The organism is Brevibacillus massiliensis (assembly GCF_000311785.1).
Taxonomy (GTDB): domain Bacteria; phylum Bacillota; class Bacilli; order Brevibacillales; family Brevibacillaceae; genus Brevibacillus_C; species Brevibacillus_C massiliensis.
Window position 1 is genome coordinate 57,251 of the sequence record NZ_HE978542.1, and the last position, 57,113, is coordinate 114,363.

Annotated in this window: 59 protein-coding genes and 2 pseudogenes (2 of these 61 running past the window's edge); 13 read left to right on the forward strand and 48 right to left on the reverse strand. The window is 53.5% G+C overall.

Annotation, left to right across the window (positions count from 1 at the left end; all coding sequences use genetic code 11):
- The 5 genes and pseudogenes from HGBM_RS15800 to HGBM_RS15820 form a co-directional block, all read right to left on the reverse strand.
- Positions 1-1,096: the 5' end (the start) of an NEW3 domain-containing protein gene (locus tag HGBM_RS15800; protein ID WP_019122062.1), read on the reverse strand. It extends 1,445 nt beyond the left edge of the window; only the first 1,096 of its 2,541 coding nucleotides appear in the window; its start codon is at positions 1,094-1,096; its stop codon lies beyond the left edge, outside the window.
- 109 nt (positions 1,097-1,205) lie between these two features.
- Positions 1,206-2,936 (reverse strand): ABC transporter permease, encoded by a 1,731-nt coding sequence (locus HGBM_RS15805; protein WP_019122063.1) that lies wholly within the window; start codon positions 2,934-2,936, stop codon positions 1,206-1,208.
- A 15-nt stretch (positions 2,937-2,951) separates the two neighbouring features.
- On the reverse strand, positions 2,952-4,034 hold the full coding sequence (locus tag HGBM_RS15810) for an ABC transporter ATP-binding protein (protein ID WP_019122064.1): 1,083 nt from the start codon (positions 4,032-4,034) through the stop codon (positions 2,952-2,954).
- Positions 4,035-4,089: 55 nt separating this feature from the next.
- Positions 4,090-4,439: pseudogene (locus HGBM_RS15815) on the reverse strand (extracellular solute-binding protein); the annotation flags it as partial.
- A 112-nt stretch (positions 4,440-4,551) separates the two neighbouring features.
- Positions 4,552-5,718: an ROK family transcriptional regulator gene (locus HGBM_RS15820; RefSeq protein ID WP_019122066.1), complete on the reverse strand. Its 1,167-nt coding sequence runs from the start codon at positions 5,716-5,718 to the stop codon at positions 4,552-4,554.
- A 161-nt stretch (positions 5,719-5,879) separates the two neighbouring features.
- Between HGBM_RS15820 and HGBM_RS15825 the strand changes: the two genes are divergently transcribed.
- Complete coding sequence (locus tag HGBM_RS15825; RefSeq protein ID WP_019122067.1) at positions 5,880-6,128, forward strand: hypothetical protein; 249 nt, start codon at positions 5,880-5,882, stop codon at positions 6,126-6,128.
- A 229-nt stretch (positions 6,129-6,357) separates the two neighbouring features.
- On the forward strand, positions 6,358-7,470 hold the full coding sequence (locus HGBM_RS15830) for an aminopeptidase (RefSeq protein ID WP_019122068.1): 1,113 nt from the start codon (positions 6,358-6,360) through the stop codon (positions 7,468-7,470).
- A 57-nt stretch (positions 7,471-7,527) separates the two neighbouring features.
- Here the strand turns inward: HGBM_RS15830 and HGBM_RS27660 are convergent, their stop codons facing one another.
- Both HGBM_RS27660 and HGBM_RS15840 read right to left on the reverse strand, forming a co-directional pair.
- The gene (locus HGBM_RS27660) at positions 7,528-8,433 is read right to left on the reverse strand and encodes an MFS transporter (RefSeq protein ID WP_019122069.1); all 906 of its coding nucleotides are present in this window, start codon (positions 8,431-8,433) and stop codon (positions 7,528-7,530) included.
- A gap of 171 nt (positions 8,434-8,604) precedes the next feature.
- A complete protein-coding gene (locus tag HGBM_RS15840; RefSeq protein ID WP_019122070.1) occupies positions 8,605-9,519 on the reverse strand; it encodes an ArsR/SmtB family transcription factor in 915 nt (304 codons plus the stop codon).
- Between the two features lie 172 nt (positions 9,520-9,691).
- Between HGBM_RS15840 and HGBM_RS27665 the strand changes: the two genes are divergently transcribed.
- Positions 9,692-10,189: a trypsin-like peptidase domain-containing protein gene (locus HGBM_RS27665; RefSeq protein ID WP_019122071.1), complete on the forward strand. Its 498-nt coding sequence runs from the start codon at positions 9,692-9,694 to the stop codon at positions 10,187-10,189.
- Positions 10,190-10,215: 26 nt separating this feature from the next.
- Here the strand turns inward: HGBM_RS27665 and HGBM_RS15850 are convergent, their stop codons facing one another.
- Complete coding sequence (locus HGBM_RS15850) at positions 10,216-10,368, reverse strand: hypothetical protein (protein WP_154653329.1); 153 nt, start codon at positions 10,366-10,368, stop codon at positions 10,216-10,218.
- Between the two features lie 142 nt (positions 10,369-10,510).
- On the opposite strand from HGBM_RS15850, the gene HGBM_RS15855 reads away from it, so the two are divergent.
- The 4 genes from HGBM_RS15855 (at position 10,511) to HGBM_RS32120 (ending at position 14,850) form a co-directional block, all read left to right on the forward strand.
- Positions 10,511-11,617, forward strand: coding sequence for a YheC/YheD family endospore coat-associated protein (locus tag HGBM_RS15855; RefSeq protein WP_019122073.1), 1,107 nt, complete (start codon positions 10,511-10,513; stop codon positions 11,615-11,617).
- Positions 11,618-11,812: 195 nt separating this feature from the next.
- Positions 11,813-12,784: a C40 family peptidase gene (locus HGBM_RS29695; RefSeq protein ID WP_019122074.1), complete on the forward strand. Its 972-nt coding sequence runs from the start codon at positions 11,813-11,815 to the stop codon at positions 12,782-12,784.
- Positions 12,785-12,946: 162 nt separating this feature from the next.
- A complete protein-coding gene (locus HGBM_RS27675) occupies positions 12,947-14,554 on the forward strand; it encodes a recombinase family protein (RefSeq protein ID WP_019122075.1) in 1,608 nt (535 codons plus the stop codon).
- 62 nt (positions 14,555-14,616) lie between these two features.
- The gene (locus HGBM_RS32120; protein WP_019122076.1) at positions 14,617-14,850 is read left to right on the forward strand and encodes a S1C family serine protease; all 234 of its coding nucleotides are present in this window, start codon (positions 14,617-14,619) and stop codon (positions 14,848-14,850) included.
- A 58-nt stretch (positions 14,851-14,908) separates the two neighbouring features.
- Here the strand turns inward: HGBM_RS32120 and eutC are convergent, their stop codons facing one another.
- From eutC to HGBM_RS15900, 6 genes are all read right to left on the reverse strand, one after another.
- Positions 14,909-15,754 carry an ethanolamine ammonia-lyase subunit EutC gene (gene eutC / locus HGBM_RS15875; RefSeq protein ID WP_019122077.1) on the reverse strand — a complete coding sequence of 282 codons (846 nt, stop codon included), beginning with the start codon at positions 15,752-15,754 and terminating at the stop codon, positions 14,909-14,911.
- 13 nt (positions 15,755-15,767) lie between these two features.
- A complete protein-coding gene (locus HGBM_RS15880) occupies positions 15,768-17,129 on the reverse strand; it encodes an ethanolamine ammonia-lyase subunit EutB (protein ID WP_019122078.1) in 1,362 nt (453 codons plus the stop codon).
- Complete coding sequence (locus HGBM_RS15885) at positions 17,126-18,592, reverse strand: ethanolamine ammonia-lyase reactivating factor EutA (protein WP_019122079.1); 1,467 nt, start codon at positions 18,590-18,592, stop codon at positions 17,126-17,128. Before HGBM_RS15885 ends, HGBM_RS15880 begins: the two co-directional genes overlap by 4 nt.
- Positions 18,593-18,620: 28 nt before the next feature.
- Complete coding sequence (locus tag HGBM_RS15890; protein WP_019122080.1) at positions 18,621-19,076, reverse strand: EutP/PduV family microcompartment system protein; 456 nt, start codon at positions 19,074-19,076, stop codon at positions 18,621-18,623.
- A gap of 2 nt (positions 19,077-19,078) precedes the next feature.
- On the reverse strand, positions 19,079-19,420 hold the full coding sequence (gene eutS / locus HGBM_RS15895) for an ethanolamine utilization microcompartment protein EutS (RefSeq protein WP_019122081.1): 342 nt from the start codon (positions 19,418-19,420) through the stop codon (positions 19,079-19,081).
- 85 nt (positions 19,421-19,505) lie between these two features.
- Positions 19,506-19,865 (reverse strand): DUF3139 domain-containing protein, encoded by a 360-nt coding sequence (locus HGBM_RS15900; protein ID WP_019122082.1) that lies wholly within the window; start codon positions 19,863-19,865, stop codon positions 19,506-19,508.
- A 288-nt stretch (positions 19,866-20,153) separates the two neighbouring features.
- Here HGBM_RS15900 and HGBM_RS29700 point away from each other — a divergent pair, with 288 nt between their 5' ends.
- The gene (locus HGBM_RS29700) at positions 20,154-20,540 is read left to right on the forward strand and encodes a YiiX/YebB-like N1pC/P60 family cysteine hydrolase (RefSeq protein ID WP_315969964.1); all 387 of its coding nucleotides are present in this window, start codon (positions 20,154-20,156) and stop codon (positions 20,538-20,540) included.
- 96 nt (positions 20,541-20,636) lie between these two features.
- The gene (locus HGBM_RS15905) at positions 20,637-20,894 is read left to right on the forward strand and encodes a hypothetical protein (protein ID WP_019122083.1); all 258 of its coding nucleotides are present in this window, start codon (positions 20,637-20,639) and stop codon (positions 20,892-20,894) included.
- A gap of 287 nt (positions 20,895-21,181) precedes the next feature.
- On the opposite strand, the gene HGBM_RS15910 is transcribed toward HGBM_RS15905, so the two are convergent.
- The 6 genes from HGBM_RS15910 to HGBM_RS15935 are packed head-to-tail and all read right to left on the reverse strand — an operon-like array spanning position 21,182 to position 26,366.
- Positions 21,182-21,739 carry an MgtC/SapB family protein gene (locus tag HGBM_RS15910; protein WP_019122084.1) on the reverse strand — a complete coding sequence of 186 codons (558 nt, stop codon included), beginning with the start codon at positions 21,737-21,739 and terminating at the stop codon, positions 21,182-21,184.
- Between the two features lie 27 nt (positions 21,740-21,766).
- On the reverse strand, positions 21,767-22,492 hold the full coding sequence (locus HGBM_RS15915; RefSeq protein ID WP_019122085.1) for a glycerophosphodiester phosphodiesterase: 726 nt from the start codon (positions 22,490-22,492) through the stop codon (positions 21,767-21,769).
- Positions 22,493-22,502: 10 nt separating this feature from the next.
- Positions 22,503-23,543 carry an ABC transporter ATP-binding protein gene (locus tag HGBM_RS15920; RefSeq protein WP_019122086.1) on the reverse strand — a complete coding sequence of 347 codons (1,041 nt, stop codon included), beginning with the start codon at positions 23,541-23,543 and terminating at the stop codon, positions 22,503-22,505.
- 2 nt (positions 23,544-23,545) lie between these two features.
- Complete coding sequence (locus HGBM_RS15925) at positions 23,546-24,373, reverse strand: ABC transporter permease (RefSeq protein WP_019122087.1); 828 nt, start codon at positions 24,371-24,373, stop codon at positions 23,546-23,548.
- Positions 24,370-25,221, reverse strand: coding sequence for an ABC transporter permease (locus tag HGBM_RS15930; RefSeq protein ID WP_019122088.1), 852 nt, complete (start codon positions 25,219-25,221; stop codon positions 24,370-24,372). Before HGBM_RS15930 ends, HGBM_RS15925 begins: the two co-directional genes overlap by 4 nt.
- Before the next feature lie 2 nt (positions 25,222-25,223).
- Positions 25,224-26,366: an extracellular solute-binding protein gene (locus HGBM_RS15935; RefSeq protein WP_019122089.1), complete on the reverse strand. Its 1,143-nt coding sequence runs from the start codon at positions 26,364-26,366 to the stop codon at positions 25,224-25,226.
- 194 nt (positions 26,367-26,560) lie between these two features.
- Here HGBM_RS15935 and HGBM_RS15940 point away from each other — a divergent pair, with 194 nt between their 5' ends.
- Positions 26,561-26,989: a hypothetical protein gene (locus tag HGBM_RS15940; RefSeq protein WP_147512901.1), complete on the forward strand. Its 429-nt coding sequence runs from the start codon at positions 26,561-26,563 to the stop codon at positions 26,987-26,989.
- A 109-nt stretch (positions 26,990-27,098) separates the two neighbouring features.
- Here HGBM_RS15940 and HGBM_RS31120 read toward each other — a convergent pair whose 3' ends face one another.
- Positions 27,099-27,248: a hypothetical protein gene (locus HGBM_RS31120; RefSeq protein ID WP_019122091.1), complete on the reverse strand. Its 150-nt coding sequence runs from the start codon at positions 27,246-27,248 to the stop codon at positions 27,099-27,101.
- Positions 27,249-27,466: 218 nt separating this feature from the next.
- On the opposite strand from HGBM_RS31120, the pseudogene HGBM_RS32290 reads away from it, so the two are divergent.
- Positions 27,467-27,631: pseudogene (locus tag HGBM_RS32290) on the forward strand (bacteriocin); the annotation flags it as partial.
- 30 nt (positions 27,632-27,661) lie between these two features.
- Here the strand turns inward: HGBM_RS32290 and HGBM_RS27680 are convergent.
- From HGBM_RS27680 to HGBM_RS16060, 21 genes are all read right to left on the reverse strand, one after another.
- The gene (locus HGBM_RS27680; protein WP_019122093.1) at positions 27,662-28,099 is read right to left on the reverse strand and encodes a hypothetical protein; all 438 of its coding nucleotides are present in this window, start codon (positions 28,097-28,099) and stop codon (positions 27,662-27,664) included.
- Positions 28,100-28,634: 535 nt separating this feature from the next.
- A complete protein-coding gene (locus HGBM_RS15965) occupies positions 28,635-29,804 on the reverse strand; it encodes a pyridoxal phosphate-dependent aminotransferase (RefSeq protein WP_019122095.1) in 1,170 nt (389 codons plus the stop codon).
- A gap of 160 nt (positions 29,805-29,964) precedes the next feature.
- The gene (locus HGBM_RS15970; protein ID WP_019122096.1) at positions 29,965-31,209 is read right to left on the reverse strand and encodes an efflux RND transporter periplasmic adaptor subunit; all 1,245 of its coding nucleotides are present in this window, start codon (positions 31,207-31,209) and stop codon (positions 29,965-29,967) included.
- A gap of 12 nt (positions 31,210-31,221) precedes the next feature.
- A complete protein-coding gene (locus HGBM_RS15975) occupies positions 31,222-34,362 on the reverse strand; it encodes an efflux RND transporter permease subunit (protein WP_019122097.1) in 3,141 nt (1,046 codons plus the stop codon).
- 2 nt (positions 34,363-34,364) lie between these two features.
- The gene (locus HGBM_RS27685; protein WP_019122098.1) at positions 34,365-34,820 is read right to left on the reverse strand and encodes a MarR family winged helix-turn-helix transcriptional regulator; all 456 of its coding nucleotides are present in this window, start codon (positions 34,818-34,820) and stop codon (positions 34,365-34,367) included.
- Positions 34,821-35,036: 216 nt separating this feature from the next.
- A complete protein-coding gene (locus HGBM_RS15985) occupies positions 35,037-36,380 on the reverse strand; it encodes a cytochrome P450 (protein WP_019122099.1) in 1,344 nt (447 codons plus the stop codon).
- A 152-nt stretch (positions 36,381-36,532) separates the two neighbouring features.
- Entirely contained in the window at positions 36,533-37,021 is a 489-nt protein-coding gene (gene moaC / locus HGBM_RS15990; RefSeq protein ID WP_019122100.1) for a cyclic pyranopterin monophosphate synthase MoaC, read from the reverse strand.
- Between the two features lie 75 nt (positions 37,022-37,096).
- A complete protein-coding gene (locus HGBM_RS15995; protein ID WP_019122101.1) occupies positions 37,097-37,975 on the reverse strand; it encodes a PhnE/PtxC family ABC transporter permease in 879 nt (292 codons plus the stop codon).
- Positions 37,976-38,761, reverse strand: a complete 786-nt coding sequence (locus HGBM_RS16000; protein WP_019122102.1) for a PhnE/PtxC family ABC transporter permease — start codon at positions 38,759-38,761, stop codon at positions 37,976-37,978. It lies immediately after the preceding gene.
- Positions 38,751-39,539: a phosphonate ABC transporter ATP-binding protein gene (gene phnC, locus HGBM_RS16005; RefSeq protein ID WP_019122103.1), complete on the reverse strand. Its 789-nt coding sequence runs from the start codon at positions 39,537-39,539 to the stop codon at positions 38,751-38,753. The genes HGBM_RS16000 and phnC overlap by 11 nt, the downstream gene beginning before the upstream one ends.
- Positions 39,540-39,552: 13 nt before the next feature.
- Positions 39,553-40,620, reverse strand: coding sequence for a PhnD/SsuA/transferrin family substrate-binding protein (locus HGBM_RS16010; RefSeq protein ID WP_019122104.1), 1,068 nt, complete (start codon positions 40,618-40,620; stop codon positions 39,553-39,555).
- 129 nt (positions 40,621-40,749) lie between these two features.
- Positions 40,750-41,451, reverse strand: coding sequence for a phosphonate C-P lyase system protein PhnL (locus tag HGBM_RS16015; protein ID WP_019122105.1), 702 nt, complete (start codon positions 41,449-41,451; stop codon positions 40,750-40,752).
- Positions 41,452-41,465: 14 nt separating this feature from the next.
- Positions 41,466-42,644 carry a phosphonate metabolism protein PhnM gene (gene phnM, locus HGBM_RS16020; RefSeq protein WP_019122106.1) on the reverse strand — a complete coding sequence of 393 codons (1,179 nt, stop codon included), beginning with the start codon at positions 42,642-42,644 and terminating at the stop codon, positions 41,466-41,468.
- 26 nt (positions 42,645-42,670) lie between these two features.
- On the reverse strand, positions 42,671-43,516 hold the full coding sequence (locus HGBM_RS16025) for an ATP-binding cassette domain-containing protein (RefSeq protein ID WP_019122107.1): 846 nt from the start codon (positions 43,514-43,516) through the stop codon (positions 42,671-42,673).
- 15 nt (positions 43,517-43,531) lie between these two features.
- Positions 43,532-44,392, reverse strand: a complete 861-nt coding sequence (locus tag HGBM_RS16030; protein WP_019122108.1) for an alpha-D-ribose 1-methylphosphonate 5-phosphate C-P-lyase PhnJ — start codon at positions 44,390-44,392, stop codon at positions 43,532-43,534.
- The gene (locus tag HGBM_RS16035; protein WP_019122109.1) at positions 44,376-45,530 is read right to left on the reverse strand and encodes a carbon-phosphorus lyase complex subunit PhnI; all 1,155 of its coding nucleotides are present in this window, start codon (positions 45,528-45,530) and stop codon (positions 44,376-44,378) included. Before HGBM_RS16035 ends, HGBM_RS16030 begins: the two co-directional genes overlap by 17 nt.
- The gene (gene phnH / locus HGBM_RS16040; protein WP_019122110.1) at positions 45,531-46,130 is read right to left on the reverse strand and encodes a phosphonate C-P lyase system protein PhnH; all 600 of its coding nucleotides are present in this window, start codon (positions 46,128-46,130) and stop codon (positions 45,531-45,533) included.
- An 11-nt stretch (positions 46,131-46,141) separates the two neighbouring features.
- On the reverse strand, positions 46,142-46,567 hold the full coding sequence (gene phnG, locus HGBM_RS16045; RefSeq protein ID WP_019122111.1) for a phosphonate C-P lyase system protein PhnG: 426 nt from the start codon (positions 46,565-46,567) through the stop codon (positions 46,142-46,144).
- An 80-nt stretch (positions 46,568-46,647) separates the two neighbouring features.
- Positions 46,648-47,349 (reverse strand): GntR family transcriptional regulator, encoded by a 702-nt coding sequence (locus tag HGBM_RS16050; RefSeq protein ID WP_019122112.1) that lies wholly within the window; start codon positions 47,347-47,349, stop codon positions 46,648-46,650.
- 65 nt (positions 47,350-47,414) lie between these two features.
- Positions 47,415-48,047 (reverse strand): DapH/DapD/GlmU-related protein, encoded by a 633-nt coding sequence (locus HGBM_RS16055; protein WP_019122113.1) that lies wholly within the window; start codon positions 48,045-48,047, stop codon positions 47,415-47,417.
- Between the two features lie 26 nt (positions 48,048-48,073).
- A complete protein-coding gene (locus tag HGBM_RS16060; RefSeq protein WP_019122114.1) occupies positions 48,074-48,934 on the reverse strand; it encodes a PHP domain-containing protein in 861 nt (286 codons plus the stop codon).
- 269 nt (positions 48,935-49,203) lie between these two features.
- Between HGBM_RS16060 and HGBM_RS16065 the strand changes: the two genes are divergently transcribed.
- Positions 49,204-49,908, forward strand: coding sequence for a molybdenum cofactor biosynthesis protein (locus tag HGBM_RS16065; protein ID WP_019122115.1), 705 nt, complete (start codon positions 49,204-49,206; stop codon positions 49,906-49,908).
- A gap of 208 nt (positions 49,909-50,116) precedes the next feature.
- Positions 50,117-52,846 (forward strand): aconitate hydratase AcnA, encoded by a 2,730-nt coding sequence (gene acnA, locus HGBM_RS16070; protein WP_019122116.1) that lies wholly within the window; start codon positions 50,117-50,119, stop codon positions 52,844-52,846.
- Positions 52,847-53,116: 270 nt separating this feature from the next.
- Here the strand turns inward: acnA and HGBM_RS16075 are convergent, their stop codons facing one another.
- The 6 genes in view from HGBM_RS16075 to HGBM_RS16100 are tightly spaced (at most 58 nt apart) and all read right to left on the reverse strand, a layout consistent with a single transcriptional unit that may run on beyond the window.
- The gene (locus tag HGBM_RS16075) at positions 53,117-54,079 is read right to left on the reverse strand and encodes a threonine ammonia-lyase (protein ID WP_019122117.1); all 963 of its coding nucleotides are present in this window, start codon (positions 54,077-54,079) and stop codon (positions 53,117-53,119) included.
- Between the two features lie 58 nt (positions 54,080-54,137).
- On the reverse strand, positions 54,138-54,797 hold the full coding sequence (locus tag HGBM_RS16080; protein ID WP_019122118.1) for a bifunctional 4-hydroxy-2-oxoglutarate aldolase/2-dehydro-3-deoxy-phosphogluconate aldolase: 660 nt from the start codon (positions 54,795-54,797) through the stop codon (positions 54,138-54,140).
- A 17-nt stretch (positions 54,798-54,814) separates the two neighbouring features.
- On the reverse strand, positions 54,815-55,756 hold the full coding sequence (locus HGBM_RS16085; protein ID WP_019122119.1) for a sugar kinase: 942 nt from the start codon (positions 55,754-55,756) through the stop codon (positions 54,815-54,817).
- Positions 55,734-56,240, reverse strand: coding sequence for a RidA family protein (locus HGBM_RS16090; RefSeq protein WP_019122120.1), 507 nt, complete (start codon positions 56,238-56,240; stop codon positions 55,734-55,736). The genes HGBM_RS16085 and HGBM_RS16090 overlap by 23 nt, the downstream gene beginning before the upstream one ends.
- 41 nt (positions 56,241-56,281) lie before the next feature.
- Complete coding sequence (locus tag HGBM_RS16095; protein ID WP_019122121.1) at positions 56,282-57,076, reverse strand: creatininase family protein; 795 nt, start codon at positions 57,074-57,076, stop codon at positions 56,282-56,284.
- A 31-nt stretch (positions 57,077-57,107) separates the two neighbouring features.
- Positions 57,108-57,113, reverse strand: the 3' end of a protein-coding gene (locus HGBM_RS16100) for a RidA family protein (protein ID WP_019122122.1). The gene runs 459 nt beyond the window's last position; the window shows 6 of its 465 coding nt (coding positions 460-465); its start codon lies beyond the right edge, outside the window; its stop codon occupies positions 57,108-57,110.

The window sequence follows — 57,113 nt, forward strand, 5'->3', positions numbered from 1 at the left end:
CGTCAAGCTGGGACTTGTTCACGTCATTGATCGCGGCCGTGACGTCCGCTTTCATGGCGTGTACCTGGCGCGCCACCTCGGCAAATTTCGGGTAGGCCGCCATCACCTCGTCGGCGTCCTCCTGCAGCTTGCGCAGATCTTTGGCGACATTGTGGTCCTGGCCCTTGGCTTTGGTCTCGACCTCCTGCGCCAGGTCGTGAAACGTGTAGGCGATGCCGTCAAACAGGCTGGCCTCTTTCTCCTTTGCTTTCACCACCGATTCCGCCAGTTTGTAATAGGCGTTTTTCGGTCCGTCATCGTACTGGCGCCCCATTCCCTGGCTCTTGTGCATGAAGCGGGACTCTTCGCCGAGCTGCACATACGAGGCGCCGTACACCTCATCGTAATTGCCGACCGGGACTGCGACAGTATAATCCTTTTCGCTGGCCGGCAGGTACAGCTTTTTCACCTGCCAGGGGTGCAGCCCTGCTTTCAGCTGTTCGGGGAACACATGGGGATCGGCCGCATCTTTATAGGCGCGGACGGTAATGATGCTGATCGCCCGATGGTGCCCGTGCGTCGACGGCTCGTTCAGGAAGGCAGGGATCAACACATCGGGCCGCTGCTCGCGAATGCTCTTGATCAGCCGTTCGTAGACGACCTCTTCTCCCCACTTTTCCAGTGTTTCGTCCGGGCTCTTGGAAAAGCCGAAATCGTAGATCGGGTCGTTCAGCTCCTGGCTCAGCAGCCCCAAGTGGACGTTGGTGATTTTGGAGGCCTCCTGCAATTCACGGGTGCGGATAATCCCCAGCGCGTTGCCAAGCTCGCTGCCAATCTCGTTTTGTCCGCCTTCCCCGCGATTGGCGATGATACTCGCTGTGTCTACTCCCCGCCCCAGCGAAAGGTAGGCAAGGGTGGCGCTGTGCTCGTCATCCGGATGTGCACCGGTGTTCATCGCGCTGGCAATGGTTGTAAGCGGCTTGATCGCCTTCCACAGATCAACGACTCCACGGTCTGCCAAAGCCGGCGGTGCAGCGGCGGGAAACAACAGGCCGCCTGCTATCGCCAGACTGCTGACAAGTGAAAGAGATGTTGAAATCCAGCTTCCTCGCTTCAAATCAGTCCCTCCATTCACAAAGTGTTTTCCTGCTTCCAGCTGTAAGCACGGCCAGAGCAAGTCTTTGGCCCTCTATCATCACGCGGACGCTGCCGCGAAATGAACCGCACTACACCGCTGTCCCCGCCTGATCCCCTGTAAATTTGCGGGTGATGAACAGCACGATGATGATCAGCATCACCTGCAGCACGCCATAGGCGCAAGCCGTGCCGAATTCGAACGCGTACATGCGCTGGAAAATTTCCACGGAAATCGGTGTCGTCCTGGGCGTAAACAGCAGGATGGAAGCGACGAATTCGCCGATCCCCTGCACCAGCGCCAGCAGCGTTCCGGCGAGAATCCCGCCCAGCGCCATCGGAAAGACGACACGCCGGAAGCTGTACCACCAGGTTGCCCCCAAATTGCGGGCCGCTTCCTCGACCGAGCTGTCCATCTGCATCAGCGCAGCCGAGGTGGAGCGGAATACCAGCGGCAGGTGGCGCACAAAGTAGGCGAGCGGCAGGATCCAGAACGAGCCGACGAGGATCTGGTTCAAACTGAAAATCGTCTCCTGGTTGAACGCCGCGATCAGGTTGATCCCCACCACGGTGCCGGGCAGCGCCCACGGCAGCATGATCAGGACGTCCAGCAAAGTCTTTCCTTTAAACTTCAGCCGGACCATCGCATAAGCGGCCGCCACCCCGAAAATGATGTTGCCAAGGGTAGCGATCAGGCTCATCTCAAAGCTGTTGGCGATCGGCCGCCACGTCTTGCCGTCCGTGAACAATTCCACGTAGTGGCTGACCGTGTACTTGGGCGGAAGGATTTGCACCGTCCACGTCCCGTCCTCGGAAAAAGAGATCAGCACCAAGACGAGAATCGGCAGCAGCAGGATCACGACCCCGATGAAGGAGAGAACCATCGAGACGTACTTGCCCAAAACGCTCTTTACCTCGGTCCGGTGGACGCCGACCCCTTTGCTCAGATTCTGATAGTTGCGGACGCCTTGGTACCAGCGCATCAGAATCAGGAATAAAATGGAAACGATCGACAAGATCGTCGACTGCGTTGCCGCCATGTCCAGGCTGCCGTTTGTGCGCGACAGGTAGATTTGCATCGTCATCGTCCGGTCGATGCCGAAAATGAGCGGCGCCGTATAAGATGCCATCGAGATCATGAAGACCAGGAGGGACGAGGCGACGATCGCCGGGGTCAGCATCGGCAGGATGACGCGGCGCCAGATGTACAGCCTGCCTGCGCCGAGGCTGGCTGCGGCCTCTTCGAGAGACGGGTCCAATCCTTTTATTGCCGCAGAAGCTGTCATGTAAAAATAGGTGTACATGGTAAAAGTGTGAACGACGACGACTCCCCAAATCCCTTTCAGCGAAAACGGAACCTGCTCCAGGTGAAGCAAGGCTTTTAACGCCCGCGGGATAATCCCGCTCTCTCCGTAGAGAAACGTAAACGACAGCACGCCGATCAGCGGCGGCAGGGCCATCGGCACCATCGCCAGCACCGAGAGGATTTTTCGGCCGGGAAATTCGTACCGCTCCAGCAAGAAAGCCATGCCGACGCCGACGATGCCGCAGCAGATGACGCTGAGGACAGATATGTAGAAGCTGGTCCAGAGCGCTTCCAGGTTGGCGGTGTGTTCCAGGCTGAAGAACCTGGCGTAATTGGCTAACGAAAGCTGACCGTCGATCTTGACGCTTTCCAAGAAGGTCTGGTACATCGGATAGATGACGTATGCCAGCAAGACCAAAAACAGCGGCGCCACCAGGATATAGACGAAGTAACGGGAGGACGAAAGCGAAAACCGGCGGCTGACAGGGGCGGCGGTCGGTCTAAGTTCTGCTTTCATCGGTCCACCTCTCCCTTACCCCACAAAGTAGACGCCCTCTTTCGGGATGTAAAAGTGAATTTCCTCGCCGCGCTGTCTGACCCGCCGCCCTTCGTTGACAAACATCGCCTTTAACTGGCGGGACCCTACCTCTGTGACGTAGTTGACGCTGACGCCGGTAAACTCCGACAAGGCCACTTTTCCCGCGAGCACATTGTGATCCGGCTGTCCCTCGCTCCCGATCAGGCGAACCGATTCCGGACGGATCGAAGCGGTTACCGCCGCTCCCGCTGTCAATCCGCATCCGGGCGAGCAGTTTTTGCGCAAACCGCGGAGCACGACATCCCCGGCAAAGCGAACCGCCACTTCCTCCCTGTCTACACTCTCGACGATTCCGTCCCACAGGTTGGTCTCGCCGATGAACGAAGCGACAAAGCGGTTTACCGGCCGGTTGTAGATCTCCTCCGGACTGCCGATCTGCTGTACGACGCCCTCCTGCATGACCATGATCCGATCTGACATGGCCATCGCCTCCGCCTGATCGTGGGTGACGTAGATCGTCGTGATGCCCAGTTCCAGTTGGAGCCGCTTGATTTCCAGTCTCGTCTCTTCACGCAGTTTGGCGTCCAGGTTGGACAGCGGTTCGTCCAGCAGCAGAATCCGGGGCTCGATGACCAGCGCCCTGGCCAGTGCCACCCGCTGCTGCTGTCCACCGGAAAGCTGATCGATCCGCCGGCTGCCAAGCCCTTGCAAATGGACTTGTTCTTGCGCCCGCTCCACCTTTTCAATGATCTCCGCTTTCGGCTTTTTCCGCACCTGCAGGCCGAAAGCGATATTCTCAAATACGGTCAAATGGGGAAACAGCGCGTAATTTTGAAAGACCATGCTCGTGTTCCGCTTGTTGGGAGGCAGGGTGGTCACATCCTGACTCCCAAAGCGGATGAGTCCGGCACTCGGGTAGTAAAAACCTGCGATCATGCGCAGCGTTGTCGTCTTGCCGCAGCCGCTCGGTCCGAGAAAGGTAAAAAATTCTCCCGGCCTGATCTGGATGTGGACATCTTCAACCCCGGTAACGCTGCCAAATCTTTTGCTCACGTGGTCTAAAGTTACATCAATCAAGGGGCTACCTCCTAACGTGCGGGGCGGAGATCAACTCCGCCCAATTACTACATGATTACTTGGCTCCTTTGCCTTTTATGTTCTCGTCCCAATACTCCATCCACTCTTTTTCTTTCTTGGCCATCACCGCCCAGTCGAGGTCCAGCGGCTTCAATTCTACGCCCTGGAGCCAAGCGGGCAGTTTGTCTTTGCTGATATCGGTCCGCGTTGGAATCTGGAAGAGCTTCTCCGAAAATTCCACAACCTGGTTTTCCTCAAATAAAAACTCGTAAAATTTCTTCGCGGCATCCAGGTTTTTGGCCCCTTTGACGATCCCGACGCCATCGACCAGTATCGGCGCGCCGCTCGCCGGATATATGTAGTCAACGGTTGGTTTTTCTGTTCTTTTTGAATCATGAACTTCTCTGCAGGTGCACCGCCGCATGCCGTCAGCAGCAGAAACAACGAACTAACGAGCAAACCGCTCAGCCATTTTGCAGATTTCCTCATTTTGAATTGCCCCCTTTTTTTCCGAAGATTATGTCACTTGCTTTGGAAACGGTTCCAAAACGCTGAATACGGCGCCGACCAATCCCGCCTGCTCCCCCAATGTGGCGAAGGTGATTTGCGGTACAACGGGCACCCACTGACGGAGCAGCTCCTCCATCCGGTTCTTCCCGGCTTTGCCGATGTGGATCATCTCGCCGCTCAAGACGAGCAGCTCCGGATCGAGCACACTCACCAGGTTGGCCATGCCCAGCGCCCAATGCTGGTACACATCCTCCAGCAGTTGACGTGCAGCCGCGTTTGTCCCTGCAGCTTGCACCAACTGCTTGACGACGCTGACCGCCGGATCAGTCTCCGGCAAGATCGCCATCGCTTTGTCCATGACCCCGGGGACAGCGTAATTTTGCTCAAAGGCGCCATATCCCCCGGGAGAACACTTGCGGACGGGGCCGATCATCATGTACCCGATTTCACCTGCCGCCTCGGTGCTGCCCCGGTAAAACTGGCCGTCGATGACAATTCCCGCACCGATCCCGGTCCCCACGTACATGTAGACCAGATTGGACACACCTTTGCCGACACCCCGGTAGTACTCGCCCAGCGTCATCATATTGACGTCGTTGTCGATGGTGACCGGGACCCCCAGGCGGGCCTCCATTTCCTGCTGCACGGGCAGTCCCATCCATCCGGTACTGGGAGCGTAGCTGACGGTGCCGTTCCGCTTTCGCGTGATCCCCGGCAGCCCCAGGCCCATTCCCAATAACCTGTCTTTTTCAAACCCGGTCTCGGCGAGCAGCGCAGCAAGGCCCGCTTCCAGGCTTTGCGTCGCCGTCTCCCCGTCTGTCGGCTGCACCAGCCGGGTGTGGTAACGGGCCAGCAGATCGCCGTGCAGGTCAGCGATCGCCATATGCAGCATGCTTCCTTCAAATACGGCGCCAACCACCAATTGAGCCTGTGAATTGTACTCCAGCAAAATCGGTCTGCGCCCGCCTTTCGACTCGCCAACCCCCACTTCGTGGATCAGCCCTTCCTGAATCAGTTCATCTACCAGCGCAGAGACACAAGGGCGGCTCAACTCGGTATGCTTCGCCAAATCCGCCCGTGACATCTGGCCTCGCTTTTTCAGTTGGTACAGGATACCCTGCCTGTTGATTTGCTTAACGAACTTGGCATTACCGGTTCGACCGCGGCCTAGCAAAAATTTTTCACCACCTTTATTAGTTAAAATGACTAACAAAGTTCTTGCTCCGAATTATAAGAAAGGAATAATTATCCAGTCAATATTTTCTTAATATTTTGTCTCTTGCTGTCAGGTTCCGCTATAATAAACGGTAAGAACCGCATTGTGGAGGTCATGAAATGGTCAACAACCCGTTTGCAAGGTTGTTCCGAAAAAAATGGGAACTCGTCTACTCGACTCAGAATCTGCAGACGTACGCGGAGATTGCCGGCAGGCTAAGGAATCACGGCATCCGGGTAAAAACAGAGTCATTTAGCGGAGGCGGCGGCCAGGGGGGCGGATACGGCATTGCCACGACGTACCACATCTACGTGCCCGCCCAGGATGTCCATCAGGCGCACACCGTGGTGCATCACGCCGGATCGTGAGGATTTTTGGAACTTTTTAACGGGCTTCTGCGTATACTGATAGTACCGGATCCTGTTATTTACAGCGCGTTTCGTCATTGGAACTACTCCATCGATGGGTAGTTCTTTTTTTCTCTGGACGAAGGCCTTGATAAAAATATTTTTATCTACAGCTTCCTCCTGCTATTCGTTTTTTCCCGGCTTTTGTGTACAATATGAACGTAATAACCATGAAATGGAGGGACAGTCGATGAAAGATCCACGCCTTGATCAGCTGGCAGGCAATCTGGTCAACTACTCGACCCGTGTGCAGCCGGGTGAAAACGTTCTGATTTATGCCATCGGCCAGGTGCCAGAACTGGTCCGAGCGGTGATCCGCAAGGTGTACGAAGCGGGCGGCCATCCGTACGTACAGCTGATCGACCAGACGATCAACCGCGAGCTGATGTTGGGCTTGAAAGAGGAACAATTGGCGGTCATGCGGGAAGCAGACGTCAGCTTCATGAAAAAAATGGACTGTTACATAGGGATTCGCAGCGGCGACAACATCAATGAACTCTCCGATGTGCCTGACGAAAAAATGAGCATGTACAACCGGCTGTTCCAGCGCCCCGTGCTCGACGTGCGGGTGCCGGAAACCAAGTGGGTCATCCTCCGCTATCCCAACGCTTCCATGGCCCAGTTGGCCAACATGAGCACGGATGCGTTCGAGGACTTTTACTTCAAGGTCTGCAACCTCGACTACAGCAAGATGTCGAAAGCGATGGACAACCTGGTGGCTCTCATGGAAAAGACGGACAAGGTGCGCATTACCGGTCCGGGCACCGACCTTGCCTTCTCGATCAAGGGGATTCCGGCGATCAAGTGCGCCGGCAGCAACAACATCCCGGACGGCGAAGTATTTACCGCACCGGTGAAGGATTCGGTCAACGGCGTGATCTCCTACAATACGCCTTCGCCTTACAACGGCTTTACGTACGACAACGTCAAGCTGACCTTCCGGGATGGAAAAATTATCGAAGCGACTGCCAACGACACCGAGAAGATCAACAAAGTGTTTGACACCGACGAAGGCGCCCGTTACGTCGGCGAGTTTGCCATCGGGGTCAACCCGTTTATCCAGAATCCGATGAAGGACATCCTCTTCGACGAAAAGATCGACGGCAGCTTCCACTTCACCCCGGGGCAGTGCTACGACGAAGCGCCGAACGGCAACAAATCGTCCATTCACTGGGATCTGGTCTGCATCCAGCGTCCGGAGTGGGGCGGCGGCGAAATCTACTTCGACGACCGGCTGATCCGCAAGGACGGACGTTTTGTCGTGCCGGAGCTGGAATCGCTCAACCCGGAAAACCTCAAATAAACCGTCAGACGAAGTGAAGGGCAGGTCGGCATCCGATCTGCCCGCTTTCATTCCGCTTCACACCGCTGCCGGCTTTCTCTGCTGCCGCCGCAAATACATCTGCTGCCCCTGCCAGTAGAACAGGATCGCTGCCAGGGCGACTGCACCCATGGCCAAAAACATCGCACTCCCCCCATAGGCGGCAAGGATCAACCCGCCAAGCCAGGGCCCGAGGAAATTGCCCAGCTCGGCGAACGTCTGCGCTCCGTAGTACGTTCCCCGCATCCCCTCGGGAGCGATCTCGTCCAGCATGATGTATTCCGCCGGCACGACCAGGATCTCCCCCAGCGTAAATACCACCATGGAGACGATCAGCCAAGCGGCGCTCTGCGACAGGGCAAAGCCCATCTCCCCTGCGGCAAACAAGACACTTCCCCAACATATGCTGAGCAGATAACTTCGCCCCTCCGCCCATTTCGACAGCGGATACTGCAGCAGGATGACGGCGAGCGAGTTGACGCTCATCAGCACGGCAAACAGCTTGATCCCGTCGTGGAAGTTGGCTTTGACATACTGGGAGAGCGTGACGGACATCTGGCCGTGCACGGTCATCGTCAGCACCCCGCCCAGGATAAAGAGCAGCAGAACGCGATCGCCGCGCACCGTTTTCCAGGCCCAAGGCAGCGTCAGCCGCTCCAGCGGCTCCGCCTCTGCGCCCGTCGGCTCGTCTATCCCGGCAGCCAACCGGTAGACGACACATGTGAACAGCAGATACGCCACTCCCGTCATGACAAACGGCAGAGGGCTGCCTGACAGGCCGAGAAACCCTCCGACGAGCGGGCCGACGGCAAACCCGACATTCCCCGACCAGTAGCGCAGCGAAAAGAGGCGAAACCGCTTTTCCGGCGGGGTCAGATCGCTCATCAGCGCCTTGGAGACGGGAGCGAAGCAGGCTGCGGCGACAACCGGCCAGCGGTCCGGCACCGATGATCAGGCCGATCACGGCGGGGGTCAGCCCGGCCCGGTCGCTCAAGTAAATCGCCAAAAAAGGCATCGTCATCGCCTTTGCCAGCGTAACGAAAGCATTTCCGATCAACAGAGTCAAGACGAGCGGATGGTACCCGGCACACCGCTGGCGCATTTTCCTCATCTCCATCAGCCGCGCGGCCCGCTGTGAAAAAAGCCGAGCAGCCGCTCAGGCAGTTCCGCCAACGCCGTTTCCCGCAGGCTGTAATGCTGCAGCGTATCGCCATGGAAGTGTGAGCGGATCAATCCGGCAAAGCGAAGCGCCAGGAGATGGTGATGGACGGTGCTTTTGGCCAGGCCGGTCAACTGCAGCACGTCGCTGAAGCTACGCGGTTTGTCGGCGAGCAGCCGGAGAATGCGCAGACGGCTTTCGTCCGCCAGGCAGCGCGTCACCAGCAGCAGCTCGCGAGGCGGCTCCCCTGCCGAAGACGGAGGAGTCACGGGATACAGACATGTGCTGACACCGCGGAAAGAGTCGAGGACATTGGCCGGTGAACAGTGGAACTGTGGGACGAGGAACACCTTTTTTAATCCGTCGACTGGCTCCAGCCGCAGGCCGTTGGAAATCAGCTCGACCGCCTCGATTGGGTCCAGCCCTCGGATGAGTTTTCGCTTCTCCTCCCCATCTGCGGCAAGGTTGGCAAGCACGCCCGGGTCCAGGCGGGAAAAGTACTGTTCGTTCCACTCGGAAAGCAGGTGAACCGTTCGGTCGCGAATGTCGCCCAGGTCGCCGGGCAGAGATTCCACCCACGGCGCCAGCCGCTCGTACAGCTCTCCCGGAGGCAGCTGTTCCAACCACCGCAAAAACTGCTGCGGCGTCCGCTCGCCCGGGCACTGCCAGAGCAGCAAGCTCATCCGATGCAGCACTTCCAGGCCCTGGTCGTCCAATTCGGCTGCCAACCTGCCGCTCAATTGCGCTCTCGTCTCCCGAACCCATTCACTCCCCAGGTAAAGGGTTTTATGCAGGCCCCGCCGAACGTACGCATACAAGCTGACCACCAATTCATACGCCGGGGCAAAATCGATCTCCACCGTATACGGCATTTTGTTCGACCTCTATCGAAATATATTTATGAATCGATAGTAATAGAACTATTCCGAAAAATCAACACTTCTTCCGCATGTACTTCCCGCAGGCGCTGGTACATATTTGGGCGTTCCTTCGCTGGCCTTGTGCCATACATTGATATATACCTAGTTGCGAGGGGATGAATACGTGAAGCGAAAGAAATTATCGACCCTTGTCAATCATGTGTACCCGGCAAACAGCAGCCTGCATCCGTTGAATTTTTTTGTCCCGCTGGTAGAACAGGTAAAGAATGGTGTCGTGTCAATCGTTACAGCCGGAAAAACCAGTTCGTCCGACCTGAAGCGCCTCATCCACGAATTCTTGGGGGATGAATTGGAGGATGTGACGCAGCGCAATTTCGGTTCCGGATTTATCTTCCATCCCAAAGGGTATATCCTGACCAGTGAACACGTCGTAGCGAACAGTGAAACGATATTGGTAAAGCTGTGCGATGGCCGTGTCTTTCAAGCAAAGCCTGTCTACACGAATCAAACAAGGGATTATGCAGTCTTGAAAATAAACGCCGGCCCTCGGATTCAACCCCTTCCCTTGGGCAGCTCCGCCGAGACGAGAGTAGGAGAATGGGTGCTGAGCATCGGTGCTCCTATGGGTCTGGAAAACTCCGTCACAGCGGAGTGCACATGATCAGAGCAAAGCGGCCGGAACTGTTGCTATCTTTTTGCCGATTCGCTTTTCGGGAGCAATCGGGCGGCCAGCCTGTAAAACTCCTCCACTTCTTCCCGGGTTGGCTGTTTCGTCGGCGAAACGATGCGGATTTCACCGTATTTTCCCGCAAGCACCTTGAGGACGCGCCTTTGTTCCACGAGCTTCCCCTCCCGCCGTTTTCCCCCCACTTTATGATCTCCGCACTCGTCCTATGCGGGCGGTGCCGCACCAAATTCCCGGATCATTTATACATTAACAAGTAGGAGTTGTTCGAGAAAGAACAGAGAGGATGTTGGATACATGGGGAAGCCTCATATCGGGATCCTGACTTACCGCAACGGTCATCGGTTTCAAGAGCCCGGATATTTTCGCCGGCTTATTTCCGAAGGACAAAAACTTGGCGCAACCGTCTTTTTGTTCTCCCACGAAGACGCCTTTGAGCAGAAACGGATGATTCGCGGCTTTTACCCCTCGGCAAAAGGCGGCTGGGAAAACAAGCTGTTTCCGTGGCCGGATGTGGTCATTGACCGCTGCCGCAAAGGGTCGCCGGGCTATCGCCAATTTCGTAAAAAAAAGCTGTTCCTCTACGCCAACAACACGTACACCAACAAATGGAATGCGACGCGGCTCTTTATGCAAGACGATGCCGTGCAGCGCTGGATGCCGCACACCGTGGCCTATTCGCCGGAGCATCTCAAGGAAATGCTGAAGAAATACCGCCTGCTCTACATCAAGCCGGGCAATGGGACAGGCGGCCGCAGTATTCTGAAGCTGACCCGCACTGTCGAGGGATACACCGTGCTTGGCCGGGATAACAGGCTGGTCAAGAAAACAGCCCGTTTTCAAACCCTTCCGCCGCTGATTCGATGGTTGAATCGGTGGGTGAAAACCGAGCGGATCAGGGAAGGCAACTTTATGATTCAACAAGGTCTCGACCTTTCACTCGTTCCAGGCCGCGCTACCGACACCCGCCTGCTCATCCAAAAAAACGAGTTGGGCGAATGGGACATCACTGGACTTGGAATCCGCATCGGCGGAAAAAACAGCTCCACTTCCAACCTGCACGGCGGCGGCAAAGCCGTCCCCTTCGAGAGCTTTATGGTCCAGCGCTTCGGTCCGGAAAAAACCAAGTCCATCCTCTTGGAATGCCGCGAGCTGGCCCGACAAGTCGTCCAGACGATCGAACGCCACTTTGGCCCGATGATGGAATTCGGCTTGGATATCGGCATTGACGTAAACGGTCGCATCTGGCTGATCGAGGTCAATCCCAAGCCCGGCCGGGAAATTTTTAAGCGGATAGGCCGAATGGACCTGTACCGCCGTTCGATTCAACGTCCTCTCCTGTACGCCCTGTACCTTTTGCAAGCGTCCAAACGCCCCCCGCTGAACCGGGAAAACGCCGGATGACAAAGACGTTCGAGCACTTTGCTCTTTCTTCGGAAAGAGCTTTTTTACTGGGCCTTTTGTCCTGATTTCTCGTTGGGACTATGTGTTCAAATTCCTGGATGGAAAATTTTTAGCCCTTAATCCTCTGGAAATGCTGCTTTAAGATGGGAATAAGCCCAGAAGCAAGGGTAAACAACCACATCTAGGAGGGACAACATGACAAAACGAGATTGGGTAACACGATCAACGATGGCGATCATGCTGAGCGCATCCCTATTGATGTTCGCTGACGGCGGACAAGCTGTCTTTGCAGCAACCGCCCAAAAAGCCGATTTGTCTGACACCGTAGAGACGGCGTACGACCTGGTCGGCAAACCGTTCAAGAAGAATGCCGAAGGGCCTTCCGCTTTCGACACCGCCGGTTACATCCAGTACGTTTTCTCCCAACAAGGAGTGAAGCTGCCGGATAACATTCGCGATATGTACAACAAGGGAACGAAGATCAATACGGCTGACCTGCAGCCAGGAGATGTCGTCTTTATCAAGACAAGCCCAAGTTCCAGCCTCTTGAACTACGCCGGCATCTACGTCGGCAACGATACGTTCCTGTACGCCTCTGCGGGCAAACAAAAAGTGATTGAGCAAAGTCTCTCAAAAGTGAAGGATAAACTGGCCGGTGTGCGCCGATACATAGACATGGAGACAGAACAGCCCCCGGCAGAAAAACCGGCCGATCCGCCGAAAGACTCCGGAACGGCAAAACCGGACAAGAACAGCGAAGCCTCGACCTTGGGGCAAAAGATTATCCTAACGGGTGAAAAGTACTTGGGCACACCGTATAAATTCGGGGCCAAGACAGGCAATACCAGCTCTTTTGACTGCTCTTCGTTCACCCAGTATGTCATGCAGCAAAACGGCATCAAGATCAGCCGCGGAGCCCGGGCCCAATTTAAAGACGGAAAAGAGGTTGACCGCAAAGACCTGCGCGTCGGCGACCTGATCTTCTTCTCCACAGAGCACAACATTAAAAAATACCCGGCCGGCTCGATCAACCGTATCGGCCACGTAGGGATTTACGCCGGCAACGGAAAAGTCCTGCACACCTATGGAAAAGGCGGCGTGAGATACGACACGATCGAAAAAGGCTGGTGGAACGACCACTACGTAACGGCTGCCCGCTACTTCTGATCCATATTGGCTGCCAAAACTGAAAAAACGCCTCTTTGCGAATACTCTCAGAAAAAGGAGATACCTTTTACCATAAAGGGATCTCCTTTTTTTTCGTCCGGTGGCATGGAGTGGCACGGCGCCAGCGACGGATTCGAAACACATGGGGGAGGTGGCATACGCGTGTACAACCGGCAGTTCAGTCCCCGGGCCTTGATCAAGCATCCAGTCGTCTACCTGCGGAGGTCGCGGGAAGATGCGGAGCGGGAAGTCCGTACCGGAGAGGACACGCTCGCCATGCAGCGGGAAGTCATGGAACGGCTCTTGCGAGAGTACGGCCTGCCGTACGACCTGAAGGTGGAGATCGGCAGCGGCGACAAGATCGCAGCCCGGCCGATTTTTCAGCAGGTGCTGCACGATTTGCGCAGCGGCCTCTACGACAGTATCGCCGTCAAGGACATTTCCCGCCTGACGCGCGGGGATTTTACGGATTACGGAACAGTCTACGACCTGATTTGCAGCAGGCGGATCTACATCATCACGCCTTACCGCCTCTACGACCCGGGAAACGCAAACGACCTCAGGCAAATCCGCTTTGAGCTGTTTTTGTCGCGGGAGGAGTTTGAAGTCATCCGCGAGCGGATGCAGGGAGCCAAGTACGCCTATGCGATGGCAGGGAAATTTATGGGCTCTACGCCCGCCCTCGGATACCTGTTCAATCCCAAAACACAGCACCTGGAGATCGCACCCCGGGAGGCTGAACTGGTCAGGCGGATCTTTGCGCTGTACATCAACGGCCTGGGAGGAAAAGAGATGGGCTATCGCGCCATCGCTACCTTTCTCACCCGTTCCGGTGTGCCCTCGCCGCGGGGCCACGCCCGCTGGACTCCGACCACGGTGAGAAAAATCCTGCAGAACCCCGTCTACGTGGGAGAGATTCGCTACAGGACCGGCTCCGTGCACAAGGGCGGGCGTTCTGACAGGGAGGAAGACGAACAGATCGTCGTCACCTCCGCCCACGAGCCGATCGTCAGCACAGAAGTCTTCGAGCAGGCACAGACCAAAGCCCGGCAGATGCGCAAACCCGCCACCCCGTTCGATCGCGAGACGAGCGAACTGTCCGGTCTGATCCGCTGCGGCAAATGTCAACGCGCCATGGTCAAACAGACTGCCAAGAGCAGTTACCAAAAAAAGGACGGTTCCGTCAGCCGCTACTATAAAGAGATGCTCTGGTGCACGACGGTCGGCTGCACCTATGTTTCCTACCGCGCCGTTGAAGATGCCATCCTTTTCTTTCTCCGGCAGCTGCCGGCGCTTTCCCCCTCCGAGCTGCGAAAGCACTGGTCCGCTCCGAACCCGACGTGGGGCCAGACAACCGCTGAAGATGAGTTGGCCCATCTCCTCCGGCAGCGCTCGGAGTGGGAGAAACGGCTCACCTTTGTCTACCGCAATTACGAGTCAGGCACGTATTCGGAACCTGAATTCATCTCCCGCAGGGAAGAAGTCTGCAGCCAGATCCGGCAGATCGATCTGCTGATCTCCCGGCTGCGGCAGTCCGCTGACCCGGCAGCAATGGAAACCTGCGGAAGATCGGAGCGGCCAGCCCGACCTGTCTTCCTGCACGAGCTGTATCGGTCGCAGCAGGCTGCGGCGGCCAAAAACCGACTGCTGCGCGGATTGATCGAGTCAGCCACCCTGCGTGTTTCCGCAAAGGGCAGAGGGAGGAGACCGCCTGCCTTTCAGCTTGAGATCGCCTTTCGCCTGGCGGTATTATTCGGCGAATCCCTGTAGCGGCCGCTGTTTGCACGGCAAGGCTCTTCTGTCTTTGGTGGGTACGTGTTGACTTTGCCACAGTGGGAATTATCAGTGCAAAAAACCGCCGGCTGCAGGTTTCCCGCCGCGCCTACGAGGAAATCCTGCAGACAGATGCGGCGATCAATCCCGGCAACAGCGGCGGACCGTTAATCAACCTGTACGGTGAAGTCATCGGAGTAAACGCGTTTATTATTCAATCAAGCCAATCGCTCGGCTTTGCGATTGGAATAGATTCCTTAAAGCCTCATTTGCACAAATTTTTTCGCGAGTGAGCAGAAGCATTGAAACGCTTCCCCTCGATCACGCGGGAAGCGTTTCGACACGTCCAGTCTAGATCGCCAGCTGTACGCCGCTCGCCTTTTGCTCGAGCATTTTTTTCAACACCGTGCCGATGTGGGCTCCTGCTTCAATCGGAGGTGTCCCCCCTTTATGGATATTGGAGATGACTGTTCGCTGCGACTCTACCGTACCCTTGCGGGGGCGGTAGCACATGTAGGCGCTCATCGACTGTGCCGAGACCAGTCCCGGCCGCTCCCCGATCAGGAGCACAAATACGTCCGGCTGGAGGATTTCGCCGATGTGGTCCATACACGCCACCCGGCCGCCGCGGACAAAAAACGGCGTTCCCCACTGCAGCCCGTAGGCTCTTAGCGAATCCAGCAAAGCGGGAAACACATCGCGCAAATTGGCATCGATCGCGTTAGCGCTCAATCCGTCAGATACGACGATCTGCACTTGCGGCCTTTGCTTGCACTTCTGTTTGATCACCGATACGCCTTCGTCCGTGATGATTCGGCCCATGTCCGGCCGCTTCAAGTAGTTTTCCGTATTTTGAAAACAGGTTTCCACGGCAAACAACTGAAATTCGTCCAGGATGCTTTGACTCACCTCGCCGTAGACCGCATCTACTGCGGCGGCGTGATCTCTGCGAAAGCGGAGCACCTCTTTGGTCAGCGGGCGCGTGCCGGCCCGCCACACTCCGATGCGGGCGGGCGTACTGGCCAAAAGCTCGCGAAGCCCCTCTCTCCATTTTGGCTGGGGAACGGCTATCCTCTCTTCCTCTTGTTCACTGTCCTCTCCTTCCGCAACGTCCTCTGTTTTTTCTCTTCCGAGCTTTCGTTCCAACTCCGCCATTACCTTATCCACCAACGTGTCAAGTACAAGCTCTTCTTTCATCGGGCCGCCCCCCTCACATGAAAATCGTCGGATCGCCGGCGATCGGCGTCAACTTCCCGCGCTCCATCAGCCCCATCTTCTCCAGCCACTGTTCGAATGCCGGCGCCGGGCGCAGCCCCTGCAGCTCCCTTAGCGTGGCGATGTCGTGGTAGCTGGTAGATTGGTAGTTTAACATGCAGTCATCCGCCATCGGCACGCCGATCAGGTAATGCACCCCGGCGGCTGCCAGCAGCACGGCGAGGTTGTCCATATCGTTTTGATCCGCCTTGATGTGGTTGGTGTAGCAGACGTCAACGCCCATCGGCAGCCCCTGCAGCTTGCCCATGAAGTGATCCTCCAGGCCGGCGCGGATGACCTGTTTGCTGTCGTAGAGATACTCGGGTCCGATGAATCCGACCACGGTATTGACGATGAACGGGCGGTACCTTTTTGCCAAGCCGTAGCAGCGCGACTCCAGCGTCACCTGGTCGATTCCGAAGTGGGCATCCGAAGACAGCTCCGATCCCTGCCCGGTTTCGAAATACCAGCAGTTGGGACCGGTCGATGTGCCCTCCCTGCGGATCAGCTCGTCTGCCTCATCCAGCAGTTCGACGCTGATGCCAAATGCCGTATTGCCCTGCTGCGTTCCCGCCAGGCTCTGGAAAATCATATCGGCAGGCGCTCCCTGGCGGATCGCCCGCATCTGGGTGGTGACGTGGGCCAACACGCAGTTTTGCGTGGGAATCTGCCATTTGTCCATCACTTCTTTGGTCGCCTGCAGGATATTTTTGACGCTGTCGGTGGTGTCGATCACCGGATTGACCCCGATCACCGCATCGCCGATCCCGTAGCTGAGCGCCTCGTACAGCGAAGCGATGATCCCGGGAATGCTGTCGGTCGGATGATTGGGCTGCGCCCTGCCGGCCAGCACGCCCTTCTGCCCGATCGTGATGTTGCAGTGGGTGATCACCTCCGCTTTGGCCGCAGCTTGAATCAGATCGAGATTGGACATCAACTTGGCGACGGCGGCGACCATTTCGCTGGACAAGCCGCGGCTGATCCGTTTCAACTCAGCTGCGCCCACGTCGGAGCGGAGGATGTACTCCCGCAGCTCGGCGACCGTCCAATTTTTGATCTGACTGTAGATCTTTTCGTTTATCCCGGCTTCGATCACCCGGGAGACTTCATCCTCTTCCGGAGGCAGCAGCGGATTGTTCCTGATGTCCGCGAGTGTCAGGTCGGCGAGGACCTGCTTGGCCGCCACCCTCTCCCGCATGTCGGCGGCGGCGATGCCGGCGAGCTGATCCCCTGACTTCTCTTCGTTCGCCTTGGCCATGACCTCCTTGAGGTCGCGAAATTGGTACGTCACCCCCAGCACGTGTGTCTTTAATCTCATTGGATCCCCTCCACTCCGGCCTCGTGAAACGCGAGCGTTTTGATCACCACGGGAATCAGCGTCCCGGCGATCGGCTCGCCCAGGTCGATGTAGTCTCCGTATTCCACCCGCACCTGGTCGATGCAGATCACGCGCGGCCGATGCTGGCAGCGGATCGTGAGCGACTGCCCCAGTGCTTTGGCCATATCGTTTTCGCAGATGACGGCCATGATACTGCTGTCCGGAAATGCTTCCGCAAACTGTGCGGCCAGCTCGTCTGCCAGCAGCTGCAGTTCGGCGTACGAACAGTACCCCATGCCGGTAATCGCGAGCGCAAACGGCGGCGAGACCGTCGCGTCGAACAGCCGGCGGCCCAGCTCCATCATTTGTCCGATCTCTGCTTTTACCGCTGCTGCGGTTAGCTGACGGCCGCCCACCTCCAGCTTGAGCACAGGCACGTTTCGCAGCGGCAGCAGCGATGCGTCGATATGAACGGTAGAGCCGCTGATCTCCGTACTCTGCATGCCGGCTCCGATGACCGTGGCCCGAACCGTCTGCACTGCCGGGACTACGCGAAACGGGCAGTGCCGGCTCTCCTGTGCAAGCGCGTGGGCCAAGAGCGGCCCGAAATCCCCGTACGTCGCTGTTTCATCCAGGTTCGTCGGCGCCGGTTCGCCGATGAGCTGCCCGATCCCGCCGGAGATCATGACCTCGTCGATCGCCGGAACTTCCGCAAGCGGCCGCCCCAACAGCAGCAGCCCGGCGGCTCCCTGCTCCTTGCCGGCCAAATACGACAGCATACAGCGGCTAAGCTGGCGGGCGATCTCCTGCAGCAACGAGAAGCTGACCTGCTGCCCCGGCACGATTCGAAAACCGCGTTCCCGAAGCCAAGGCTGGATCGCTGGTGCAACGTAGTGAATCACGCCTGCCTGATCGAGCCGAACGAGCCGTCCGCCGATGTGGAAGGTGACCGTCCCGATCGCTTTGCCGCGCTGAAACAAGGCTGTGTTGGCGGTCCCTCCGCCGACGTCGATGTTGGCGATCACGCCTTGGATGTTCCGGGAGCGCGCCTCGGCCCCCGAACCCTTGCCGGCCAGTACTCCTTCCAAGTCGGCCCCTGCCGTGGCGACGACAAAGTCGCCCGAGCGCTCGGCCAAAAAGTGCACGATCTCCTGCGCGTTTTTTTTGGTCGCCGTCTCGCCGGTGATGATCACCGCTCCCGATTTGACCTCGGAGAGTGTGAGCCCGGCCCGCTTGTACTCTTCGCTTAGAATGCGGGAGACCCGATCCACGTCTATCTCGTCGCCCGTTTTTAAAGGGGTGCTGTAAATCGCGCTGGCATAGATCAATTCCCGCTCGACGATCTGGTATCTGGGCAGGGAAAAGTGGCTGGACATGCGGGCCAGCCGCAGCCTGCTGACGATAAATTTGGTCGTGCTCGTCCCCAAATCGATGCCGACACTGGTAATCCACTGTTCCTCCACGTCTTGCGCCTCCCCAAAAGCACGTTCTCTAATCGGCGTCGCCTGTCAGGCCCAGGTCCTGCAGCAGCCTGGCCCGCAGTTCGTCAATTCCTTCGCCTGCAAGCGCCGAAGTGACAAAGATATCCCCTTCCGGCAGCGATTCCCGCAGCAGCAATTTCGCCCGCTCCACATTCGCCTTGGGATGATCCGCCTTGGTGATGACACCGATCGGGCGAAGCGGGAACCCTTGGGCAAAACCAGGAGGAAAAGAATTCCGCTCCCGTGCGGCGTCCTGGACCATCACCAACACGCCTGATTCCAGTGCAGTCGCCATCAACGAGCGGTAGTACATCGGGTTCTCGCTGTACTCCCCAGGCGTGTCGATCACCCAGTCCCGGTATTCCAGTGCTTGCGTCTTGCGCGCCGGCTGCCGGTCGGCAAACAGTGCCTGCACCAGAGACGTTTTTCCGGCGCCGACCGCGCCGATGATCATCGCCCGGCCCATGGCTAAGACCTCGTCAGCAGCGCCGTTGCGAAGCGCAGCTTTTTGCTGAGAAATCCGTTTACCGCGGCGATGGCCATCTCGACTGCCGACACCTCGCCGACGATCACCAGCGATCCGGTAAACCGGTCGAGAAAGCCCAGCTCGACGTCAGCCGCTTTGGTCGCGATGTCGGCAGCGATAATCGACGTCTCCGTCGGCGTCAACGTAAGAATGCCGATCGCACCTGCCTCTTTTAATCCCAACTTGGTATAGAGAATCGGATCCGGGTTGGCGATGACGTGGGCCAGCGTCACCTGTTTTCCGGGCACGTACTCTTGGATCACCCTCTGCCTTTCTTCGTCCATCAAAAAACCTCCTCTTGTTTGTCTACTTCGCTATACGGTGGTTGTCAACCAAAAAAGGTGACTTGGTGCAGAACTACATTCATATTCACTCCCAATGCTTAGGATGATCAATATCTCCATTATATTCGGCACTTCCAATTCCACTTTGCTCTATTCTCCCATCTCTATTAACATACAAGTAGTAAACTCCCCTTTCATCATTAAAAATGAGCCTTCCATAATACCTTCCAGTCTTGCGAATGTAGAAAACCTCTGTACGATAAATATCACTTTCTTTTATGGAATGAACTTTCACCACATGTTCTCTCATATCTTTGTCCATTTGTGCTAATTTCGAATTGTATCCACCTACAATCCACTCCCAGTTGCTAATGAGCAGATAAAGGAAACCGATAAGGATTATTGTCATTGTTATTGCAATTATTTTTTTCATAATATTTGCCATTTCTTCCTCCTAATAGTTGATATATCTTCCCTGTTTCATTTATAATAACATTGTATGAAAATTCTGGAAAGAGGGGATGGTATTATGAGGAAGGTTCTCATTATGTTGCTAGTCCTGTGTCTTACTTTATTGTCTAGTGTTGCTTTTGCTGCCGAGGAAAGAGAAATAACTCCTGCAGGTGAAAGCCCGGATGTATACTAACCGGGATCAAACTCCGTTGTTCCTAAACCGGGAGATATATTAATATCCAGCAAGTCTAAAGGAACATATTATGTTGGACATGCTGCTATAGTCGTCAGCCCAGATAGACTTGTGCAAATTGTTGGTTATGGTGACCATCCACACAGAAAGTCAATAGAAGATTTTTTTAACGATAACAATCGCAGTACAGTAACGGTATACAGGTATAGCAACTCCACTAAAGCAGAACAAGCTGCCGATTGGGCAGAATGGTATCGAAGGAATTATAGTGATGCTGAGTATGGTTTTAATGATTTATACGATTATGAGAGTGGATTAATGTATTGCTCCAAGCTTGTCTGGGATGCTTATTACTATGGAGCCGGTGTTTCTCTTGCAACTTCTTGGGGTACTATAGGCGGATACAACCTCAAGATGTCTAAACCTTACGATCTCCCTAATAGCGCCAACGTGAGAGCGGTTTATACAAGATAATCCAAATGACCAAAAAATAAATTATTGTTCAAAGGGTCCCATATTCAGGCTAATATGACCCTTTGAACAATTGTATTTTAAAAGGGGGTACTAGGGTTGATTAAAAAATACTTTACCATATTCTTAATTTTGACTATTGCATTGATTCCTTTGACTTCTGTAGAGGCTGATCAAAACGGCATTCTAGCCATAAAATTTGTAAAGGTTACAATCACTTATACTTTAAAAAGTTGCCCCGAAACATATAATTATGTAGATGCAGAAGGATATCAGGGAACTTTGAGTCTAACCGCATATAATCAATCAGGCCCCGCCTGGGTTTGTGAGTATTCAGGCTATGTCCGTCAAAATTAAGATTTTATCCTACAAGGAGTCCTGCTAATGTACAAGATATAAGGAACGCCCGAAAATCTAAATTCGGGCCTTTTCTACTGTTTTCCGCGATTAGCTATAATTGTCCTTATCAAATGTCCATCTTTTATGGACAAATTTCCATTTGAACTATAAAGCAAAATTCACTTTTGTACCCGCTTTCTCTGGTTTCCGATATTTTATGAAAAATTTAGAATATTTAAACCAATGATAAAACGATTGCAACGAAATTGCAACCGCTTATCCATCATTTGCATACGTTCAATGGTTCAATGGGACGCCGTTTTCTCATCGCGCTGTTCGGTGTGCTCGGACTCCTCAGGCTCGTCCTGAACGGCAAAGCGGAACAACCCGGGGAAAATCCGCGGCAAATCAAGCATAAAGTACGTCAAGATTGCGGCGATCAGACCGATGACGAACAGTTTGGAGCTGAGCACCAGTCCGAGGGCTGCCGCTACCCAGAGGCCGGCGGCAGTCGTCAATCCGCGAATCTGTCCGTGATCCTTGATGATCGCCCCCGCACCGAGAAAACCGACGCCGGCGACGACTTGTGCCGCCACACGCCCGGGATCTCCCACCATTCCCGCCGCGTTCAAGAGATGCGATTGAAATCCGTGAATGGAGGCGATCCCGAACAGACAGCTTCCGAAACAAACCAGGGAGTAGGTGCGAATACCCGCAGCTTTTGTCTGATTCCGCGACTTGTAGTACCGCTCCCGCTCCAACCCGATGACCGCGCCGACGACGATCGCCGCCGCCATCCTGACTAAAATCCCTAGCAGAACCCAACCATCTTCAACCCCTAGAAATTCCCAGAAGCTTTCCATTGTGCACACGGCACCTCCACTGCTGCTTTATTTTCTGCAATAAGTACCTGGTACGTTTGTGATAATGCCATCCACTCCTGCTCCGACGGCGCGGGCAAAGTCATCCGGATGATTCACCGTATAGACCAAGACCCGCAGCCCCTCGCGATGGGCCGCCGTGATCAGCTCGGACGTCGCCAGATGATGCCAGACGTGGAGGGATTGAACCGGATAAGGCAAAGAACGCACATACACGATCGGGTCGTAGAGCACAGCCTCATATAAAAGGCCCAGCGGCAGCTCGCTGTCCGCCTGGTGCACCTGTGCCAATACGCGATGATCGAATGAAGAGATGACGAGAGCGAGCTTCTGCTTCCATGAACGAAGCGTCCCGGCCATTGCTTCGGCAAATCGCGGATAAAACACCGGGCCGTTCTTCAACTCGATGTTGACAATTGCGCCTGCCGGACAAAGCTCGAGCACTTCTTCCAAGGACGGCACTTTTTCCTGCGCAAAACGGCTGTCAAACCACGAACCTGCATCCAGCTTGGCCAGCTCGGCCAGCGTTTTCTTTCCTGCCAGTCCGGTGCCGTTGGTCGTTCTCTCCAACGTATGATCGTGGATGACTGCGAGCCTGCCGTCACTGGTAAGGTGTACGTCAAGCTCAATTCCGTCAGCACCCTGCTCAAACCCGAGGCGAAAAGCTGCAAGCGTATTCTCCGGCGCGTGGGCAGAAGCGCCGCGATGAGCCAATATCAATGGAAGTGAGCGCATCTTTTTCCTCCTATTCTATCGGTACGAGGTCGGCTTCCTTGACGAACAACTGTACAGAATCGCCGACGCCAAGCCCGTCCGACGCCTGGTCGTTGAGCAGGTCGACGGAGAGCTCGGCCTCCTCTACCCTGCATTGCAGCCGAATGATGCTGCCGTGCAGTTTGATCGCCGCGATCCGCCCCTCCAGCAAATTGCCTGTCTGCTGCCCATCTGCCAGCTTAATGCTCTCCGGACGGACGCCGACCGTAACCGGCCCCGGCGTAACCGGATGGGCCGTGTGCAGCACGCTTGCGCCAAAGCGAATTGTTCCGTTCACATCTGCCGTCCCCGACAGGAAATTGAACGTTCCGATAAATTCGGCCGCAAAACGGTTAACAGGATTGCGGTAGACCTGGTAAGGAGTGTCCAATTGGATGATCCTGCCCGCATCCATGACGGCAATCCGATCGGACAAGGCCAGCGCTTCATCCTGATCATGGGTCACAAAGATCGTCGTAACGCCCAGATCGCGCTGCAGCTCTTTGAGCAGATCCCGCAGCGACTCGCGAATTTTGGCATCCAGCGCACTGAGCGGCTCATCCAGCAGCAGCACCTGCGGCTCGACTGCCAGGGCACGGGCCAGCGCCACCCGCTGCTGCTGGCCGCCCGAGAGTTGATCGGGCAGCTTGCGCTCCTGTCCGGCCAAGCCGACACGCTCGACCAATTCCATCGCCCTCTGTCTTGCCCGCTCCTTTGGCACCCGTTTCATCTCCAGGCCAAACATGATGTTTTCGAGAGCTGACAGATTGGGGAACAGCGCGTAGGATTGAAATACCATGCCGATGTTCCGTTCGCTCGCCGGGATGGCGGTCACGTCCTTGCCGGCGATCCAGACTGTGCCCCGGTCTGCCTCCTCCAACCCTGCCACGATCCTCAGCGTCGTCGTCTTGCCGCATCCGGAAGGGCCGAGCAGCGTGAGAAACTCCCCCTTTTCAACCGACAGGGTGAGGTCCTTGACGACTTGATTCTGTTTATAATATTTGTCAAGGTTAGATAATTCGACATATCCCATGTTTACCCCTCCTTTGCTCCGCCCGAGAACCCTGTGGCATCCGCCTTTTTATGAAATACCCGCTCCATCAGCCAAAGCAGAACAAGCGAGGCCAGGCTGACGATGACGAAGTAGAGTACGACCATCGCGCTGGACAGGTGGCCGTCCTTGTGGGAGGCCTTCTCCAGGATCACCTGCAGCGTAGGAAATTGTCCGCCGACCAGCATGTTGGCGAGGACAAACTCGCCGAGTGCCACCGAAAAGGTCAGGATGCTGCCGTTGATCACTCCCGGCAGGATGTTGGGCAGGAGGATCCGCGTAAAAATCTTGCGCATCGGCGCCCCCAGCGTCTGGGCCGCTTCGACCAGACGTTTGCCGTCAAGCGCTGTGACGCTGTTGACCACCGCATTGTACATGTAAGGAAGGCAGACGATCATATAGGCGAACAGCAAAATCCAGAAGGTTCCGGCAATCGGCAGAATTCCTGAGGAGTACAGCTGGATCAACCCGACGGCAAGGATTACTCCCGGAAAGGCAAAAGGCAACAGCGCCAACGTCCGCAGCACTCCCTGAAGGCGCGGAAAGAACAGACTGACCAGCAGCACGGCTGGCACGAAAATGATCAGATTGCACAGTACGGTCGCTCCCGCCACCAGGAGCGAACGGCCGATCGCCAGCAGCACGGCAGAGTCGGTAAACATCTGCAGATACCATTTGACGGTATAGGTCTCCGGCAGCACGGTAGCGTCCCACTTGTCCGCCAGCGAAAAGAGCAGCGTGCCGATGATCGGCAGCCCCAGGTAGAGCAAGACCACCAGGTAAATCGCGGCAACAAACGCTTTACGGCTCATCCTCTCCCCCCTCTGTAGCGGTTCAGCATCATCCGATTCAGCCAGATGCCGGCGATCATGATGACGGCCAGCACCATCGCCACCGCGCTGGCCAGCTCCGGCTCGTAGCTGACTTCGCCCGCGATCAGCCGCGACAGGCGGAGCGGCAGGATATTGAAGATGCCGGTGGTCAGCGCGTAGGCCGTCGCGTAGGCGCCGATGGCATTGGCGAACAGAATGCCAAATGTCCCGGCCAACGCCGGCGCGATTACGGGAATCCCCACCCGCCTCCAGAACTGCGCCGGTTTTGCCCCGAGGATGAATGCCGCTTCCTCCCATTCCCGCTTGATGCCGTAAAAGGCAGGCACCATCAGCAGCGTGGCCAGGGGAATCTGGAAGTAGACGTAAGCCAGCGACAGGCCGACGATGCCATACAGGGTAAAGCCTGCGCCATACAGGTCCAGGCCGAACAGCTTGGCAAACAGGATCGTCACCATTCCGTTGCTGCCCATGATGACGATAAAGGCGAACGCCAGCGGAACTCCGGCGAAATTCACCGTAATGCTGACGAACGTGGTCATCCACTTGTGCGCCCGCTTGCCGCTGCGAAACATCGCGTAGGCGGCAAGTGTGCCGATCAAAAGCCCGAGCAAGGTAGAAAAGACAGACAGGGAGAGGCTGTTTTGCAGGGATTGCAGGTAGAATTTGCTAAACAGCGCCTTTTCGTAATGTTCGAGCGTAAAGCCCCCCTCCCTGCCGGAAAAGCTGCTGGCAAGGAGGCGCAGGGCGGGCAGGATTTCAAACGCGGCCAAAACGAGCAAAGCAGGCAGCATGACGGCAGCGTACATCCACAGTTGCTTTCGTTTCATCGCTACTTCTGCTCCGGCAGTACCTGTTCTTCCCACAGGGCGGGAATGACCTTGGAAGCGGTCTCATCCCACTTGGCGTAATCCTTGATCGTCTTCGAAGCGGAATAGGCGGAATCCGGCAGGAGCTTCTTGGCTACGTCGTCCGGCAGCTTGACATTTCGGATGGGGCGGGCGAACCCTTTGGCGTAGGCGATCTGAGCTTCGTCGCTGAACAGAAAATCGTTGAACGCCTTGGCCGTGTACGGATGAGGAGCGTATTTGTTAATGACGGCGACATACGGGATGGTCACCGAGCCGTCAGACGGAATCACGACCGTCAGCTCATCCATGTTCAGCTGGTCTTTCCAGTTCAGTGAGTTGAAATCCCAGATGATCCCAACGGCAATTTCCCCTTTTTGAACGTTGGCGATATTCACCTCCAGCGGCTTGTAGTTGCCCGCCTGAAACAGCTCCCTGAAGAAGTCGATGCCCGGCTGGATATTGGCCTCATCTCCTCCCCGGGAGAAGGCAGCCGCCAGCACACCCGCTTTTGCCTGTGCCGAGCGCAGCGGATCGTCAATCGAAACCTTTCCTTTATATTCCGGCTTTAACAGGTCAGCGAAGCTCTTCGGCACATTCAACACTTTCTTGGTGTTGACGATAAACGAGATGGAGCCGGTGTACTCCGAGCACCAGTAGCCCTCGGGATCTTTGGCCCAGTCAGGGATTTCGTCCCAGTACTTATTTTTGTGCGCTGTCAAGATGCCGCGGCTTTTTCCGGTCGGGCCGAACGTGATTCCGACATCCCCTACGTCCGCGACCGGCTTATCCTTCTCCGCCTCAAACTTGGCCAGTTCCTCTGCGCTGGACATATCCGTATCCGTGTGGGTAATGCCGTATTTTTCGGTAAATGTCTTCCAGATCTCTTCGTAGTTTGCCCACGTATCCGGCATTCCGTAACTGACGATCGCCCCTTCTGCCTTGATCTTCTCTGCCAGCTGCTCAGGTGACAACTCGGCGTAGTCGGCGGCCGGTTCGGTGGGAGCTGCCTTCGAACCTTCCTTTCCGTCCGTTGAACCGGTTGTGCTGCCTCCGCACGCCGAGAGCAGTGTCATTGAACTGACCAACAGCGCTGCGAACCACCTTTTCGCTGCCGTTACTCCCATGTTCGCTTCCCCCTTTTACTGCCTGATGGCCTATGCTCTTTATGCCAAGATATTCGCAAGCAGTCCGGTGCATTCATCATGCGGAAGCTGATTTTCACCAACAGGAAAAATCTGTGTATTGTTGAATAAACAATGGTAAAGTCAGTTTTCTTGGAAATTCGCAAACAGAGGGGGTGATGTTGGTGGGGAATGGGATGGGCCGCAAACAGGTTAGCCGCGCTCTTCTTTCAGGTTTAAGCCTGTTGACGCTGATCGCATTATTTGCCGGATTTTTTATACTGAAAGGAAAATACTCACCCGAGAATAAAGTGAAGCTCGTCATTGACCACGTAAGAAATGGAAACGACATGAATGTCCAGCTTAGACAGGAGGAGATTTCACTCATTCGTTCTTTTGATGAATTTGCTGTTGGCCACCAGCCTGCTTTGCCTGTCGTGAAGGTTCAACAGGTCGCAAGCAACGACGATGAAGTTCAGGTAGTGGCATGGTTGGCGGCGATCGATTACACCGAGGATAATCGCATTCGCGAAGTGTATACGGGATCACTGCTGTTTACATTGAACAGATCGTCCCTGTTTTCATGGAAAGTGAGCAAGGTAGAAGAAATGCAGCCCATAAACTAAAAAAGGCATAAAAAAACAGATTATACAAAAAAAGAGGGCCGCTGTTCCCTCTCGAAATAACGTATTTTCATTCGGCAAGGGATGCGGGCTTCGTCAGCTGCGGCGCCTGCTAACCTGTTTCTTTGGACAAAGCGATCAAGTAGACGGTGTTTCCTTCCTGATTCTGATTGAGCTGTTCTTCTGCCTGGCGCAGTTTTTCCAACTGTTCTGGCGTCAGAGCGGCAATTGGCAATTGATCCAGATGGTTGTACTTATCCATTGAGTTCCTCCATTTTACTGCTTTGCTGAGACTATTATGTCCCAGGTTCGGCAGGCTATGAATCGATGCCTGCGGCAAAATATAGGACTTACCTGGTTTGTTTTTCCAACCGTATAATGGGGGAAATTACCAAAAAAGTACCAGACAAAGAGGCGGCGTCAGGAAGGAACTTTCACTGTGGATGAACATACGAGACTTTATTATCATCACATCTAGGAGTCGCGACAGGGAGGTATATTCTTGACTTGGCGATTGCCGAGAATTTCGATTCTGCATTCCTGGAAGACGAACAGATGAATTCAGTCTTTCGCGTGTACGAATGCTCCGTACTCCGCATTAAGCAGTCAAGTGCGATCTGCACATTGGAGGAGACGGAAACCTGATCGTGAAAACCGGGGATGGCTCTGGGCTGTTTACTCCTTTTGCACCTCATCAATGTATATTTTATTGAGCAATAAGCTGACATCCGTTTCAACCGACTCCAAGCGAAGGGAGAATCGATCCTGGCGACGCTCCAAACGGTCAAAAGCCGTATTAGCTTCATTTCTAAATTCCTTCAATTCAATCTCAATTGAATCCATACGCGTCTCAAGCGAATCCATGCGCGTCTCAAGCGAATTCATGCGCGTCTCAAGCGAATTCATGCGCTCCTCAAGTGAATTCATGCGCGTCTCAAGCGAATTCATGCGCTCCTCAAGTGAATTCATGCGCTCCTCAAGCGAATCCAGGCGCATTTCCACCGAACCTAAACGGGTTTCAATCCTGTCCAAGCGACTTTCAAGTGAATCAAATCTTTTGTCTAACCTGGATATTGCTTCAAGCACCAGAGTGGCCAATTGATCCCCGCTCATCCATCCCATCCCCCATTCGGAATCTTTGTTATAATCCTATCACCCCTTAGGCATTTGGACAAATAAAAAAAACGGCCAGCTTTGGCAGTTTAGCCGATTTATGCAGATTAAGCGATTCTGACCACTTTTTGCTTGTCGGTCTTCGGCAAAAACGGAAGGTGCTGTCTGGCGGCTTCGATCCCGATATCCTCCGCCGGCATCAGCGCCTCTTCGCGAAAGGGAAGGGTACGGCTTTTTTCTCCCGCATCATTTCGTTTTCAAATCGCAGACATTGACGTGGTTGGCATCGGCGATCATGCTTATATCGTTTCCGTGGACAATGAAGCGTTATTCTTAGATGGATTCTCCTTTTATAAAACAAACCGGCGGCTGCCCATTTTACTTTTTTCGACAAATTGTTTGAATTGACTGTATTTTTTCACGTGAAACATTTTTTAGCGACTGTGTGAATCATAACCGGCATCCTTGCAGAATGAAAACAAAAAAGCGCCCGGAAAGTTGTCATAGCATCTTACCGGACGGTCGTTGCAAGGTCCTAAAACAGTTTCAGTTTGGCGATGCGCTGCACGGCTTCCTGCAGGCGTTCTTCCGAGGTCAGGAGAGCCGCTCGGACGAACCCTTCCCCGGTTGGACCAAATCCGATACCTGGCGCCATGACCACATGCGCTTTCTCCAAAAGCAGGTCAGCAAACGTGGCAGAATCCATCCCGCTTGGCGTTGGCAGCCAAACGAAAAAGGAACCCTGGGACGTCCTGGCCTTCCAGCCGCTTTCCTCCAACGCCCGAAACAGGGCATTGCGGCGCCGTTCGTAAACGGAAACCAGTTCGCGCACACAGTCTTGGGGACCGGTCAAGGCCTTGGCTGCGGCCAGCTGCACCGCGCCAAACAGGCTGCAGAAATAGTGGTCCTGAATCACATTGATCAGGCGAACCAACTCCCGGTTGCCAACTATCGCACCCACCCGCCACCCGGCCATGTTGTACGTCTTGGATAAGGTATAAAATTCAACGCCTACTTCCTTTGCCCCGGGAACCTGCATAAAACTGACGGGTTTCTTCCCGTCAAAACTGATGGCCCCGTAGGCGAAGTCATGACAGACAACGATCTCATGCCGTTTGGCAAACCGGATCGCCTCTTCAAAAAACGAAAACGGCGCATTGACTGCAGTGGGATTATTCGGATAGTTTAGGAACATCAACTTCGCTTTTGCCAAATCCTCTCGAGACAGCTCCCCAAAGTCAGGCAGAAAGTCGTTTTCCTGGCGAAGCGGCATCATTGCCATCCGCCCGCCGCTGATCGCCACTCCTGACCAATAATCCGGATAGCCCGGATCCGGTACCAAGGCGACGTCTCCTGGATCCAACAAAACCTGACAAATTTCGACAAGACCCGTTTTGCTGCCGAACAGGATCGCCACTTCTTCTTCCGAGTTGAGGTCAACGTCAAACTCTTGTTTGTACCAATGCGCTATAGCCGCCTTCAGCTCATGCCTGCCCTGAAACGGGGGGTATTTATGATGAACAGGATCTGCCGCCTGCCGCTGAAGTTCTTCCACGATATGGGGCGGTGTCGGCAAATCGGGATTTCCTTGGCCCAGATTGATCACATCGTGTCCTTCTGCGGCGATTTTGCTTACTTTTGCCACAAGTGATGAAAAAAACTGCGTGGGTAAACGATCCATCATGGCAGCCGGTTGAATACGCATAAGCGGCCCTTCCTTTCATTACGGTAAATGGTGATATAAAGACCCCTTCTTCCGAGGAAGAAGGGGCTGTTTCGCTTCAAGAGCGCAACCTTGTTTTTAATAGTAGCTACCCCGTTTTTTGCTGTCAATTCTTTTCTGCGAGAAGCTGTCGAAAAGGGAATTAGTTGCTAGTCGTTTGGATCTGAATTTTTGAACCGTCTTTCAGCAGCGATTGGCCGCGAACGACGATCTGGTCGCCTTTTGCAAGGCCGCTCTTGATTTCAATCCGATCGCTATTTTCAGACCCGGTCTCGACTTCCACTTTTTGAACCGTGTCACCATTCACTTTGTAGACAAACTTTTTGCCCTCAGACTCGACGACAGCCTTGCGGGAAACGACAAGTGTATTGGCGTTTTGGCCAGCGGCGTTTTCCAGGCTGACGTTGACCACCATGTCTGCCTTCAGTTGATTGTTCGGGTTGGGAATCGAGATCTCGATCGGGTAAGCTTTCAACTGCTGATCCATCACCGGACTGACAGCCGTTACCTGACCTGTCACCTCTTTTGATAAAGCCGTCACTTGGACGGTCGCCTTCGTTCCCACTTTGACATGATTGATTTCCGACTCCGCCAGATTTACTTTTACCTTCAGCGGATCCGTATTGACGAGCACGACCGTCGGCCCTTGAGGAGAAGCCATTTCTCCTACTGCAGCATTGACGGAAGAGACATACCCGGAGATGGGGGCGGTTACGGTGGCGTTAGCCAGCTGTTCCCTGGCATTTTCCAGCGTTACCCGCGCCTGATCCACAGAAGCTTGCGAAACGCCGACCGGGGTCATCTTCTTGGCGCTTTCCAGGTTGCTTACGGCATTGTCGTAAGCGGTTTGGGCGTTCGTCAACGCCGTTTCGGCCTGCTCCAACTGCTGTTTTGGAATCGCCCCCTGCTGGAACAGTTCGCTCATCCGCTGGTGGTTCAGCTTGGCGTCATTCAGGGCCTGTTCTGCCTGCTTCAAACCGTTTTCCGCCTGGGTCAGCCCCTGCGAGGTACTCGTTCCGCTTTGCGCCAGGTTGGCCACGGCCAGTTTATACGCCGCTTCCGCCTGTTTCACGCTGTTGGCCAGATCGGTCTTATCCAGGGTGAAGAGAACCTGCCCCTTATTCACCTTTTGACCTAACTTTACAGGGATCGACTGAATTTTGCCGCTGACCTTGGGCGATACATTTACCTCTTCATTCGGAGCCAGCTTGCCGACAAAACCTGCTTGGTCGTTTACTGTACCGGTATCGACGGTTTCCACTTGAACGGGAGTAGGTGCCTCTGGTTGTTCGGCTTCAGGCGCTCCACCGCTGGGCGAGCAGCCCGCGATGACGATTCCTAGTGACATCGCGAGCAAAAAGCCAAGACGTAATCTATTTCGCTTCATACGTTTCTCCTCCTATTCCACATTCGACCCGATAGCAGCGGGCGAATCGGCTTTCTTACGTCTGCGCAATCGGAATGAACGCAGCTTTTTCCCCCAGTCGTCAAACCACGTGTAAACGACAGGAACCAGCACCAGGGTGATCAGTGTCGAGAAGCTGAGACCAAAGGCGACGACAATCGCCATCGGAGCTTGCGATTCGTTTCCGGATCCTCCGCCGAAAGCCATCGGCAGGATCGCCAAAATGGTCGCCAGCGATGTCATCAGAATCGGACGCAAACGCAGCGGTCCAGCCTGCAGAATCGCCTCTTTCAGCTCGAAGCCCTTCTTGCGCAGGTTGTTGACGTAGTCTATCAGCACGATCGCGTTGTTGACGACGATACCGACCAGCAGAATGTACCCGATCAGAGCCGTTACGCTAAGCGAAGTCCCGGTGAGGAACAGACCGACTACCACACCGATCAGGGTCGGCGGGATCGAGAACATGATGATAAACGGACTGTACAACGATTCGAACTGCCCCGCCATGACCATGTAAATCAAGGCAATCGACATGATGATGGCGAAGAACAGGCTGATAAACGACTTGGCCATATCTTCCGATTGTCCGCCAAACTGGATGCTGTACCCGTCCGGCAGGTTGATTTTGTCAAGCTTCACCGTAATGTCACGCACGATAGAGTTCAGGTCTCGGCCGGCAATATCGCTGCTGATCGTGACTTCCCGCGATTGGTCGGAACGGTTGATCTTTTGCGGCACCTCTTCGCGCTTGATCGAGGCAACGGAAGACAGCGGGATTTGTGCGCCGCTCGCAGTCGTAATCCGCAGGCGATCCAGGTAATTTCGCTCCTCCTGGAAGTCTTTTGGCATCGTTACCCTGACGTCAATTTCATCATCGCCAGTCCGGTACTTCGTCATCGTCGATCCCTGGAACGCCGTACGGACATTGGAGATGATTTGCGACGTCGTCAGGCCGTACAAGCTCGCTTTTTCGTGATCGACGACGACCTGGAACTCCTCGACGCTGTCGTCCAACGAGGAGGACACGTTCCGCGTTCCCGGTACGGCTTTGACCTCCTGCTCAATGATTTCGCTGATGTCCTTCAACACGTCAAGGTCATCCCCGTGCAGGGTGATTTGTACAGGGGAACCGCTGCCACCCATCCCCTGATCGTCCTCTTTGACGACGATTTCCGGGCCGGGAATATGTGCCACCTGTTTGCGCAGTTCTTCCACCACTTCAAGTGTTGAGCGTTTCCGCTCCGTTTTCGGAACCAATTCGACGCTAATGCTGCCCAAGTTGCCGCTGGTGGCCGACAAGAACGAACCGCCGCTGCCAGCGGATGAATACACCAGCTTTAATTCAGGTATTTTTTTGACGATGTCCTCTACCTGCTTCACAACGGCCGATGTCTCTTCCAGCACCGTGCCGTTTGGCATGGTGATAGAAATCGAAATTCGCCCTTCGTCCTGGGCCGGGATGAATTCCGCCCCGACGAACGGAACAAGCGCTACGGCCCCGACAAACATGGCCAGTGTCAGGACAAACACGGTTTTCCTATGTCCTAGCGCCCATTTTAACAGGCGTCCATATCCTCTCGCCATCTTGTTGAAACCAATGTTGAACCATTTAAACGGGTTGATTCCCCGATATTTGGCCGTGTGTTCCCCCTCTTCGTGGTCCGGAATCTTCTTGAGCCACAAAGAAGAGAGCATCGGCACAAGCGTAATCGAGGCGACAAAGGCGGCAATGTGAGAGAACACAACCGTCAACGCCAGCGGCTTAAAGATCTGGGCAGCGAGCCCGTCGACGAACACGATCGGCAAGAAGACGCAGATCTGTGCCAGAGCCGAGGCCGCGACCGCATTGCCCACTTCCCGCGCGCCGAGCTTTGCCGCTTCGAGCATTCCTTTCCCCGCCTGACGGTGCCGGAAGATGTTTTCCAAAATAACGACGGCAAAGTCGACGAGTGAACCCAAACCGAGCGTCAAACCGGACAGCGTAATCAAGTTGATGGTCTCGCCGGTAAAGTACATCAAACAGAAGGTTGCGATGATCGAGATGGGTATCACAATTGCCACGATAATGACAGACCGGACGCTGTTCAAGAACAGCATCAGGATGAGGATCGCGAACAATCCCCCGAACAGAGCGTGTTCTGCCAACGTGTAGATCGAGTCTTTGATAAATTGCGATGTATCCATGATCATCGTGACTTTCAGTCCATCAGGCAGATCCTTTTCGAGCTGTGTCAGTTCCTTTCTGACCCCGTCTACCACCTCAATGGTGTTTCCGCCAGACGCCTTCAGGACCGAGATGCCAACAGTCGGTTCCCCATTCAGGTACGCTTCCTGGGTGACTTCCTTGTACGTATCGTTGACCTGGGCAATGTCTTTCAAGCGGATACTGCCGCTTCCTACGTGAATCGGCGTATCTCCGATCGCATCGACGCTCTGGTACTCCCCTTGGACGCGGATGTTCAGCTTCGTCTCTCCCTGGCGTACCGCTCCGGCTGATCCGGACTGGTTGGTCGCCCCCAACGCTTGCTGAATCTGATCGATGGTCAAACCGTAAGCGGCGATTTTGGACGGGTCGAGCACCACGTCGATCAGGCGGTCTTTCCCGCCTGTTACCATGACCGAGGCAACGCCGTCTACGCGCTCCAAGCGCGATTTGATCGTATTGTCGGCGATCGACTTTAATTTGACGGTGTCATTGTCACCCGTCAAGCCCAACGTCACGATCGGCATGCTGTTCGGGTCGAACCGCAGGACTCGCGGTGATTTGGCCGAGTCGGGCAGGGCCCCCCGAACCTGGTCAATCTTATCCCGAATGTCGAGCATAGCCTGGTCCATATTGGTTCCCCAATTAAATTGGACGATGACCTGTGAGGCACCGCTCATCGTTACGGAATTGATTTTGTCCACGTTAGAAACGCTGCCTAGTGCCTCTTCTATCGGCTTCGTCACCAGCTTCTCTACCTCGGCAGGGGCTCCCCCTTCTACGCTGGTGACGACGACAGCGACCGGCAGATTCAGTTCCGGCATCAATTCTACCGCCAATCGCGGCAGCGAAACGAAGCCGAACATCAGCACGGCAATGGCCAGCATGAAGATGGTGACCGGTCGTCTGATCGACAAGTCAGACAAGTTCATCTCTACTCACTCCCTTTTTGCTCCTTCAATGTGTCTCGTCTAGCTATTAAGTACGAATTGAGAATGTCAAGAGCATCGCTGATCTTCATTGCATCCTCATCGGTGATACCTTTAAACAGTTGATGAACGCAGTCATCGCTTAAAAACGGTACCTTCTTCTCCAATACTTCAGGGCGATCCGCCAGATAGACGCGCACGACGCGCCGGTCATGCTCGTCTTTTCGCCTGACGACGAGATGCTGCCGCTCTAACCTGTCGATGATGCCGGATGTCGTGCTGTAGGGCAACTCCGTCAGTTTGCTGAGCTCCCCTATCGTACGCGGGGAGTCCTTGATCATTTTCAGCACGTACACCTGCAGTCTGGTCAGCCCGCTATCGGCGAGAACAATCGTCAAAATGTCAAAAAACAGTTTGTTCGTCTGATTCAGTGTTTCGCTTAGTTTCACAATTTTATCCATCTCTTGCCTCCGCTACTATTTCAGCACATGAAATATTATGGCACAGAAGATATTTCGAGACAAGAAATAAATTCTAACGTTTTTATAAAGCGGGGAAAGACGTGCAGGGCGGCGATCTAACAATGTATTACGAACAAGTGGAAAAAAAATTTCCCTTTCTTGCAAAAAAATAAAATGCAGTTTCACCACGCGGATGAACTGCATTTGATGACAGGGCTATCGCTGCTTTACCACCATCCTGATGCCGTTCTTCGGCCGCAGCGTGACCAGCGGCTCGGGTTCAACCGGCGGATGGTCGGGCGCGAGCCGAAGCTGGAATCGCTGTGCCACGGTCGCAATGACGAGGGCCGCTTCCATCAGGGCGAAGTTGTTGCCGATACAAATGCGCGGCCCGCCGCCAAACGGGAAGAAGGCAAACTGGGGGATTCGCTTGAGCAGGTCCCCCTCAAAGCGTTCGGGGATAAATTGGTCGGGTTGGTCAAAGTACTCCGGTTTGCGGTGCATGACGTATTGGCTCATCATGATCGTCTCGCCTGGTTCAAATTGGTACTCGCCGATCTGGACCGGCTCCACGACCTCGCGGTTGATCGCCCAGGCAGCCGGGTACAGCCGCAGCGCTTCCCAGACGATGTTGGTGGTGTAGGTCAATTTCGGAATATCCTCTGCAGTGGGCAGCCTGCCTTCCAGTACCGTGTCAAGCTCCTCCCACAAACGGCGCTCCGCCTCCGGATGCTGGGACAAAAGGTACCAGGTCCACGACAGCGTGTTGGCCGTCGTCTCATGGCCGGCGATAAAGATGGTCATCACCTCGTCCCTGACCTGCTCGTTGGTCATGCCTGTTCCGTCCTCTTCGTCCCGGGCGGCAAGCAGCATCGCGAGCAAGTCGCTCAGGTCCGCAGCGTTTTTCCGGCGCCTCTCTTCTATTATTTTATAGATCGCTTTGTTTAAAATCTCGTTGGCCTGCTGAAACTCACGGTTGCTCTTCGTCGGCACCGAAGGGGGGATGTCGAAGATGGAACTGGCTTTTCGGCTGACGTAATGAAGCCCCACCTCGATCGCACGGCCGATCTCCTTGGCACTTTCATGTACATCGGTGCCGAACATGGTATTGGTAATGATCGCCAAGGTGAGCTCCATCATATCCTGATTGATCATCCGCTCCTCCCCGTCCTGCCACGAATCGGTCATCTTTTTGGCAAATCCGACCATGTCATCCGCATAGGAGGCGATGCGTTCTTTGCGAAAGGCCGGCTGGATCAGCCGCCGCTGCCGCAAATGCTTCTTGCCCTCACTGGTCAAGATCCCCTCCCCGACGACCGCTTTCGCTGTCTGCAGCCCCTTTGCCTTGTGAAAACTGGCGTGTTGGGTCACCAATACTTCTTTTATGTAATCGGGGTTGCTGATCAGATACACATGGCGTTTCGGGCCAAAACGGATGTGAACCACGTCCCCGTACTCCTCCGCCGCCCGCTGCAGGAAAGCGAGCGGATCTTTGCGAAATTCCAACAAGTTGCCGGAGATGGGCAGCCCCTTCGGCCCGGAAATCAATGATTTGACCATCGACTATCGCTCCTTTTTCGTCTTTCTCCATCTAGTATCTATACCTTTTCCCCGTTTCATGTAAAAATGTTTCAGCATGCGCGAAATAGAAAAAAGCAAGTCCCAAAAAGTCTGGTCCAGACTGGGACTTGCCCCCTCCTCTGTGTGATTGACTATTGATTATTCCGGTGGTAGTCGCCGCTCTTTCCGCCCGTTTTGCTCACCAGATACGTAGGGCCGAGCACCATCGCTTTATCCATGGCTTTACACATATCGTACACAGTCAAGACAACTGCGCTGGCACAAGTGAGCGCCTCCATCTCTACACCGGTCTGCCCTGTCGTCTTCACCGTCGCTTCCACAGCCAGCGTTTCTTCCCCTTCAAAGCTGAATTGGATGTCAATTCCCGTAAGCGGCAGCGGGTGGCACATCGGGATGATCTCCGCTGTTTTTTTTGCTGCCATCACTCCCGCTACCTGGGCGACAGCCAATACGTCACCTTTGCCGACGTTGCCTTCGCGAATGCGTCTAAGTGTTTCCTTGTTCATCGTGACCTGACTGCGGGCAACTGCCGTCCGTGCTGTAACCGCTTTTTCTGATACATCTACCATTCTCGCCCGCTGCTGCTGATTAAAATGGGTCAATTCATCTTTTGGATTCATCTGTGCCCGTCCTCCGATCGATTTTTTCTTACTCTTACCCTATCGGAGTATCTGGACAAAATCAACGAAAAAAACCTATTCGGCTGCTCTTAGTTTTCGTTTCATTCTTGTGGCCAAAATTTCCAAGGCGATGGCAAACGCTAAGATGAAATAAGTAATTACGCCAATTTCCCGCACGTCATAATAAAATGCGCTTGCCATAAACATATCAAACCCGATCCCGCCGGCACCGGCCGCCGCTCCCATAGCGACTGCAACGGCAAAGTTGATTTCAAACCGCATGAAGGTCCAAGAGATGAGATACGTTATGGAAGAAGGGATGACGGCCTGGAACACAATCTGCCACCAATTGGCACCGCTTGCCTTGAGCGCTTCCACCACATCTTTATCCAACTCTTCGAAAGACTCGGAATAAGCCTTAATCAAATATCCGACGGAATGAAAGGTCATGCCGATAACAGCCGCAACACTCCCCAAACCGGCTGCTACCGCAAAAATCAAAACCCACAAAACCGTTGGAACCCCCCTGATGAAAGCAACCATTCCTTTTATCATCACGGAAACCGTGTTCGAGGATAAGTTTCGTGCAGCCAAAAGCCCTAAAAACAACGCAATAACGGCGCCGAACAATGTCGTAAGAAACGCAAGCCCGAGCGTAACGATGACTTGCTTAAGAGCTCCGGCAAACGTAAAATGCTGAAAATGCGGCTCTAGAAACATCGTCTTGACCGTAACGAGCGAGTTATAAGCCGCTTCGAAAAAATGGACGTCTTTATAATCGAAGCTACTGAAACCGTACAAGGTCAAAGCGACTAACGTGAGCAGGGTGATTTGGATAACGAAGGAAGCCTTATTGAAAGGCTTCGTTCTGATCGGTTTGTTGTGAATCTGTCCAGCCTTGTTCCCGGCTTTATCATTGACGGCTCTGATCGATTCATCCCATCCCCATCCCATTTACAAGATCACCCTTCTCACATAATTTGAAATATACTCTATGATTAAAATAGCCGCGACAATGACGATCACTACCAAGCTGGCTGAGCTGTAATTCAAGCTTTTATAATATAAGCTAAACAAGAATCCGATTCCCGTCCCTGTCAAAATTCCTATGAGAGTCGCATGGCGGATGTTCGTTTCCACCATAAACAAAATCCAGCTAAGAAGCTGAGGCATGCTCGCAGGAATGACGGATTGAAAAATAATCGGAAAATAACCAGCTCCCGTAGCTCTTAAGGCTTCCACGGAACTTTGGCTTACCTCGTCGATCGATTCCATAAAAGCCCTTGTCAAAAATCCGAACGTTCCGAAAAACAGCGCAAAATATCCCGTTAAGACGTTTTGTCCGAACGAAAACAGCAAAATCATGGACCATGCTGCAACATCGATGTTGCGGAACAAAGCTGCGACAGCTCTGCTGAATGAGCTGAATATGCCGTTTATTCCAGTCGTATTGGAGCCTAAAATCGCGCACAGCAGAGCGAACAAAGCAGCCACCGTTGTTGCCGCAATGGATACCAGCACCGTTTCAACAAGTGTTTTCAATATGTCCGGCAGCTTTGTCATTGCCTTCTCATTCGGATAAAAGTTGGAAAATGTCCATTCTACCGCTTTCGGAATCGAGGTAAAGCCTTTGATCACATCATATTCCGTCACGGTGATTGCACCCCAAGTCAAAAATATCAACAAGGCGAAATAAATGAACGAGTTTCGTCTTTTCTTCGCAAAGAAATCAGCCTGCATGTTGTCCTCCCTGCTCATCAACGGTTTTCCCAAAATCGGTACCATAGATGCTTTGGAGCTCATTTGTCTTGACTCCATCAGGCGTTCCGTCATACACCACTCTTCCTTTATTAACTCCAATAATTCGGTCCGAATATTTCAAAGCCACGTCCACTTGGTGCAAATTGATGATAACGGTAATTCCCATGGAGGACGATATATTTTTAAGATGCTCCATAATAATCCTGGAGGCGTTCGGGTCCAAAGAAGCGATAGGTTCATCGCAGAGCAGCATCTTCGGGTTTTGGACCAAGGCTCTGGCAATCCCAACCCGCTGCTTTTGTCCGCCGCTTAGCTGGTCGCATCTTTTGTAAATGTGATCTTCCAAACCGAGAATCCGCAAAATGCTGTAAGCCTGCTGCTTTTCTTCTTCGGTGTACAAGCCCAGAACGCCGGCCAGCGTGGACTTATAACCAAGCCGGCCGTGCAGGACGTTTTCAATCACGCTTAAACGGTTGACCAAATTGTAATGTTGGAAAATCATGCCGATTCGCGTGCGCAGCTTCTTTAACTCTTTTTTCCGAAAATCCATTACATTGGCGCCATCGAAAATAATCTCGCCGCTGCTCGCATCAATCATACGGTTAATGCATCGAAGGAGAGTCGACTTTCCCGCTCCCGAAGGTCCGATGATCGAAACAAATTCTCCTTCTTTCACAGCGAAGCTAACATCTGATAACGCCTTTGTATCATGACCGTATTGCTTGGATACATTTTTAAATTCCAGTAACGTTGTCATGGCAACTCCTGGCTTATTTGGACAATTCCCGGATCGGATTGTACCAAGCGTCTTCTACCGTAACGAAATGTTCCTTGCCGGTTTTCTGCTTGAATATAGCTGTTCCCTTGGAATCCTTCGGCAGGAAAATTTTCGGGTTTTTCGTGACCTCATCGGAAGTAAAAGCGTCTCTAAGCTTCTTAACGTCTTCAGCACTAACCGTTCCCATATTGACGGCGAAAGGTCCGTTCAGAACCGGCGTTACGGAAATGACTGCAAATTCTTTCCCAACCAGCGTGTTAAACGGCTCAGCGGCGCCTTGTTTTACCTTGTATATCGCTCCAGGTTTATTGGCCGTTCCGGATGCCAATTCCACGTAGTTGGACACGCAACTATCACAGAACGCAGCTACATCCGCCTTACCCATCAGCAGGTTGGCCGCAGAGCCTTGGTGCGAACCTCCGAACAGCACCTCGCTGAAAAACTTGTCTTTGCCTCCTTGAAGCAAATCTTCCTCCGTCAAGTTTTTATATTTATCTTGTTTGCTGAAATGGCTTACGATCCCGGTAGAAGGCACTTTAAATCCGGAAGTGGAGCTGTTGGAAACGAAAGAGAATTTTTTACCGACAATGTTGTCGATGGAAAAGCCGTCGCCGTTTTTATAGGCTTCTTCATCTCCTTTTCTAACACTTAACCAGCTGTAGTAAATAGCATCATCCAATGTACCTGATTCGCCGCTATTTACGATAAGCGGTTGAACCTCCTTGTTTTTGGCGTTCGCTTCAACATAGCCTTGAGCTCCCATATACGCCAGGTCGGCATTCCCGTTGGCGATGGACTCGATTGCAATGATGTAATCCGTTGTCGTCTTATGTAATACTTTCTTTCCCGTTGCTTTCTCAATCACTTTCCCAATTTCATCCCGCGTATCTTGCAAATCCGCACCCGATTCGTTCGGATACCATGCGATCGTAATGGTGTCTTTCGTTTGGGCCGTGGTTGCGGGGGCAGACGTGTTGTTGGAATCAGCCGATTTGGAACTGCAAGCTGTAACTACCGCTACCAGAGATAAAGCAATACAAAGGGCAAATGCTTTTTTCATTTTAAATCTCCTCTCCAATTTCAAATCGGTTTTTCTTGATGATGTGTTATTCAAGTCAAGTATACAAATTGTTTATCAATGGTTTGTTACTCGAATTTTAAATTCATGTAAGATAAAAATAACAACGATTTAACTCGATACAAATTGACCATCCTGGATGCGGTATTCCCGGTTGCACAGATTTTGCATGAATTCAAGATCGTGGAAGATGCCGAGCATTGTTGTTCCTTCTTTCATCAACTGCTCGATCAATACCTTGACTTTGATCTTTGAAGCATGATCGAGACTTGCCGTCGGTTCGTCCAGCAGCAGCAGTCTCGGGCGCTTCACCATCGCCCTTGCGATGTTTAATCGAAGCTTCTCACCGCCTGAGAAAGTGGTCGGGTAACTGTCCCATAAGCTGCGGTCCAATTCGAAATGATCGAGCATCTTCTCCGTTTCACGGTCGGCAAATTCAGCTTCGCGGCCCATCTCCAAAATCGCATGCTTGACCAATTCCCTGGCTGTCGTTCTGGGCATTACATTCAAAAATTGCGATACATAGCCTATCTCATTCTTGCGCAACTCGATAATCGTTCTCTCGGGGGCATGAGCAAGGTCGATTGGCCCGAATTTTTTGGAATTGTATACAATATGACCTTTTTGCGGCAAATACGTGCGGTAAATGCACCTTAGAACCGTTGATTTTCCGCTGCCGCTTTTTCCGGTGATACCGACGAATTCACCTTCCTTAACGAAAAAGCTTACGTTATTTATCGCTTTGATATGTTTGTTTATGTTATGCAAAGTAAATGATTTGGACAAATGCTCGATCGTCAGTATGTTTTCCACAAAACCCCACCCTATCAAATCCTGTAATTGGTTTTCTGTATCAGCTTTCCGTCCACAAACACCGTAGTGATGACCGGAAAATCAGGTTCGATCTTTTCAATCACGAGAAGGTCAGCCTTTTTCCCTTCCCGGATGGAGCCGATTTCCTCATCAATGCTGACCGCTCTTGCGGGATTCAGTGAAACGAGCTTGAACATTTCAACCAAGTCCATCTGACAATGGTTCGCGAGATAAAATACAGCATGAAGCAGCGCAGCCGGATAATAATCGCTGCACAGAATGTCGATGCTGTGATGCCGGACCGCTTCCGCAGCCGACAAGTTTCCATTGTGCGAACCGCCCAAAATCACATTCGGCGCCCCCGCTACGGTATACATCCCTTTTTCCTTTGCTTTCCTGGCAATTTCCAGAGTAATCGGGAATTCGCTGATGACGGCGCCGAAGCTTTGCACCAGCTCCAGCTTTTCAATTGAATCGTCGTCATGGGAGGCAATAGGTATCTGATGTTCTTTGGCCAGCTCCGCGATCTCCCGGATCCCCGCCTCGGTTATTTTCGGTTTCGTTTGATGCTTGAATATGAGTTCATCGATGCTTTCGTCGTTGATTTGCTCATACCCTTTGATCGTTTTCCTGTAAACTTCCAGGTCCCGGTATTGCCCTTGTCCCGGCGTATGATCCATGAATGAGACAAGATGTACCTTCCGCTCGGAGATATACCTTTTTACATTATCGATTTCCTCCACATTGTCGATCTCAAATCTCGCGTGAAACCGATGGCGTACCAAATGCTTGGTCTCATGAGTCTGATCGATCAAATCAATCAATTTCCTCACATTTTCCGGCTCACGGATCGGCCTGTACTTATAATCGAGAGATTTAAAGATCGACAGCGAGTGATACATCGTTGTTATGCCATGGGAAATCAGTTCTTTTTCGGCTTCCCGAAGGCCTAGGCGGAAATCCATCAGAGAGGTGGGCCTTGGCGCCGTCATATGTTCGATATAATCGGAATGAATGTCGATGAATCCCGGGGAAACATACCCGCCAGCCGCATCGATCACCTCGATGCATTCGTCAGGCTCTATCTCCCCCTGCCTCGCTATTCGCTCGATCCGGTCCTCCCGGATTAATAGATCGAAGCCTTCAAGAATCGTCTCTTCCGTTATAATGAGTCCATTCTTAATCAGATACATACGACTGCCTCCATCTGTTGGTTTGATTAGAGCAGCGAATGAACCAACTGCTGCGTATAGGCATGCTGCGGGTCTTCAAGTATTTGGTCGGTTAAGCCTTGTTCGACCACTTGGCCGTTCAGCATGACCATCGTCCGGTCGGCAAGCATGCGGATCACGCTGAGATCGTGTGAAACAAGGAGGATGCTGATGTTCAGTTCCCGTTGCAAATGCTTGATCAAATCGAGCACGTTGGCTTGCACTGATAAATCGAGTCCTGTCGTTACTTCGTCCAGCAAAAGAATCGGCGGGTTGTTGGATAACGCCTTGGCGATTTGAACCCTCTGCTGCATGCCTCCGGAGAAGTTTTTCGGGGCTTCCTTCATCCGGTATACGGGAATATAAACCCGATCCAGCAGCTCTCTTCCCCTCGCTTCCATCGCCCCAACATTTCGGTTTCCGGCTGCGATCATCTTCTCCGCAATATTACCGATCGAGGTAAACTGCATTCTCAAACCCATCACTGGATTTTGGTAAACTTTGCCCATCAAGTGATTCCGGATAAATCTTTTTTGCTGGGCAGACTCCTCAAACAGATTGCTCCTACCTTCCTTATAGGCCTGGAGGTAGGCTTCTCCGCTTGTCACCTCCTGGTCAAAATAAATGCATCTCATCAACGTCGACTTGCCGCTGCCGCTCTCGCCCACTATGCCTAAAACTTCACCGGGATATAGTTCAAGCGATATATCCTGACACGAATATACGGTGCCGCAAGCCGGACAGTAATTTTTGTCTAATTTCCGTCCCGCCCGGCTTCCGCATTGATCGCATCCGCTGCCGAATTGCTTGTTCAAGTTTTTGATAGTCAGGATCGGAGCTGCCGATTCACCCATCTTTACGTCACCTCTTTATAAGGACTGCATAAGAACTGCCGATTGCCGATTCATCCGGCTTAAACAATAGCTGGTATCATTGCACTGGTAATAGATGACGCCGGCAGCGGCATCGAACAGTTCGTCCATAAACACCCCTTGAGCTCCACACAGCTTGCAGGACTTGTCTTGGAAAGATTCCGTCCGAAAAGGAACGTCTTCGAACGAAAGCGAGACGACCCGGGTATAGGGAGGAACCGCATAAATCTTTTTTTCCCGGCCTGCGCCAAGCAAAATTAACGCCTCGGAGTTGTCCAGCTTCGGGTTGTCGAACTTCGGTATAGGACTCGGCGCCATCACATACCTGTCATGCACCATAACCGGATGGTCGGCGCCGGTCGTCATATTTCTGTATTTCATGATTTGCTCGAACAGCATCAACCATGCGCCGCTGTAATCCTTTTCCCCGTGCAGCTTCTTGGTTTCCCGCTCACTGGGTTCATACTTCCGAAGAGGTTCCGGCAGCGGCACTTGCAGAACGAGAATCTGGCCGGGCTTAAGCGGAATTTCCGGAATCCGGTGCCTCGATTGAATGAGCGTCGCTTCCGACGTATCTTCTACGGTTTTCACGCCCGTCGTTTTTTGAATCAATTTTTTAATGCTCACAGCGTTGACGGATTCGTCCGATCCTTGATCGATTACTTTGAGCACGTCCTTTTTCCCGATCAGGGACAAGGTGAGCTGAAGCCCTCCGGTTCCCCACCCCCGGCCAATAGGCATTTCTCTGGAGGCGAAAGGCACCTGGTATCCAGGGATGGCGATGGCTTTCAAGGTCGCTCTGCGGATTTCTCTTTTCGAGCCTTCGTCAAAAAAAGCGAAATTATATTGGATTCGCATAGGTTACACCTCCTTCAGCTTTCTCGCTTTGAACTTGCTTCGTCTTGCGCACATCGTTCAACTTGGATTGGAAGGTGACATAGTGCGGCATTTTCAAGTGAGAAATAAACCCTGTAGACTCCACTGAATCGATATGGTAAAGAACAAATTCCTCGTTCTGCGTCGGTATGCTTTGATCGCCTTTCTCGAGGTTTTTGTCCAAAATGCTCATGGCAATCGCTTTGGTTTCATTTTGTCCGTAGCAGAGCCCGTAACCGATATCAAACTCAAGCTCTTTTCTGCCTTTTTCTCTTTCCACGGTTGCCGGCATCAGCATTTCCACTTCCGTCACTTTGATGTCTCCAATGTAGTAAGCTTCGTCCTCGTCCTCAGATGGCTTCAGCGGATTGTTGATATAGACGGGCAGTTGTCCGACACGCAACTCGCCGACGGTAGGATGGGTCGCTCCGTATCCGCGGATAACTGCATACGCCAACGAAGTAACAGCCCCCGTCTGCCCCCGGGTTAAAATTTGCAGCTTCTGGCTGCGGCTGGCCGGGAACGTCAAGCTCTTTCTCGTCACATCGTCCGGCTCCCGGTCATCTGCTGGACAATTTGCTATGAGACCTTCTTTTCTCAAATAATCCAACACTTTTGGCAACCGGGTTAAATCAGTATCTTGATTGAGGCTCTTCTCCCCAGCTCCGGCTTCATGTTCAAATTCGTGCAGCCATTCGCTAACCGCCGCTTCCGTTTCACCGATCAAGTCAAAATCCAGCAAGCGATGGCTATAATCCGTTGACGCTCCAAGGATTTGCCCGCCCGGAATATCTTTGAAGCTGGCGGAAATTCTTCTTTCTACCAGCATCTGCTCGGAAACAACCGTTTTCGAATAATGCTTTCTGGGCAAAGTGGACCGGTATGCTCTCAGAAGAAAAACAGCTTCCTCCGGATTGCCTTCCGCTTGCTTGATCGCAAGTGCCGCCAACGTTTCGCTGTACAGGCCGCTCTCCGACATGACTTGATCGACCAAGCCTCTCATTCCGCTTTCGATCTTATCGACGTCCAGCACTTTTTTTTGCTTTACTCTCTCGTATTTGATTCGTTTCAATGATTCCTCAATGGCAAAGGTGCCGCCTTTCACCGCTACGTACCCCATTTACCTGACTTCCTCCTTCCGTATCTGAGTCGTCCTTGGCAAACAAAGGAGACGATGGCTCTCGTCGATGAAGATGAGATCGATTCCAAGCGGATACTCGGCGTTTTTTTCCTCCCGAATTTGGATCCAGTCCGCGCTCGCCTTCACTTGAACAAAGCTTTCGCCGCGAATGCCCGGACCAGTCAGCCGTAAAGCCTTGTCCCCCGACACCGCCTCCGTTTCTACGATAACGGTGGCTGATTGGTGAGGATCGATCAGCTCTCCGATCTTCGCCTTTTGGAGAGCGTTCCGCAAATCGTCCGATGCAGCATCCTGCAGAACAAAAATAAAATCCGCACGCTCCGCTTCCGCTGTATTGGCGTAAGTTAGCCGGTTGAACATGTGCGTAACCTGGGCTTCCTTTTCGGAAAACACTTTGAAGGTGACCTCCGTATCCAGAAGCATCATGGCGATTATCATGGTCGAAGGAAAACAACCGGCATCCCTGTCCAGCTTGCCAGCCTCAGCGGCAAGATCGGAGATCAATCCCGGCCTCGACATGGAATCTACTACTTTTCTATAGGAAGCTTGAATATCGTGAACCAGGTCCAGCTTCACCATTGTCTCCCCTTTCATTCCGTGTCCATTGTTTCAAAATCTACTTTGGTCCTTAGCATTTTGGCTGCGAATGCTTTTCGCTCGTCCGCGATTCGGTCCGCTTCGGCCTGCAGCAATACCGACCAAGCAGCGGTTTCTTTCAGCCGGGCTTCATATGCCGCATCAATGACTGCCAAATCGTAGGCTCGCTCCGGTTCGTCGCCTTTCAAGATTCCAATCCCCATACAGCCTTCAATTTGGACCTTGCATTCGGTAACGAATACTTCGCCCAAATAAAACAAGCTTTTCTGCGCGGTTTCTCTTACCTTTACCATCACCAAGCCATGATTCGGCTCCTCTATCGTTGTCACTTGATACCGATTTTTGATTTCTTGCGCTAATGCAGCTGCAAGCCCGGCAGAACCGTTAATCAGGATCTCCGTTCTTTGTTTCCGCTTCATGCCAAACCTCCTTCCCGCTTGTGATCGTCTGCCAACAACCACGATATCTTGTTGCCAGGCCAGCGGATGTTAAGTTCATGTTAAAGTACATAGGTAAAGTAGTCGCCGCGGTAGATCGTTTTGCTGTACTCAAGCGTTCGGCCGGTCCGGTGATCCACACATTCGGATTCTAAAACTAACAAAGGGATCAAACCTGAACACGCAAGCAGTGCCCTCTCATATTTGGAAGGGAAAGTAACGCTTAGCAAAGTTTGTGTGGAACGGAGGTCCGTATATCCTCTTTCCCTGTAAAATTCGAACATCGAGGTAATTTCGCTCCCGATTCGTTCGATTTCGCCAAACATCGTTTCCGCCACATAAGAAATATGTACAGCCATCGGGACTTGATCGATGATTCGCAGCCTTCCCACTTTAAACACCCGATCCTGCTCTTCCGCTCCGAGTGCTTCATAAATTTTGTTGTTATATTCGATTGGCTCGCAAAATATATTTTTCGATTGATAGTTATAGCCCAGCTGCATCATCTTTTTGCTGAAGCTTTCTCTTGTGAACAACGCCAAGGGTATACGCTGATGCCGGTCTTTGACAAAGCTGCCTTTTCCTTGTTTGGAATAGATATAGCCCAGCTCTTGAAGCCTTTCATAAGCTTTCCGCGCGGTGATCCGGGGGACACGGAACAGATCCGCAAGCTCGTTCTCAGACGGCAGCTTATCGTCGGGATCGTATTTGCCTGCCTGAATATCCGCAATCAAGTGATCCATGATATCCATCTCTTCAGACATTTCAGCCAACCTCCTAAACGATAACTCGGAAACAAGGCACGGGGCATTCAGCATCAGATGCAGGTTCAGCTGTATTTCCGGAGAAAGCTTTCCATATCATTCAGTTCGTAAAAACGTTGTTCCAAAACCTCGCGCGGCCATTCCCACCAGGCAATTTGCAGCAGCTTATCAGCGATCTCCCGGGGAAACCTTACTTTAATAAGCTTGGCGGGAACGCCCGCTACAACCGTATAAGGCTCAACATCTTTCGTCACGACTGCGCCCGAGCCTATGACCGCCCCGGTTCCTACGCTGACTCCTTTCATCACGATCGCCCCGTGCCCGATCCAAACATCATGGCCAATCGTGACCCGGTTGGAACGGCGCCAGTTGAAAATCGTTTCATCATCCGTGTCGGCAAAACCGTAAGCTGCCCTGCGGTAGGTCATGTGGTGCTGAGTCACCCGATCCATCGGATGGTTTACAGGATTAATACAAACGTGGGAAGCAATAGAAGTAAATTTTCCAACCTCCGTATAGTTGATCGTCACGTCATCCATTGTATAAGTGTAGTCGCCGAGCTTTGATTCAACGATTTTGTTGCGGGGACCGATCGAGGTCCATTGCCCGGCGAAGCTGTTTTCCATATGAGTGCTTTCATGAATGCTTGGTTCGGCTGAAAGCTTGGCATAAGATCCTGGCCGATGAATGTGCCGCATGCTGCAACAACTCCTTTTAGGTACGGTTATTTTACGATCCGCATTTCTTTTCGCGCTTTTAACTCGTTTACGCAGGCCATGCCTGGGCTTTTGGAGCCCAACAATACTTCTTTTTCTCCATAAAAACCGTGAAAATCCGACCCTCCTGTTACGACCAAATCGTATGCCAAGGCGTACTCCTGAGCTTTCACTTCGTCATCGGGCTCGTGCAGCGGATGCCATGCTTCGATGCCCTGAAGCCCGCTTTCCACCAGTTCCGGTAAAGCGTCGAAATTATGGTACTGCCCGGGATGTGCCAGAACGGGCACGCCTCCGGCCATCCGGATTGCTTGAATGGCGGATTTTGCATCGACGTATTCCATAGGAATATAGGCTATGCCTGGCTGCTCCCCATTCTGGCCGCGGGAAAACAGTTTTTTGTACAACTCTCCGTAAATGGCCGTAGTGTACCCTTGTTCGACCAGCGCATGCATGATGTGTTGTTTATAAATGCCAGTGCCGCCTTCCGCAAACTTCATTACTTGTTCCAAGGTGATGGAATATCCGGCTTCGACCAGTTTGTTAATCATGGCCAGGCTTGCTTGCTGGCGTTTGTCGAGCAGCGGTCGGCATAAGGTCGCAATTGCGGGGTGCCCCGGTTCGATAAAGTAACCCAAAATATGTACTCTCGTTTTCCTCATAAAATCGTAAGCAGATATTTCAATGCCAGGGATAATTTCGATACCTCGTTCTTTTCCGAGGATCACCATTTCCTCAAGGCCTTTGGTCGTATCATGGTTCGTGATGGCCAAACAGCCTACGTCTTCTTTCAAGGCAAGATCCAGCACTTCGTCAAACGAAAAGGAACCATCGGATACAGTCGTATGACAATGCAGCTCTACTTTCATAGGAGAACCTCCTTAGCATCGCTTTAAGACCACGACCCAAGTCTAACTTGATGCCAAGTTGCAAGGGTTAAAGCACTGTAAACGGAATGTTAAAATACATGTAAACGTCTGTCCTGCCGATTTCACAAACGGACCTCGCCCGTGCGAATGCTTGCCAGCCAAGGCTCTGGTGTGCCTGCTGGCGGTCCGCGCCCACTTGTGATATCGTCAAGGGGAGGATTCAACCCTGTTCCAAAACAGAGTAATAAATGGAAAGTGAGGAATCGTAGATGAGAGTATCTGTTCTGCTTTTTGCCGGTTTGGCTGAGCGTGCGGGAACACGCCAGCTCGAAGTGGAAATTCCCGAGGGGGCAACCGTAGAATTCCTGCTTCAGCAGATTGGACAAACCGCCCCCGCTCTGGCATCGCTCTTGCCCAGCTGCTTTGTCTCGCTTAACCAGGAGTACGCCGCACCAGATCAGACGGTGCCCGCGAATGCGGAGGTCGCGCTGATCCCCCCTGTCAGCGGCGGGGAAGATTCCTCACGGTTTTTGGTGACAGAAGAACCGCTCAGCGCAGATACACTGATCAAACTCGTGTCCAACCCGCACGCCGGAGCTGTCCTTACTTTTGTCGGCACGGTTCGGGAGTTCACCAAAGGACAGCGGACTGTATATCTGTCCTACGAAGCATATGCCCCGATGGCTGTGGAAAAAATGAAACAGATTGCAGCGGAAATCGAAGAGCGCTGGCCAGGAGCACAGGTCGCCATGCACCATCGCATCGGCCAATTATCGATTGAGGAGATCGCCGTGATCATTGCCGTTGCCACGCCGCACCGGAATGAATCTTTTGAAGCAGGCCGTTATGCGATCGAACGGTTGAAACAGATCGTCCCGATCTGGAAAAAGGAAGTGTGGGAAGACGGCAGTGAATGGAAGGGACATCAGCAGGGTCCCTGGAACCCGCTCGCACCTGCTGATCCGACTGTATAACCGCTGATGCCGCAAGATGTTTGCAATCGTCATGCGGCGGCCTACATAGGTGACCAAGGGCAACTTTGAACATTGTGTGAAAATAGGGTGGAAGATTTGCCAAGAATCAAGTATAATGTACTCGAACAGAAACGAAACGTCGTTTCATCTGGTGAAACCAGAATCTTTCCCCAGCCATTTCTTCTGTATAATAAAGGAGGTAATACGTTTGGCTAACAAAGACGCTTATTCAGTAAAATCGTCATTGACCGTGCAGGGCAAAGCGTATGCGTACTATCGCATCCAGGGCCTTGAAGAACAAGGCATCGGGCAAGTTTCCAAGCTGCCTTTTTCGATTAAAGTGCTGCTCGAAGCGGCGGTTCGCCAATTTGACGGCCGCGCGATCACCAAGGAACACGTTCAGCAGCTGGCCAATTGGACCAAAGGGCGCGATGCCAACAAAGAGGTGCCGCTGGCGCCTGCCCGGATCGTTCTGCAGGACTTCACCGGCGTGCCGGCTGTCGTCGACCTGGCAGCAATGCGCGTCGCGATGAAAAAGAGCGGCGGCGATCCAAAACGGATCAACCCACTGGTACCTGTCGATCTGGTCATCGACCACTCTGTCATGGTAGACGAGTTTGGTTCGGCAGATGCGCTCGCAGCCAACATGAAACTGGAATTCGAACGCAACGAAGAGCGCTACCGCTTCCTGCGCTGGGCGCAAACGGCATTTGACAACTTCCGTGCCGTACCTCCGGCGACCGGGATCGTTCACCAAGTAAACCTGGAATACCTGGCAACCGTTGTCGCCACCCGTGAGATCGACGGCGAAGTCGTCGCTTTCCCGGACTCTCTGGTCGGTACCGACTCCCATACCACGATGATCAACGGTTTGGGCGTGCTCGGCTGGGGTGTCGGCGGCATCGAGGCAGAAGCAGGGATGCTGGGACAGCCGCTCTACTTCGTAACGCCTGAAGTCGTCGGCTTCAAGCTGACCGGTACGTTGAAGCCGGGAGCTACCGCCACCGACCTGGCCCTGACCGTAACGCAAATGCTGCGGAAAAAAGGCGTTGTCGGCAAGTTCGTCGAATTCTACGGACCCGGCCTCTCCAACATCTCGCTTGCAGACCGCGCTACCGTTGCCAATATGGCGCCTGAGTACGGCGCGACGATGGGCTTCTTCCCTGTCGATGCCGAAACGCTTAACTACCTGCGCCAAACCGGCCGCAGCGAAGAACTGATTCAATTGGTCGAAACCTATACCAAAGCACAAGGCTTGTTCCGTACGGATGACACTCCGGATCCGGTCTTCTCCGACACGTTGGAGCTTGATCTGTCCACTGTCGTTCCCAGCCTTGCAGGACCGAAACGCCCGCAAGACCGGGTAGAGCTGACGCAAATGAAAGAAGCTTTCAACCAAAGCCTGCGCACTCCGATCGACAAAGGCGGCTTCGGTCTCGATGAGGCCAAAATCGCGAAAAGCGTGGAAGTGCACCATCCCAACGGCGAAACCAGCACGATGAAAACAGGAGCTGTCGTCATCGCGGCCATCACCTCCTGCACCAACACCTCCAACCCGAGCGTCATGTTGGGTGCCGGGCTGCTCGCCAAGAAAGCGGTGGAAAAAGGCCTGAAAAAACCGGGCTATGTCAAGAGCTCGCTGGCTCCCGGCTCCCGTGTCGTCACACAGTACCTTGTCGACGCCGGCCTGATGGATTCGCTCGACGCCCTTGGCTTCAACGTCGTCGGCTACGGCTGCACGACTTGTATCGGAAACTCCGGTCCGCTGCCGGAAGAAGTCAGCAAAGCAATCGCTGACAACGACATGACGGTAGCTGCCGTACTGTCCGGCAACCGCAACTTTGAAGGACGCATTCACGCGCTGGTCAAAGCGAACTACCTGGCTTCTCCGCCGCTCGTCATCGCGTACGCACTGGCTGGAACCGTCGACATCGACCTTGAGACGGAACCGCTTGGCCATGACAAACACGGCAACCCTGTCTACCTGAAAGACATCTGGCCAACGCCGCAGGAAATCGCCGAGGTCATGAGCAAGGCGATGAACCCGGAACTGTTCCGCGCCCAGTACGCCCAAGTCTTTACGGCAAACGAGAGCTGGAACAAAATCGACGTGCCGACCGGCGACTTGTACGAGTGGGATCCCAACTCCACCTACATTCAAGAACCGCCGTTCTTCAAGAATCTGTCTCCGGAAGTGGGACATATCGGTGAAATCAAAGGCGCGAAAACACTGGCCCTGCTCGGAGATTCCGTCACGACTGACCACATCTCGCCGGCAGGTAACATCTCGCCAACCAGCCCGGCCGGTCTTTATCTGCAGTCCAAGGGAGTGGAGCGCAAAGACTTCAACTCCTACGGTTCCCGCCGCGGCAGCCACGATGTGATGATGCGCGGTACGTTTGCCAACATCCGCATCCGCAACCAAGTGGCACCTGGTACGGAAGGCGGCGTGACCAAGTACCTGCCAACCGGTGAAATCATGTCGATCTACGATGCTTCCATGAAATACCAGGCAACAGGTACGCCGCTGGTCGTCATCGCCGGAAAAGAGTACGGAACGGGAAGTTCCCGCGACTGGGCGGCAAAAGGTACCTTCCTGCTTGGAGTCAAGGCAGTCATCGCCGAGAGCTTCGAGCGCATTCACCGCTCCAACCTGGTAGGCATGGGCGTTCTGCCGCTGCAGTTTGCAGACGGTGCAAGCTGGCGTTCGCTCAACCTGGATGGCACGGAAACCTTTGACATCCTGGGCCTGAGTGACAACGTGCAGCCTGGCCAACGCATCAAAGTGCACGTTACCCGCCAAGACGGCAGCCAGTTTGACTTCGATGCGATCGTCCGCCTCGACAGCATGGTAGACGTCGACTACTACCGCAACGGCGGTATTCTGCAAGCTGTTCTCCGTCAAATGATGGATGAAAAACAAGTGCCGGTAAGCTAAGCATACAGGCAAAGGCCCATGACTGATGTGGGTCTTGCCCCTGTCTGGCGGCATACTTTATACGTAAAAACCAGGAGTCCGGTTATTGTACCGGGCTCCTGGTTTTTATCCCCCGATATCTCCAGGCGGGCAATTGTTAACCCATTTTCACACGCGGGTACGAACCACTTTTCCTAAAAACAGGTGATATACCTTTTTTCATGAAAAATAACCCTTCCATGGAAACAGGAAGGGACTAGCTTTTTAACCGGAATGGGCCTTTCTGACTCCTTACATGTACCTTGCGATCAGGTCGGCGAACAGCTTCATATCTACATTTCCCCCGCTGACCAGCACAACTGTCTTTTTCCCTCTCAGCCTGGTTCTCTGAAAGGCCATCGCAGCAAGGGCGGCCGCTCCTGAAGGCTCTGCCACCAGCTTTCCTCTCGCCGCCAGCAGAACTGCCGCCTTGGCGATCTCCTCTTCGGACACCAGTACCATCTCGTCAACGTATTTTTGCGCATGGGCAAACGTCCTCTCGCCGACCCGCTTGGCCTTGAGTCCGTCGGCCATCGTCTCAAGCTGATCGACTTCTGTCAGGCGGCCGGTGACGACCGATTCGTACATCGATCTTGCCCCTTCCGGATTGACGCCGATGACCTGGATAGCGGGATTGCTTTCCTTTAATGCAGCCGCCACTCCGGAGATTAACCCGCCGCCGCCGACGGGGATGATCACTGCTTCCACGTCGGGAAGCTCATCGAGTATTTCCAGGCCAATCGTTCCCTGGCCGGCGATCGTCAGTAGGTCGTCAAACGGGTGGACCATGGTCAGCCCTTCGCTTTGGCTTAATTCCAAGGCCCTCTGGTACATCGTGATGGACGTGCTCCCGCCGTCGACCACCCTGGCCCCGTATCCGATCACGGCCGCCTTTTTGCTTTGAACCGGCTCTGTCGGCATGGAGATAGTTGCTTTTACGCCCAGCAGGCGGGCTGCATAGGCTGTTCCCGCGCCGTGATTTCCGGCTGAGAAGGCGACGACGCCTGCGCTTTTTTCCGCCGCTGACAGATGGGAAATTTTATGATACGCCCCCCGCACCTTAAACGACCCCGTCTTTTGCAGGTTCTCGGGCTTGAAATAGATTTCATTTCCCGACATGTCGCTGAATGTCTTCGAGTACTGCAAAGGAGTGGCCTGTATCACGCCGACCAGGTTTTCTCTCGCCTGTTGAATATCTGAAACGGTAACGTACACGAGTCTTCACTCCTCCTGGATCTTCACGTATGCCCGTTCGCCATGCGTGTGAAACGAATCACTGTTCCCGGCCGCTGCGCGCCTGTTTGACCGCTTGGGTAAACTGGGCAGCCAGTTCCGTCAGCTTGGCAAAATCTCCGGATTCGACAGCCTGCCGATTGACCAGGTGGCCGCCAATGCCAACGGCAGCGACTCCGGCCTTTACGAAGGCGGCCAAATTGTTCAGATCGACTCCACCCGTCACGACGATCGGAACATGGGGGAAGGGACCCTTGACGTCCTTGACGTACGAAACGCCCAGTGTCGCTGCCGGAAAAACCTTTACCATCGCAGCCCCCCACTCCATGGCGGTGATGATTTCTGTCGGTGTCATCACCCCGGGTATTGCGATTTTGCCATAACGCAGCGAGGTTCGGATGACGTCTTGATGAAGACTCGGACTAAAGATAAAATCAGCCCCGCTGGCGATCGCCAACCTGGCCGACTCACTGTCAATGACGGTTCCTGCCCCGACAATCGCCCGCCCTTTCAGGTTTTGGGACAGTCGGCGGATCGCGTCGAAGGCTCCCGGCGAGTCGACAGTCACTTCCAGGGCCGTAACCCCGCCTTCGACCAGGCTTTCCGCCACTTTGTCAACCTTGTCTTCCGGCACCCTCCTGATGACGGCAATCACCCCCGATTCCGTCAGCTTTCCGAGCAACTCTATGATCGGCAGCATCTGTACCTTTCGCTCCTCTACCTTTTGATCTCTTTTGTCTGGTCTGAAAAAATCTGCGATTCGAACGGATATCCTTCCACATCTCCGGCCACCGTCAAGGCGTACGCGCCAATCCGATTTCCCAATTCTACCGCTTTCCGGTACGGCCAGCCGCGGATAAGCCCCGACAGGAACCCGCCGGCAAAACCGTCGCCGGCACCGATCGGATCGACGATTTGCGCGACGGGAAAACCGGGAACATACTCATCGGCTCCGCAAGTGGCATAGTACGCCCCTTTTTCTCCCAGCTTGATCACGGCCAGATTTACGCCCGTTTGTAAAAAGACCTTCGCGATCTCTTCCGGGGATGTCTGTCCAGTCAGGATTTCTCCCTCCTCCAGGCCCGGCATGACAATGTCACACTTCTTGGCAACCTCCAGCAGCACTTCCCGGGTACGCTCCTTCGTCCAGAGCTTCAGGCGAATATTGGGGTCGAACACGACGGTTAATCCGTGCTTTTTCGCCAGGGTGATGGCATGGTGAACCGCATCCAGACAAGATGGACCAAGCGCAGGGGTAATGCCCGTCAGGTGAAGGAACTTTGCCCGGCTGAGGTACTCCTCGTCCACATCGGCCGGCGACAGTTTGCTGGCGGCCGAATCCTTGCGGTAATAAGTGACTCTCGGTTCTTGCATCGCCTGGCGCTCTTTAAAAAACAGTCCCGTGGGAAACTGGTCGTCAAAGAGGACCCGGGAGGTATCAACTCCTTCCCCCCTGATAAAATTTCGCACGTACACGCCAAACTCGTCGTTTCCCAACCGGCTGAACCATCCTGCCTGGTGGCCCAACCTGGCGAGGCAAATGGCAACGTTGGACTCGGCACCGCCAATCGATCGGTGAAACGTGGTTGCAAACCGCAGCGGCCCCACGGTAGGAGGATAAAACAGGACCATCGTCTCACCAAAGGTAACTACATCCATGGTATCCATCCTTACTGAATTCATCTTCGATTTCTACAATGACTTCGATTTCAACTGGCGTATGAAAGGGCAGTTCGTTGGAGGAGATCGCAGAGCGAGCGTGTTTGCCTTTTTCGCCAAACACCTCGACAAACAATTCGGAACATCCGTTTATGACATATGGCTGTTCGGCAAAACCATCCGCGGAATTGACGAACGCCAGAACTTTCACAATCTGTTTTACCCTATCCAAATCACCTAAAAATTCCTTCAAAACAGCCAGGCAGTTAATTCCCGTCTGCCTCGCAGCGTCGTAGCCCTGCTCAACCGTTAAATCGGAGCCTATTTTCCCCTTGTACTTCAGTACTCCGTCAACCCGGCAGTCCTGGCCTGACAGGTAGACAAGATTGCCTACCCGCTTGGCTGGCTGGTAAATCGCGGCCGGTTTCGGCGCAGGCGGCAGTGTGATACCCATTTCGGCTAATCTTTTTTCGATCCTTGCCATAGTTCCAGACTCCTTTTTATTCAAGTTGGCAGCTGTGATGGTTACGTAGATTCGGCCTCCACGAGATCAAGCTTGAGAAAATCTTCAATAAACCGCTCCATCCGCAGGATGACCAGGTCGATGATCTCTCGTCCAAGCTGCAGTGATGCATCCCGGGCATCGCCAAACGATCCGTCTTTCGTCAGCTGGTTCCAACTGTACGGATAGTCTACCCGCGGTCCCGGTTCAAACTGGGTAAATACCATGGGGTAATCCAGCATGTCAGCAGGGCGCAGGTCATCCGCCCTGACAATCCCGGGATCGAGGTACAATCCGAAAGACGCTTCGGCTTCACAGGCGTGACCGTACCGGACAGATTTTACCTTGCGGGAGATTTCCTCCGACGCCAGGTTCCAATAAAAGATGTTGGCAATTTGAACGCCAAGCTCATGCTTGGCTACTGTTGACGCCACGGAGAGCGTCGTCTGATTGCCGCCATGGCCGTTCATCAACAGGAAACGCTTGATTCCATGCCGTTTCATGCTTTTGATATAGTCAAAAACGACAGCTTGCAGTGTGGCTGGGGACAGCGTCATGCTCCCCGCGAAATCCATGTGATGATAGGAAACACCGACAGGGATCGGAGGGAGAACGAGCAGGCGCGGATACATCCGTTCGGCTATTTTGTTGGCAACCTCATGGGCCAGGCGGGTATCGGTATCCAATGTCATGTTGCAGCCGTGCTGTTCTGTGGAGCCAACGGGTATAATGGCCGCCTCCACCTGCTTGAACCGCTCTTCGGCTTCAAAGGTGGTCATCCGGCCGAGCTCAAACATCGCTTGATTGGCTGTACTCATAACGGTATCCCCCTCTTTTCCATCGATTCTTTTACGC

Bases quoted from the DNA above. Each gene is read 5' to 3' on its own strand.
- phnG (WP_019122111.1), bottom strand. From the start codon at position 46,567: ATGAAGCGGAAACAAAGAACGGAGATCCTGATTAACGGTTCTGCCGGG.
- HGBM_RS15915 (WP_019122085.1), bottom strand. From the start codon at position 22,492: ATGCGCTCACTTCCATTGATATTGGCTCATCGCGGCGCTTCTGCCCAC.
- HGBM_RS16085 (WP_019122119.1), bottom strand. From the start codon at position 55,756: ATGGATGTAGTTACCTTTGGTGAGACGATGGTCCTGTTTTATCCTCCT.
- eutS (WP_019122081.1), bottom strand. From the start codon at position 19,420: ATGGACGAAGAAAGGCAGAGGGTGATCCAAGAGTACGTGCCCGGAAAA.
- HGBM_RS15985 (WP_019122099.1), bottom strand. From the start codon at position 36,380: ATGGTCAAATCATTGATTTCCGGGCCGAAGGGGCTGCCCATCTCCGGC.
- phnM (WP_019122106.1), bottom strand. From the start codon at position 42,644: ATGTATCTGATTAAGAATGGACTCATTATAACGGAAGAGACGATTCTT.
- HGBM_RS27685 (WP_019122098.1), bottom strand. From the start codon at position 34,820: ATGGATAAAATTGTGAAACTAAGCGAAACACTGAATCAGACGAACAAA.
- HGBM_RS15805 (WP_019122063.1), bottom strand. From the start codon at position 2,936: ATGAAAGCAGAACTTAGACCGACCGCCGCCCCTGTCAGCCGCCGGTTT.
- phnC (WP_019122103.1), bottom strand. From the start codon at position 39,539: ATGACAACGTTACTGGAATTTAAAAATGTATCCAAGCAATACGGTCAT.
- HGBM_RS27680 (WP_019122093.1), bottom strand. From the start codon at position 28,099: ATGAGCGGGGATCAATTGGCCACTCTGGTGCTTGAAGCAATATCCAGG.
- HGBM_RS15935 (WP_019122089.1), bottom strand. From the start codon at position 26,366: ATGGGAGTAACGGCAGCGAAAAGGTGGTTCGCAGCGCTGTTGGTCAGT.
- HGBM_RS16010 (WP_019122104.1), bottom strand. From the start codon at position 40,620: ATGAAAAAAGCATTTGCCCTTTGTATTGCTTTATCTCTGGTAGCGGTA.
- HGBM_RS15925 (WP_019122087.1), bottom strand. From the start codon at position 24,373: ATGAGCCGTAAAGCGTTTGTTGCCGCGATTTACCTGGTGGTCTTGCTC.
- HGBM_RS15930 (WP_019122088.1), bottom strand. From the start codon at position 25,221: ATGAAACGAAAGCAACTGTGGATGTACGCTGCCGTCATGCTGCCTGCT.
- moaC (WP_019122100.1), bottom strand. From the start codon at position 37,021: ATGAATCCAAAAGATGAATTGACCCATTTTAATCAGCAGCAGCGGGCG.
- HGBM_RS29695 (WP_019122074.1), top strand. From the start codon at position 11,813: ATGACAAAACGAGATTGGGTAACACGATCAACGATGGCGATCATGCTG.
- HGBM_RS15970 (WP_019122096.1), bottom strand. From the start codon at position 31,209: ATGAAGCGAAATAGATTACGTCTTGGCTTTTTGCTCGCGATGTCACTA.
- HGBM_RS16065 (WP_019122115.1), top strand. From the start codon at position 49,204: ATGAGAGTATCTGTTCTGCTTTTTGCCGGTTTGGCTGAGCGTGCGGGA.
- HGBM_RS15975 (WP_019122097.1), bottom strand. From the start codon at position 34,362: ATGAACTTGTCTGACTTGTCGATCAGACGACCGGTCACCATCTTCATG.
- HGBM_RS16050 (WP_019122112.1), bottom strand. From the start codon at position 47,349: ATGTCTGAAGAGATGGATATCATGGATCACTTGATTGCGGATATTCAG.
- HGBM_RS15855 (WP_019122073.1), top strand. From the start codon at position 10,511: ATGGGGAAGCCTCATATCGGGATCCTGACTTACCGCAACGGTCATCGG.
- HGBM_RS15890 (WP_019122080.1), bottom strand. From the start codon at position 19,076: ATGGGCCGGGCGATGATCATCGGCGCGGTCGGCGCCGGAAAAACGTCT.
- HGBM_RS16035 (WP_019122109.1), bottom strand. From the start codon at position 45,530: ATGGGGTACGTAGCGGTGAAAGGCGGCACCTTTGCCATTGAGGAATCA.
- HGBM_RS15965 (WP_019122095.1), bottom strand. From the start codon at position 29,804: ATGCGTATTCAACCGGCTGCCATGATGGATCGTTTACCCACGCAGTTT.
- HGBM_RS31120 (WP_019122091.1), bottom strand. From the start codon at position 27,248: ATGGATAAGTACAACCATCTGGATCAATTGCCAATTGCCGCTCTGACG.
- eutC (WP_019122077.1), bottom strand. From the start codon at position 15,754: ATGAAAGAAGAGCTTGTACTTGACACGTTGGTGGATAAGGTAATGGCG.
- HGBM_RS15920 (WP_019122086.1), bottom strand. From the start codon at position 23,543: ATGGGATATGTCGAATTATCTAACCTTGACAAATATTATAAACAGAAT.
- HGBM_RS16095 (WP_019122121.1), bottom strand. From the start codon at position 57,076: ATGAGTACAGCCAATCAAGCGATGTTTGAGCTCGGCCGGATGACCACC.
- HGBM_RS15900 (WP_019122082.1), bottom strand. From the start codon at position 19,865: ATGGCAAATATTATGAAAAAAATAATTGCAATAACAATGACAATAATC.
- HGBM_RS15840 (WP_019122070.1), bottom strand. From the start codon at position 9,519: ATGCCGTATACGGTGGAGATCGATTTTGCCCCGGCGTATGAATTGGTG.
- HGBM_RS16090 (WP_019122120.1), bottom strand. From the start codon at position 56,240: ATGGCAAGGATCGAAAAAAGATTAGCCGAAATGGGTATCACACTGCCG.
- HGBM_RS16060 (WP_019122114.1), bottom strand. From the start codon at position 48,934: ATGAAAGTAGAGCTGCATTGTCATACGACTGTATCCGATGGTTCCTTT.
- HGBM_RS15830 (WP_019122068.1), top strand. From the start codon at position 6,358: ATGAAAGATCCACGCCTTGATCAGCTGGCAGGCAATCTGGTCAACTAC.
- HGBM_RS15940 (WP_147512901.1), top strand. From the start codon at position 26,561: ATGGGCCGCAAACAGGTTAGCCGCGCTCTTCTTTCAGGTTTAAGCCTG.
- HGBM_RS15825 (WP_019122067.1), top strand. From the start codon at position 5,880: ATGGTCAACAACCCGTTTGCAAGGTTGTTCCGAAAAAAATGGGAACTC.
- HGBM_RS15995 (WP_019122101.1), bottom strand. From the start codon at position 37,975: ATGGGATGGGGATGGGATGAATCGATCAGAGCCGTCAATGATAAAGCC.
- HGBM_RS15910 (WP_019122084.1), bottom strand. From the start codon at position 21,739: ATGGAAAGCTTCTGGGAATTTCTAGGGGTTGAAGATGGTTGGGTTCTG.
- HGBM_RS16030 (WP_019122108.1), bottom strand. From the start codon at position 44,392: ATGCGAATCCAATATAATTTCGCTTTTTTTGACGAAGGCTCGAAAAGA.
- HGBM_RS16080 (WP_019122118.1), bottom strand. From the start codon at position 54,797: ATGCTGCCGATCATAGAGTTGCTCGGAAAGCTGACGGAATCGGGGGTG.
- HGBM_RS16000 (WP_019122102.1), bottom strand. From the start codon at position 38,761: ATGCAGGCTGATTTCTTTGCGAAGAAAAGACGAAACTCGTTCATTTAT.
- HGBM_RS16055 (WP_019122113.1), bottom strand. From the start codon at position 48,047: ATGCGGCACATTCATCGGCCAGGATCTTATGCCAAGCTTTCAGCCGAA.
- phnH (WP_019122110.1), bottom strand. From the start codon at position 46,130: ATGGTGAAGCTGGACCTGGTTCACGATATTCAAGCTTCCTATAGAAAA.
- HGBM_RS15880 (WP_019122078.1), bottom strand. From the start codon at position 17,129: ATGAGATTAAAGACACACGTGCTGGGGGTGACGTACCAATTTCGCGAC.
- HGBM_RS16025 (WP_019122107.1), bottom strand. From the start codon at position 43,516: ATGGGTGAATCGGCAGCTCCGATCCTGACTATCAAAAACTTGAACAAG.